This is a genomic window from Aliiglaciecola sp., assembly GCF_039982535.1.
GTDB lineage: Bacteria > Pseudomonadota > Gammaproteobacteria > Enterobacterales > Alteromonadaceae > Aliiglaciecola.
Genome location: NZ_JBDWYG010000015.1, coordinates 1 through 57,671 on the forward strand (window position 1 = coordinate 1; position 57,671 = coordinate 57,671).

The following is a 57,671-nucleotide window of genomic DNA, read 5'->3' on the forward strand; positions in this document are numbered from 1 at the left end:
ATTTGAATTTCCAGGGAGATCTGCACGTCTAACCGCTTCTTTACGAAAGGCCTCGGTGTAAGGTTGAGCTTTCTTTTTACGTTCCATAAATCACCTCTAATCTAACTATAAGAGATGTCTACTTCTTTTGGGTAACTTCTACTTCTAACGCCCGCATTAGAAGCGGGTCAATTAATTGGATGCTTTTTTGCGTCGTTTATCTTTGCATAAAATCTGACAAATTGAGCCTTCTGACTTTATGCGCTTGTTAGAGCTACTTGCACCTTACATGATAAGCCATAAGAAACATCCCATGATCCGCAACTGTATTTGCCTCTACCATTTCGATTCCTTCGGACACCTTGCATTCTTTTTTTAAAGAATCAGTAAAATTTTTTACTATTTTATTGCGCTTATCATCATCGTAAAATGGACTAACCGTGTTTAACTCAAAAACACATAAGTAACTTTTATTCTTATCATTAGGCCAAGATGGTTCTTTAAAACAAGAGTAACCTATCTTTTCACCCTCGATTTTTTTGACTTCCTCTGCATTGGTCACAGTAGAAATAAAAATTAGAAATATGAGCAAAACCTTCAATTTAACTCCAAAATCTTGGTAGCTATAACGCTTCACATATGAGGCGCAGGCTTCCTGGCTATACTTGCGAAGAATGAGCCAAGCCAGCGAGTATGCGTCCCAATGAGCGCAGCGAATGAACATAATTTGTTTGATAAATGCCCACCATGCTTTTAAATGCGCATTGCTATGCGTATACTGATTAAAAATTAAGTTGGAGCATAGCAATGGCAGACCTTTACGATTTAAACGCACCTAAAAAGGCAACAAATTTAAGCCTCAACAGTGATTTGTTAGAAAAGGCCAGAAGCTTAAAAGTTAACTTGTCTGCAACCCTAGAGCAAGCATTAAGCAATAAACTTAAATTTGTAGAAGCTGAAAAATGGAAACGAGAAAACAAGGCTGCGGTAGAGGCCTACAATGAATTTGTAGCCGAGAACGGTAGTTTAAGCGATGAGTACAGAGATTTTTAATGCCGCAATTTGATGTATACAAAAATCCAAGTAAGAAAACGAGAGAGGCTTATCCTTATCTAGTCGACATCCAAAATTCGGTAATTGAACAATTGGCCACTCACTTAGTTGTACCATTGACAAATGTGAACGCTAAACCCAGCATGTTAATGAAAAAATTAACGCCTGAAATAGAGTTTGATAGCAGCACTTACTTATTTATGACCCAGCAGCTTACCTCTATACCCGAAGATGTACTTAAAAACCCGGTTGGTACATTAGAAGCGTCAAGAGCGTTGTTGATAGATGCGATAGACTTCGCCATCACTGGCATATAACTTTTAAATAAGTGGTGCAGGTACGTGGGGCACAATGGCGAAGGCGCCCCGCGTGTTTGCGTCCCAGCCCGCGCAGCGGGCGAGCTTATTTTTTGTTATATGCACGTACTGCTTATTAATGCATTTTGCTTTTTAATTTCACTAGAGTTTTTATCTGCTTTTGCAATTGCTAATTCAATTTTAGCTTTTGTACATTTATCAGATAGCTCTTTGCTAGCAAGGTAACTTTGATCTTTTTGATACTGAGTCATACCCTCTGTACCACTATATTGATCCCTATCTTCGGGTTTTCTATCTTTTTGATACGGTGGTGGTTGAGTTGCACCACAAGCTGATAACAAAATTATTAGCGAAACTGGAACTAATTTATTGAACAATGCTTCTACTCCTTGTGTATATAACGCTTAATATAACTGGAAAATACGAGCGCTTTACAGCGAGTAGTTTTCCAGTTGATGTTTTTGTTATGTTTTGATTTTAAAAACAAAACGGCGAAATAGTAAAGCCTGTATTAAAGCGATAACACCTAAAATCCACTGCCCATTAAAGTAGAAGCTTGCACAGATAAAAACACTAGGAAATAAGGCATAAAATAAATAGCTTTTGTTGGTAAATTTACAGATTACCCAATGAATAGGAAAACCAATAAGCAACCAACCCAAAATTGAAATTAGGAGAAAAACGCCGATATAAAGTAGAAAAGAAACAAACAATCCCAAAGTATCTGAAAATTGCAGTTCGCCTGAATTAAAAATGACAACTAGAGGCAAAAAGATACTTGAGATAAATAAACTTCTAATTATAGCGCTATCCCAACTTCCTAAATTCAATGGCTACTCTCGCAAAACATAACTTTTCAATAACGGGCGCAGGCACGTAGGGAATAATGGCGAAGCCGCCCTGCGTGTATGCGTCCCAGCGAACGGAGTGAGTGACTTAATTTTTTGTTAGCTGACATTACTTGAATTTGTACCATTTTTTTCGTTGGTAGCAAGCCGCTCCTATAGCAATGCCAAAAGCTATGAGAAAATACTGGGTAGTGAACACAGCCCAAAAAATCAATGGAGCTGCGACAGAGATTGCAATTGACAACCTTTGATTTGATGAGTATTCAACTTCTACAAATTTACCTTTTTTAAAGGCAATATTTTGAACGACTAAGGCGGCAACTATCAAAACCAAAATTAATAGTAAAAAAGGGCTTAAAAATTCCATCTTTATATCCTTTGGCAGCTAACTTTTAAATAAGGGGCGCAGACATGTGGGGCATAATGGCGAAGCCGCCCCGCATGTATGCGTCCCAGCGAACGGAGTGAGTGACTTAATTTTTTTGTTATGTCCGTCTTTTTAAACCCCACACACGAACACGTACTACCCAATAAGTCGTTGATAGTAAAACAAGCAAAACAGGAGTTACAAGGAGAAAAGAATTCCTGATTGCTTCTGGGAATACCTGAGATTGACCAAGGAAAAAGGAAGCTGCTGCGATAAACATAGCAACGCCAATGCGCCAACTGTGACGCACTAGCCTTGCTTTGTTATTTAGTTTTTGTTTTTTGAGGAGGTATGTATCCGCAAGAGCAGCCAATAATGAAATGGTGCCAAAAACTATAATGACCTGAGTTGGATTACCATCAATCTTCGCAATACCTTGGCTTAATGCATGAAATCCCGTTAGAACGGCATATACACCAACCAAGAGGCCAAAAAATGCAAATGAAAGATTAGTCAGGTTTGGCTTAAAAGTCGTTATGCGGGCAGCAACGAAAGCTGTGCAAACTAAATAGAATGTTACTAGACCTGCAACCATGTTTAGCATTTCATCATTAATGAATGCCAACAAAGCACCAGATAGAGTCATAAGCACCATTGAGATAACAAAAACTTTGCCAGCTTTTCTGTGCGTGTTTGCCCCCTTTTTGGCCAAGAAACTTATGGTTCCAGCGAACAGAGCTATGCTGCCTGCAAAAATATGAAGAAAAACTAGCACAGTACTACAACCTCCGATGTTGATTTAATTTGCTAAGGACATAACATCCGAATTTGCTGCACAAGCTTGTGGCCTACACTTTGTGAGGCACGAACAATGGCCGCGAGTTTGGGTCAGCAACATACGTTTGTTAGCTGCCGAACATAAAAAAGGCGGCAACACTAACAATTGCTGTAAAAATAATAGCGTAAAGTATATACACAATTGCAAAAGACATTTGCCATTTAGATCCATCTACTGCTTGTAAGCCTTTGACATAAGATGTAAATGGGCCTGCCACAGATGCTAAATATCCTAAAGCCAACAACAGGGTTTTGCCTAAAGTAACAACAAAACTATCATTGGCCCCTAAAAGACTGATAAACAAAAACGAACCAAATATACATAGAATAAAATAGGCTGTTGTTCCAACAATATGTTGTGAAATGATATTTAACTTCATAGGCTGTGGTGTTACCCACTAAAAGTGGACATCCTAATTATGCATGACGCGCTTCAAACTCCATTGGACTGACATAGTCTAATGTCGAATGTTGTCGTATGCGATTATAAAATATTTCTATGTACTCAAAGATACTGGATTTCAGATGCTCTATCGAGTGATATTTTTCTCCATAAATTAACTCAACTTTAAGTCTACTAAAAAACGATTCCATTACCGCATTATCCCAACAATTGCTCCTTCGACTCATACTTGATGTTGCGCCTATCGAATCAATTAGTCCTTGATATTTTACGGCTCGATACTGCACACCTCTATCCGAGTGTATGATTAACCCAGGCTTTGGGTTGCGTACACCGATTGCCATATTCAATGCGTCAGTGACGAGCTTTTCTGACATTCCTTCATCTATCGACCAGCCGACTATTGCACGAGAGTATAAATCCATCACTGTGGCTAAGTAACTCCACTTCCCTTGTATTCGGATATAGGTTATGTCCGTAACCCACTTTTGATTGGGCTTATCTGCTTTAAATTTACGATTCAATACATTATCACTGACGCCAATGTTGGCATAACTAAAGCGTGAATAGCGAAAAGCTTTACCATTTCTTGCCCGTAAACTAAGCTCATTCATGACTCGGGCTACAGTGTTAATACAACAACCTATATTTTCTTTTTGTAAGCTACGTGTGAGCCTTGGCGCTCCATATCGCTTCTTATAATGTGCAAATAGCTCAGCTACTTTCAGCAGCAGCGCTTGATGTCTTCGTTGCTTATCACTGGGAATACGGTGAAGCGCTCGATAGTAACCCGAACGCGATACCTTCAATGCTTTACACATGATGGTGATCCGATAGCACCCAACAAACTGTTTGATAAAGGCGTACTTTACTCTTGGTTTTTCGCAAAGTACGCTGAAACCTTTTTTAGAAACTCGTTTTCTTCTTTTACGTCTGCCAATTCTCGTTTGAGTTTCTTTACTTCTTCTGAGTCGTCTTTCTTAAATTGAACACCACTTACACGGCTAAATTGTTTATCCGTTAAACGACTAAATTGCCGACGCCAATTATAGATTTGTTGCGCACTAATGCCTAACTCGGCAGCAACTGACTTATTTGAATTTCCAGGGAGATCTGCACGTCTAACCGCTTCTTTACGAAAGGCCTCGGTGTAAGGTTGAGCTTTCTTTTTACGTTCCATAAATCACCTCTAATCTAACTATAAGAGATGTCTACTTCTTTTGGGTAACTTCTGCTGCTAACGCCCTGTTAATGGGCAAAATTTAGTTGGCTAAAATGTGAAGCGGAGCGAAACCAGCCAAATGAATTTTGTCCACTTTAAACAGTTTGTTAGGTGTTGTTTACACCAACTGTTTGATTTTGAATTTTCTCTAACATTTGTATATTGAAATGGAAAATTTCAACATTGACCGAGTCTGCAATTTTAGAGGCAGTCTCCAATTGACTAATATTACCTTTTCTATACTCACTCAATTGTGTATTTAGAAGCATTAACTTACCGTGAATTTTAGAATCAAATAAGCTTCTGTACTCATTGCCAAAGTATCTTTCAATCAGAGCAAAGTTTCTGTTTAAGGAGAAATTCCACTCATATAATACTTCTCTATAATCTTTGAGTTTATCATCAATATTTTCACTATTAGCTTCTAGCGCCCAAAGTAATTGACGGCTAAGATAAAGCCTTCGATCCATTAATTTACTAATTTCTTCGAAAGTTGAGCTAGCAACATTTAACTCTCTTTCTCTAATATCAGATGTTTTTTTGAACTCCCAATCTCTATATTGAAGCGCTTGAGTAATTAGATTTCCTATAACGCCAGTTAGAATGAAGCCAATCACTATTAAAACTAGCTCGTTATACCTTCCAAATAGTTTATCTTTATTTTCCATTTTAACACTCCATGTGCAAATACCTGGGAAACACCTAACATCTTATTATGTAGACCTCACAGTAACACGCATCAAGTTTCACTATTGGCCTCCACAATTCTTTTACTTATATCAGTAGCTTACTTTAAATATTATGTGTTTTACCATCAGAAATTTGGCGTGTTACTGAGAATTCTCCGTAATCCCAACCTTAAGAATTTTGCAATCCTATATTTTTCAATATGTTAGATGTGGTTGGCTTTCATTTTCTGGATTTACTGAGACTTCACAGTAATTACACCCCCAAAACTGAACCAGAAACCATACAAGATAGAGGCTACAGAGAACTTTAGACAATTTTATAATGTGTGTTACTGAGAATTCTCGGTAATTACACACCTATAAGATTGGAGATACTTAATGGTATAAAAATGTGACTGCAGATACTTTAGGTAGGTCATTCTTCTACCAACGAATGGTCTTTTTGCATAAAAGAGCCATGGTGTTTGGCTCTATATTTCAATAATGAATTAACTCATTGTTACTCATGCATTGTCGGGATTAGGGGAATACGCTACTTAGCAACACTGTTTTTTAATTTCATCCATGGAACAAGTAATTACGCTGACGTTTTCATAACCGACTCTGGCCAGTTGCTCTGCACCGAGGGCTGCGCGCAGTGAGGACGCGCAATGCAAATAAATTGGACGCTTGGGATCTTTTTCAAGCTCTAACATTTTGACTTCTAAAAGCCCTCTAGGGACATTTATTGCGCCGCTAGCGGAACCCGCTTCAAACTCTGCAGGCTCTCTTACATCGATAATGATGCCGTTATTTTGTTGTTTTTCAGCATTCGCTTCTTCAGCACTTATAGTTCGAACATTTTGTCGCGCTTCTTGCAACAACGTTGGAATCGTTTTAAGCATTATTTCTCCTTTTAAGGCTTTTCACCTTTGGTTAAATTGGCGAACGAATAGCCTTATTTGATTAGTTAAAATATTGATATATGACTTTTACTGTATCAAATCCACGATGATTTTTGATTATTTTCGTGGCCTCAGGGTAACCTTTTACATCTTGCCGATAAAAATTTGCTGCTTTTTATCCCGTATGAGTTTATCAATCATTTTCTGACTTACGAGCCTAAAGCCTTTTTGATTAATTCGAAAGCCATGCCTTTTATCTTCTTACATATTAATACCTAATTGTGATTAAAGCACTTTCCAAGGTTCTGGTATTGATCCTAGTCAAAATGAGGAGGAGAAATGTGAATTTTTTATACAAGCCGATGTTAAAACTTTATTTAAGCAGCCGCTTTAATTGTGGCCACTTGAATCACCCAAAATAGATAAAATAGCCCTAACCTTCTGACAATCAATTAAGTGCTTTTTTAATGTGAGCTTTAATCATCTCAAACCGTGCGGGCATATGGCGGTTGCGCTTTTTGACAAGATATAAGGTTTCCGCCACAACACTATCAATGTCGAGTATTTTCAATTGCTTGGCTAATTCAAAGTTATTTACTGTGCTGCGGGGCAAAACAGTAAAGCCCAAACCCTGGGAAACCGGCAACAAAATTTGGTGTATCTGGTTCACGTAACCTTTGGTTTTTATCTTGCGTACATCTAAGTTGGTCAAAACCGTTTCTTCACAGTGGGCAAGATACAAACGTAAATAATGCTCAATATCTGGATGGCGAATTAACCCAAGTTGCATAATCTCAGCAGCGAGGTTGTCTAAGTTTAGTGATTTAGACGACGGAAAAACCAGCACCAACTCTTCGCGACCTATGATTTCACTTGAAAAAAGTAACGGGTCTGGTTTTTGGGTAACAATCCCTAAATCTGTTTGGCCATTGCTAATTTGCTCTAAAATCCGATTATTCGGTGCCGCTTCTAAGTGTATTACTAAATTTTCATATTTAGTTTGCAGCTCAATAAAGCCTGAATAAAGTAAGGTCGCTAAGGAACCAGAGCAAGATAGCGCGCATTTACCTGAAGTTTTATCGTTTGCACCTAAGGTTTCGAAAAACGCTGATTCTTGTTGTTGTGTGGTTAAAATATAGTTGTATAACAATTCCCCTTGAAGCGTTACATCGAAGGATTTTTTTTGCCTTCTAATTAAATCGTAGCCGCAAGCATCTTCTAATTTTTGAATGTGTTGACTCACGCCTGGTTGAGTCATATGTAAGATCTCGGCAGTACGCGTAAAGTGCCGATTTTCAATTAAGGTTTTAAACGTATTTAACCAAACAGGATTTAACATAATAAATTATTGTTATCAAAATAATAATATTTGATAATTTAACACAATCAAACTTCCTTTGTACTATAGATTCCATATTAAACCTGACGACCAAGTCATAAAATGGAGTCATCAAAATGATACCTAACAAACAATATCCTCGTTCATTCTCTCACATTGGAATTTCTGTACCAGATCTTGAAAAAGCTGTTGAATTTTATACCAAAACTTTAGGTTGGTATTTGATTATGGAACCAACTGAAATACTAGAAGACACAAGCCCTATCGGTGAAATGTGTACTGATGTATTTGGTAAAGGCTGGCAGAGCTTCAAAATTGCCCATTTATCGACGGGTGATCGCGTGGGAGTAGAGATTTTTCAATTTAATGGACAACAAAACCCAGATAACAATTTTGAATACTGGAAAACGGGTGTTTTTCACTTTTGTGTTCAAGATCCAGATGTAGAGGGATTGGCAGAACAAATTGTTGCAGCCGGCGGCAAAAAACGCATGCCAGAGCCTCGTTATTATTACCCTGGAGAAAAACCCTACCGCATGATCTACATGGAAGACCCTTTTGGTAATATCCTAGAAATATACAGCCACAGTTATGAGCTCATCTACTCTAGCGGCGCATATAACTAAGTATAAACGCCGGGGGGTTAATCTCTTAATAACGCCTTATAAACTAACAAAACGGCAACCATTTTGGTTGCCGTTTTGTTTAAAAATAACCACATTTGAGAGCTATTTTGTGATCAAGACTTTTCAGTTAACTGAATACTCACCCAAACGCCTTAATACGGTTTACAGGGCCTCATCATTCTCTTCGCCAGTGCGAATACGAATGGCTTGTGCTACTGAGGTTACAAAAATCTTACCATCACCAATTTTACCCGTTGCAGCAACTTCCATTATGGCTTCGATGCAGCGTTCTACTTCTGAATCAGTTACTACCAATTCTATTTTCACTTTAGGTAAAAAATCGACATTGTATTCTGCACCGCGGTAGGTCTCTTTATGACCTTTTTGTCTGCCATACCCCTTAACCTCTGTAACCGTCAGGCCAGTGACACCGACATCTGTTAACGCGGCTCTCACTTCATCAATTTTAAACGGTTTAATAATCGCTTCTATCTTTTTCATTCAGTTTCCCAATTCGTAAGCAAAGGTTCATATTTGAAAATGGTATATGATTTCTACCCATTTATATATCAAGTTTTTTTAATACACCGCATTCACCAATAGAATGTCCAGCAGAACAAGAAGCAGCGATATCGGTTAAAACAGTTTGCAAATGAGTTAACTCATCAAGACGTTTAGAGACTTCTTTAATATGCTGTTTAACCATCTGATTAACTGATTCACAGCTTTTATCTGGTTGTTCTCGTAAAACGATCAATTGTTTAATTTCATTTATGGAGATACCTAGCGAACGACATTGACGAATAAAGGTTAGCTGTTTTAAAGCACCATCGTCATACTCCCGATAATTGCTTGCGCTGCGCATAGGTTGTTTAAGCAAACCTTGTTTTTCATAAAAGCGGATAGTTTGTACAGAACAGTCCGATTTGTTAGCCAGCAAACCTATTTTCATTTCCACCATCGAAAACTTGACTCTATAGTAGATATAGACTTTACACTTGTATCCATCAGTCATCAATATGGAAGTCACTTGCAATGTACTACACTGAATATGCAAAACCCTTTGTTGAAAACAAAATTGCGTTAGCGCAACAGGCCATAAAGGATGGTGATCTACAAAAAGCATTCCAATATTTGGAAGACGCCCATGTAATTGCTCAAAAATCTACCTACTTACATTGTCTAGTTCATTACTTAATGCTAAAACATGGTTATATTCAATGGAATATGAAAGAAATGAGCGGTCAAATTTTTCGGCTAGTAGGAGCTTTAACTAAAACATGGATCGGGTGGATACCAACAGGAAATACCGGAGGTACCAATGTCAGCCCATTCAAACCCATGCCGATTTCTGCACACAATAAAAAAATAATTGATGTAATAGAGCAAAAAATTAAGCAACAAATAAAACAATAGGAAGTATTAACTCGTCATGGGTAAACACACTCATCACCACGGTCATTCGCACTCTCATGCTCATGCCCATCAGCACTCGGCGTCCAATAGAATTGGCTGGGCATTCTTTTTAAATGTCACTTTTACTATCATTGAGTTTATTGGAGGCTGGTTAACTAACAGCACCGCGATAATGGCAGATGCGGTGCACGATTTAGGTGATAGCTTAGCGATTGGAACCGCTTGGTGGTTAAATAAACTAGGCGAAAAAGATGCCAATCAAGCATTCAGTTATGGCTTCAAACGTTTTTCTTTATTAGGTGCCCTTATCAACAGTTTAATACTCATTGTCGGCTCAGTTTGGATTATGTTTGAAGCGATCCCTAGACTAAGTAGCCCTGAAATGCCACAAACACAAGGCATGTTTGCCTTGGCTATATTTGGTATTTTAGTCAACGGTTATGCCGCCTATAAATTGAGTGACGGCGACACGTTAAATGAACGGGTATTGAATTGGCATTTAATAGAGGATGTGCTGGGTTGGGTAGCTGTGTTGATTGTATCTGTTGTACTCATGTTTAAACCTTGGCCCATATTGGATCCCATATTATCCATCGCATTTACCCTATTTATTCTTTTCAATGTTGTGAAAAACTTAAAAATCACCTTAAGGCTTTTTTTACAAGGGACACCAGACAACGAAGCTCGGGAGCAAGTAAAAGACATTCTGCTATCTCCTGATAGCGTGGACGATGTTCACCATCTACACATTTGGTCATTGGATGGCGAGCAACATGTAATGACCGCTCATTTGGTGTTAAATGAACAAATTGCTATTCCATTGATGAAAGAAATAAAAGCAGACCTAAATACACAATTGGCCCCGCTCAATCTTGCTCATACCACCATTGAGTTTGAATTTTCAGACGAAACCTGTCGTGATAGTAAAACCTAGCATTGAGCCAATTATCAACAACCCTTGTCTAAATTCCAAGAGCCGAGTTACGTTCTAGGGGACAATTTCATTATCTCCAATACCAGAGGTAGAATAAATTCCTTTTGCTGGAATGCCTCCTTTGGTATTTGAATAAAATACTTCCTGGCGTTTCTCTATGGCATCGACGATATTTTCTACGGTTTTCCCATCTAGAATACCGGAAAGCATATCGATAATCTCATGGGGATTAACCTTAGGGGCATCAGTGGTAAAATACGTGGGTACTCGAGAACCAATCACATCTGTATTTTCAGTATTTCCGATTTCGCTGCGTACTTCATCTAAATAAGCCATTGAAGTACACGCCTGGAAAAACAAAACACGATATTTATCAGGATCAAACTGATCGCTTGCTACCATCTCTTTTAAATCATGTTCGGCATCCATTTTAACACCATGTTTTTTGGCTGCTTGATAGCGAGTGCCTCTTCCTGCAGCAGCCATAGCCGCATCAATTCCAATTCTGAAATTTTCTAAGGGAGATGCTTTTTCATCAAAATCTGGACCGCTACCGTATCGAGCATGACCGTTATAAAGGGTAATTTCCGATGACGAAAGTCCAGCACCAAACGCACTAGCCGCTCCTACCCCGGGTTCAATTAGGTGTACCCAAACACGAATATCTCTTGTTTCTATACTGCCGTCACTTTTAGGGAAGCTAATGGGCGTGCGAAGTGCCCAAAACTCATCGGAATTCATTCCTGACATAGCCAAAGCAAATCCTCTCTTTGTAAGCCACTCACGAAATACACGAGCAGAGGCCGTACCACTATCTTCTCCGGTATCTTTGCGCTTATTATCAGCATCGACAAAGGAGGTATTAAAACCTGCGTGACCAAAGGCAACTGTTACGTCTAAGCGGTTGTCGGCTAACAATCTGCTGTAATCAAACACATGCTCTTGACGCTGATCAACAGCTGGCGCTATCTGATCTAAAAGAACAATTGCATCTTTATCGCACTTATCCAAATCATCACTTAAATATCTCGAACGGAATTGGCTGATGGCTAATCGAGTTTCATCTCCATAGAAACCATCTACGCGATGTAAAGGTAGATCGAACCCCATATCATCTAGCGCTCTTTGTACCTTAGATACTGCACCATCGGTACCGTTTTGTTTGCTACTTAATGCCCCAATCTGGCCATTAGCAATTTTAGTGAGTTGCGGATCATTGGCAAAGCGTGGGTTGCTCAATACAACTAGCGGCGAGGTTTGTTCATTGGGTTTACGTTGCACAGAATGGCTGTATTCACTGTTTCCCCCTTTACTTTGTTGTATTACATGGGTCAATTCATGGGCCAATAAACCCATGCTACTTGTTTGATTTTTCTGGTACTCACCTTGATTAAAGACAATATGATTAGCGTGTGTGAAAGCCTTGGCACCTATGCCTTTTGCCGCTTGATTAGCTTCACCATTGGTATGTAAACGCACATCGTCAAAAGAACGATTAAATCGCGATGAAAAAAATTGATTCTCAGTTTTAGATAAGCCGGTCCCTTTGCCATTTAAGCTATTGATGTAAGCACCTAACGGCTTAGTTTGCTGGTTAGCATTCTGAGCTGTATTTGAAGTTGAACTTTCTGGCTTCGCCGAGGCTTGTGGAGAACGAAGACTGGATATGCTACCAACCTTACTACTATTGCCACTCATTACTTGATTGGCAATAGTATCTGCTTCTTGTTCATAGGCATCATTGGCCGGCCCAACGGTTAACTTTGGCTGCAAAGCTAAAGACGTTTCTTGTTCCAGCTCGCACTGTTCGCATTTGCGCTGTATCGAGCTGCTTGGTAAAGGAGAGTTCACCAACCTTCCCCATAAGGGATTAATTGGGGTTGCCCCTGCACGAACAGTAGAATCTTGCTTCGCCGGTGTATGTTTAGTCGAATTAGCAGCATGAAAAGCCTCAGCAGGCTTTTTTACCCCTCTTCTCGCTGGAGTTTCAGGCTGATTGACAACACTCGCTTGAGCTTTCAACATCGCTTTCACCTATTTGTAACTAGTTAAGCCCTAAGAACACCTTTTTGTTGATATTCTTTTCTACTGGGGTTGGAATTCGCGCATTAACTTTAGCCATACGTGTTGCTAATCCAGCGTCTTGCAGCACTTTTTTCAACGCCCGAGCTTGAACATCGGCGGTTTTAACCGATGTATCAGACTCATCCACGCTGATTAGTTCAATACTTTTAATTTGCGTAGAAGCATCCTGTAAACTTTTTATTTCCTTTTCAAACTCTGCATCACGGATCACCTCGTTATTTTCATCAAATCGCACTACTTCAGCCAAATTTCCCGGCACTTCATTAATAATCTTGCTCGGTGTGAGGAAAACGAAGGTGATCACTGGGCAATTGCTTGGAAATGAGTCCCTTTCACTGGCCTGTGTAAAGTGATTTGAATCATTACTGATGTTAAGCAATTCAGCGATAACTTCATTTTGCCGTTTCGCGTTTTCCTCATTCGGTTTATGTTGTATATCTCCATTTTCATCCACACTAGGTTTAATGCTGGAAAAATATGAAGCTTTGCTGGCATCACTAATGAGGTCCTGCAAAGCGATGTTTGAGCTTAAATATGACTGCCAGTTGTTACTAAATAATTGTTGAGAACTTGCCTCAAACTCCGAGGTATCCCAATAAAATTGCAACGAATTAAGATCATAGTATGTCACTTGGTTACCACCTAGCCCACTATCAAAATCAATAAGAATGACATCTAATGCAGCCCTTTGTGCTTCATTCACTTGTTGACCAGGAATGATTTCTATATCAAAGAACGAAGGTGTGACTAGATACACTTGATGACACTGTGTAGCACTGACTAAAACTGAGGCTTTTCGACATTCGCCAAACATCCCCTGAGGTATAAGTAAGGTGTCCATATTGTCATCAGGATTGTCGCTGGCGATGCCTAAAGTATTAACAATACTATTGGTTTGCTCACGGGTAATCTGTGCATTATTAGCATCCTCTTGAGGATGCATAGCTCCTGCATGGGTTATAACGTAATTTCCTGCTTCCTGCCAAACGGCTTTTAAATTAGTCTGTTGCTGTTGTGACGCGAATTCACCCGTACCTTTTTTAAACTGAGGGTTCACCCCCAAAGCTCTCGCATTATCAAAATCAAATACTGTATCTAAGGTGATATTTGAACCTGGTTGATACTTAGCAACAACACCGTTAATTCTATCTAAAACACTTTCGGGATTGGACGTAACAACGTGATAAACCTGGTGGCAATCAGTTTCTACTTGTTGCTGAGCTTGTTTTACAAAATACACAATAGCACCATCACGCTGCGAGCCTTGCAGAGTCGCAGGTAATGTTTGCTTCACAACTATCGGCATATTAGTCACAAAGTTGCTCACGTCATCAAGCACGGCGTTAGTACTGTTAACCCGAGAAATAGCAATCGCATTACCTTCGTTAACTGCATCACCTGTACTTGCAATAGCGGCAACTATGGTTTGCGATTGACTAGTCAACAGCGGTTTCCACGCTTCTTGCAGTGTTTTGTGAGCACTATTGATCACCGCAGAGCTAGCAGAAAAGTTGACTTCAACCACAGACGAGGCTTGGCTTACCGTTGTTTCAAAGGCGCTATCTATTGCCGCGAGTAACTTTTCGGTATTGGCATCTTCTGGGACTTCGACTAGGTAGATTTGATATTGTCTAGTTTCCTGCACTACCTCTGGAACCGAGTCACCCTCACAGACTTTAGTTCGTCTTCGATGAAATAAAACCCAAGGGTATTGCCCTTTAACAAACAATTCATTGGGTAACTTAACCGGCGGCGGAAATAAAAGATGACTAGCGCTTTCCACAAACCCTGGATTATCAAGAGCACCTGCTATTTGATTTAGTGCCACTAAAGACTGGTTATAAAAAGGGTTACCTGGGGTGAGCACCTTGTCATCCGGTACAAACCTTGCCGACAAAAAGTTAACTTGGTTAGGTTCTCCCTCAACAAGGGTACTGAGCAGCCCTTCTACTTCACATTCGCCAACCTCATTCCACGTTTGCGTATATGTCATTTCAACTAATTCCGAGTTTCCAAATAGTGACGGACTGGGAATATGAATCGCAATATTTGCGCCTTTATCGGTCACTTCTCGACTAAGAACAATGTCGTCGTTGAGACTAGCGCTTGATACCTGATTTTTAGGGACGCCGTTAAGGGTAGTGGTGTACTGCAAAATACTGTCGCCCACAAAACGTCCGGTTAACCGTCTGGTTTGGTCGCGCTGAGCCACATTTTCAATAATCACCTGCCCAGTAATATTCAACTCAACAATAGTATCAAGGGTAATATCCCGATCATTGCCGGAATACACTAAACTCATTTCCAAAATAAAACGGGCCGACACTTGTGATCTTGCACCTGGGTTTAGTTCGAAGACATTTTCGTCGGATTGCATCTGTCCCCATAAATTAATGTCTGTATTTATTTTTTGACCGTCGACTTGGGTAGACGCAGAGTTTTCAGTTGCTAAATAAAATCCCAATTTGCCGTCTTGATTTTCGGCTCTAGCTGCGCCGGTCATATCTTTACCAAAGTCTAGGCTTCCAGTAGAAAAATCAACCTCCCTCACACTTGCACTCAATGATGCAGAACGCATAACCATTTCGTCACGAATGCTATTTTTATCTAATGAGTCTTTAAAGGCGTCTGCGACTAAATGCAGCATCATGCCAAGGATAGTGTCAGATGAATCAATATGCCCTTGAAAAGCAGGTTGAACTTGTACGGGTTCAGAGCGGTTAATTTGCCCTTCAGGAACCAATATATCCACCTCTTGTAAATTCTCGGGGTTATCCAAACCGGATAACAAACAGATGCGTTGCATATGTTGTGCTTCTTCTAGTGCATGATGAACAAAGTCAGCGCGCACGGCACAAAAGCGCAAATCAACGCCTTTACCCATTAATTGACGCACTTGTTGATTAATCGATAAGGAAGAATCTGCTACCACGGGTAAATACCCTGCACTGGGTAATTCGACTATGCCGCAATCGATCAACAATTGTTGGCTCACTGAACTGCTTCCAACGGCTTGCAATCTATCGATGCTGGCCTGCAACCCTTGCACATCTATGGCAGCCATATTGAATTGAGATACGTCATCTCTCTCAGAGGCAATACTGGCTTTTGGAATGATACTGGCTTGTGACTCTCTACTGGCAAACTGCATTTCAGTCGCTATTTGCACGTCACTGGCAACTGGCATTTCACCGGCCACTTCCATTTCACCCGCTCCTGGCAGTCTCTCAATCTGAGTGAGCTTTGCAGACACATTGGTGTAATAGGTCAATAACTGCTGCATGTCGGCTGCTGCACTTTTGATCAAGGTTTTTTCTTCAGCGCAAGGATCATTGGTAACTGGCGGATTTTGTGGATCAAAACTGCCTAAACAATCTCGCAATTGACATTGAAACTGTAAAATTTGTGCCAAATAAATTTGCCAATTTCGCAGTCCCATCCGTGCAGCCCAATATTGCTGAGGGGGAGGAACAATACGTTCGCGACGCGCCCCCCACGCATCTAAGAACACCACTGTTTCGCCAATTTTAGATAACATACCAATGGCGATCCCCTCGCCTGTCAGTGCTTCTGCTCCTAAACACCAGGTTGCAGCGTTTAACCCCTGTTGGCTTATTAGCGATGAAATTGCATTTTTTTCTTGCTCAAAATAGGCACTCACCGTCCGTGAACGAAGATGTTTTTGGGTTAAGGTCACTTGGCTGGAATCTTTCAACGCCTCAGTTAAGGTCATTGGCACTGCACGTATACTTAATCCTTCAACGATGTGAGTTCGTTGTGTACTGCTGATGCACGCTTCTGAGCATAATTTACCGTAGACGTCTTCTTCACCACAGTAGGCTTCCAAATGATATACAACAAGCAAATACAACTCTTGATTAGCCAGTACATTGTTAGAGCCTGTGTCCGAGGTACGTAATTCACAGGTTTTAAATTGACTGTCTTTCAGCTCTGAGGCTTTTTCTATTTCCAAGGATGTTTTTGCCACGAATGTACTGTTTTGTTCGGCTAATAATTGGCTCAGCTTCACTTCGATATTTTGCCCTAAAACCAAGGCTCGACCTTGCCAGTCGTAACCAAGCCCAGCACTAATTGCTATTGTCTGACCAGAGGTTAGACTGCAATCAAAACCATTGACGATTCCACCACCAGAGGCTTGGTTAGATAATCGAATTTGATTCAACAATGCCCCTTGCTCAAGTTGCAGATCAGGCGCTCGTAAAAACTTACCATCAAAATAATTTAAGCGAGTGAGTGAACTGGCACTATCAATAACGGTATGTCCGCTGGTGTTACCTTGACTAGTGGAATTACTCGATATTTTAGTAGTCACATTGGAAGTTTTAAGACTGCTCATGATCCACTCCTTGTTTTAAACATGTAGATAAAATCATTGCCCTGAAAAGCTGAACCCGCTGGGCTGTCCATACCACCAGCCAAAGGAATACGGTTGCGACCTAAAATAGGTGTTTCCCCTGTGCCTTTTACAATTAACCTGACTAACACACCCGCAGGGGCATCTCGCAACTCAATCTGTAGACGATTCTCTGCGCTGTTGTAATTTACCTTTTTGATTACACAATTCACCCAGCCATCTCGACTATCAAAAGCGGTCACACTGATTCCTTTGGCGTCCACACTGGCTTTCATTAACGGTGTCCCTAGCACTTTCATATTGATAAGTTCAGTGCCTTGCATCGCCACACTTTGTGCATCAATACGTGGCCCCCCGGCATCATTTTCGGGTACATCAGGAAGGTTAGCTTCTAAGTCTTGCGGTGAATAACAGCCGCCACTCAATAACGATTGAATGGTGGAGGTAGGCAAAAGGTACGGCCGCACAAAGGGGTCCACTGTGCCATCAACAAGTTGCCAACTTTGTTGCTGTTTATGTAATCTAATACCGTGTAAGTTGGCTAACAGTACCTTGCAAGGCGGTTGTTGTGGAAAACTGCCAAATTGGCTGTTATCTAAGCTGCCTTGTGGCGTGATATCCATTCCATCTAACACCGCGAATTGGGTAAACCATTTATGGCATAGTGACGCTTTTTTGCTGTCATCTGCGGCCAGTATTTGCGCTTTCGCGTGCAATACGTCGGCGTCACTATCTAGTACTTTGCCGTCGTCATCTTCTCTGGCTTCAACCAAACCAAATAACAAATTTAAACGATGATATTGGCTCACCTGTGGCTCTTGATATTCGCCAGCCGTCAAATACACTTTAACGGTTTCAACCACGCGAGAATACGCCGTTGATGTACTACTGGCGTCACAACTTTCACTCAGTGCAGGTACTTGTCGAGCTAAACAACTATGAAACTCCAAAGTCACATGAGCGTCGAATATCACGTCACCAGTTTCTTCATCATGGGTGATAACTTGTTGCAGTACTACGTCATCTTGATTTGCTTCATACCAAGCGGCTAGATTTAAACAAGCCGCTTGCTCTAACAGTAACTCTCGGCCAACTGCATCCATGGCTAATCCAGGTGTGACTTTCACTTCACCGAGAAAAATCACCTGCTCAGTTTCTTCACTTTCCATTTGCGGCAAACTCACATCAAGGCCCCAAACCACGCCCTGCCCGTGTAACCAAGCGTTGTGATACCACATTTTTCCTCGATGGTAGGCATCTAACGTTTGAAAATCGTCGACCCCTAGGAGCATGCCAAAATGCACATACAGAGATCGAAATGGATCCACTGGCAGCATTTGGTTAGATAAGCCAGCAGTGCCTGACGTTTGATTCACTAATGCTTCTGCGCTCACAATATTTCTCCAATAATCCTTATGATGGGTTCACTTCTCTGAAGGCCTTACCGGTTTTTTCAAACTCTTTTCGAATAGCCATAATGAAGTGGTCTTGGTGTATATCTTGTTGCTGTTGCGCTGCATAAAAAGCAGCGGCAACGGCAGCATTTCTAATTTCTCCGCCGACCAACGGAAACAACGTGGCCAATTGAGTAAAATTCACATCTGTATGCAAAGGCGCGGTTTGCGGAACATGACAGCGCCATAAGTGTTCCCTATCGGTCACATTGGGTTCACGAAAATCAACAATAAAATCGAGTCGACGAATAAAGGCCACATCGATGTTGTTTCTAAAATTGGTGGCTAAAATTGTCATACCGTCATAGGCTTCTAAGCGAGTTAACAAATACGCGGTTTCAAGATTCGCGTAACGGTCATGGGAGTCATTGACCTCTGTTCGTCGACCAAATATGGCATCTGCTTCGTCGAACAATAAAACCGACTGAGATTGTTCGGCATAACTAAATACTTTTGCTAAGTTTTTTTCTGTTTCTCCCACCCATTTAGAGACGACAGCGGCTAAATCCACAATCAGCAAATCAACCTGAAGCTCATTGGCTAACACCTCTGCCGAAAGGGTTTTTCCGGTGCCCGGCACACCTGAGAAAAGTAACCTGACGCCTTTTGCACCGCGGCGGTTACGCAGAAACTGCCATTCATCTAACACCTTGTATTGCAGTTTTAAACGGCCAATAGCATCTTTAAGCTGTTGTAATTTACTCTCTGGTAAAACTAAATCTGACCAGCCCACACTGGGAGTAACCCGTTTAATTCCTTGGGGCAACACCGCACCGGAATACTGTTTGAATGCGTGACTCAGCTCCTTCAGGCTGTGCGTCTTTTGGCTATGTTTATGTAACACTTGCCAACTGTTGACCCGCTGCATTGCTTGATAGGGATCTAAGGGAAACCAAGCGGCAAGTTGTCCAGCATCAGAGTGAAACTCAGGCAGTAATGCACGCCACATCAGCAAAAGCTCACTGTGGTCAAGGCGTTGTACCGGAAGATCGACTTTGATGCGCCCAGATTCGATGATATTGATAGTGCTGCTAGTGCATATAATCACACAGGGACAAAAAACATTAAGTAAGTTGAGATCCAATGGAGGCGCATTTTGTTGAAAATCGCAGACCAATATAGGGATGGCAGCACTGAACAGGCAGTGACACGCTAATTGTTTAAATTCTTGCAGGCTAAAGGTTTCGTTAAGCCGCACTACCGCAGATTGACGCTTAGTTTCATTTAGCAGTGCTAATGCACGATTTAAACTCAGCAAATTATCGCTGTTTTGAATCAGGATATATGAGCTATGAGATTGGCCAATACACTGTGTTGCGTCTTCCACAAGGGGAGTTTTTAACCACATGGATAAACCGTGGAAACAACTTTGCACAGACACAGAGTATGATAATAAAACACGAGATCTCCCCGTATTCAAAGCGTGCCAAGTAACGGCATCGAGCATTATCGAACGGGTAAAAATCGGCGTTTTTTCTGACAATTCCAACAAACCAAGCCTGAATAAAACCGACTCATTTAAGCTAGCGCACAGGGATTGTCGTTGAGATGGTTGATGACAGGCTAATTTGGCTAACAAGGCTGGGGTTGGATAAGGTTGCTGCTGGGGATGCAGATGACAAAACAGATTTGCAAAACCTTCATGTTCCTGTGCCATTCCAGCTAACACTAACATTTGTATTTCAATGGCGGAAAGCTTCAAAGTAGAAACAAGGCGAGCTAAAGGGCTAGCTTGCGAGCTAAGTCTATCTTCTGCCACATCATTGATGTTAGTTCCGTTAATGCCTTGCTGGGCAGACAAATCATCATCGATGGACTGCAAATAATTGTGCAGAAAATCCAGACCAGACTGAATATAAGGATCATCTTTGCTAAAAGTAGCCTCTAGTAACTGAATTAACTGATGGGTGAGTTGTGCCACCTGTTTAAGCACAGGACCTCTGCACTCATTTAACCGCTGAGCACAAGGGTCTGAAGTATGCTCAACAAAAGTAGCCTGTTCTGGAATAGAACCTGCTTCAGCGCCGCTTAAATAATGCAAAGAATCATTCATAATAGAACTTCACTACGTAACCTAACCATGGTACATAATCAGGATCCAAATCTAATCCTGCCCCGCGAATTTGTGTATCAATGGCCTCCATTTCAAATACAATATTCACCCAGCCGCCCTGGTACTCAATTCGCCCTTTGCGCTGACATAGGTGTTCAAATACCTTAGTCTCGTTGCTGTTCTGCGGTTGCCCTAAACCCACAAATAACGCCCCTTTGATTTCCTCGGCAAACCTTTGGTAGGCAGAATGATCTGCGCCACTGATAAGGCTCCCATTTTTTTGAACTGGCTCAACCGCGAATAACTCCCCACTGAAAACTTTCATCGCTGGATCGAGTGTTCCTTGGGGTAATAGGTATTCCCCTAGTAGGTTTAGTTGCTCAATAACTGGATAGGGTTTATCTAATAAAACCGCTAAATTTTGTTGCCATTCGGGCTGTTTGAGAATATTTAACACATAGAGCAAACCCGCAAAATCGCTCAATAAAGCCTCATTTTCTGGGTTCAAAATGGAAAGGGTTTCCCTGTGATTTAATTTCACCTTAGGAGGGGCACTTTGCTGTGTCGCAGTTTGCGGATTATTTTGTTGTTTAGGTGCTGAAATTGCAGAATCTGAAAGTAACTCTAAGGCTGCGATTAGCTCTTCAAGCAAATCACAAACATAGTTGCTTAGGGCTTGATTATTAACAACGATTTGAGCATAACCATTATCTGAATGCGTGCACAATAACCGCAAAAAAACCAAACATTTAATATCATTTAACTGCCATTTCGCTATCTGTTTTACTTTTTCACCTAAGTGCTGATTTAGCTCTCCACCGTAGCTAAAGATACCCGGTTTAATCTGTAAATAGTGTTTAAGCCACTGAGGCAATACCGAAAATGCCGAGTGCAGAGATGCAGGTTGAGACCTTAGGTGGCGGCCCAGAGTCACCACTAACTCGGTGAAATGAGGTCCATAGTGACGGTTAATATGCTGCACTATGTCTACCCAGTTAGGGCTAAACTCAAACACCCCATCCATCAAGGTGCTGCTGTCTGCAAATTCAATAACCCGTTGTTCGATTAAAAGGTTAAGTCGCCCTTCCACCGCCAATCCAAAAAGCACCCCTTTGAGTAAAGACGGCTGCCTGATTAAATATGCAAGCCAAGCTGCTTTAGCCTCGCCTAAATTGACACTAGTATTAGCAACAATTCCCATCTGCTGCCACGCCCACACGTTGCCTAAACGCTGCATTGCCAAGTCAATGGCAACGGATTTAAGGGCATCAACCTCTGAGTGGTAATGTAACCATTGTTTAGGATCCGCGTTTGCAGATAACGTCTGCAAGGAGGTTTCCAGCTCGACTAACCAATCTTCAAAAATTTCCACATCGGTTTTGTTATGGTCAAACTCAATGGGCAAATACCAGTTTTGAATACACACAATATCTTTTTGTGCATACCCATAACGGGCCAAGGCTAAATCGATGTATTCACGGAATAACTGTTCAGTGAGATAATCCAACCTCGCTTTATAATTACGTTGCGATTCAGTTAACTGGTAACGGCGTAAAACCTGATTAATTTGAATATCCATCACCCTACCCTCGAGTCAAAACCCACTTGACTATTGCCAACGATAGTTCCAGATTTCGCTTGTCCCAATACATCTGTGGTAGCCAGAACGGATTTACCGATTTGCAATTGACCAAAGCCCGAGCTTTGGCCAACCACCGAAGACATGCCTAAATACAAACCTGTGCCAATACGCATACCCGAGTCCACTGAGCATAAATCAAACACCGTATGGGCAGGCCGATGGATCTCTAGAATATGCTCGACTACAGCACGGCTTTGTTCATCTAAAACTACTGGCACTATGACGCTGAATTTATGTGCATGGAGTGAAATAGCATCTAAATAAGACACCGCTGCTTGATTACTACTCCCTTGGATTTCTGTGTTATTCAAATTTTGCTCACCACTGACGGGGCTCTTTTCAGTGGTGATCCTAGTTGCCTCTGTTTCACCTAATTTCCCGCCAATACGAAAGCCCGCGCCGAGAATTGAGTTGGCCGCTAAAGCATCATCTTCGCCCACAAAGGCACCGCCTAACCCACGGACCTGAAAATGCTCAATAATAGTGATATTTCGCTGTAAATAAATTTCGATAAAACGTTTTAACCCAGCCACAGTGCCACGATATTTAAACAACCACATGGCCTCTTTAACAATCTGCCGTTGGGCGACTTCTGGCCATCGATTATCAAGCTCCATTCCCAATAAACTGCTTAGCCACGGAAGCGCAGCATTAGGCGTAGACAAGGGATCGAGCAAACGATGACGTTCATTTGAACGTTGTTCAAGCTCGTCAAAATTACTGTTTAACAGGGTTAAATATCGATCTAAAAACTCACTGGCTGCACCTTGCTCAGAGAACACTCGGGGTAAACGCCGCAAGAGATCTTTAGCTGGGTATTCCACTCGAATACTTTTCAATTTAGGTGACGCATGGGACTTTCCAAAGAGGTCAATGACCAACCAAAGATAACGACCAGCTGGGGCGTTGACTGGCGCTTCATAGGTACGCCAAGGTTCATCGGTGAAAGACCAAGGTAGTTCGCGGTTTTGACTACGTCGATGTAACTTTTGACTCACCAACACCTCATCAACGGCTAAAAGTGAAGGTAATGGCGGCGTGAGATCAGGCCGATTTAACTCATATTCACCAATATTTTGTGGTGCAGACGCCGCTAATTGCGGCCCATTTAGCTGTTCATCGCTGACGATATAACCTAATTTCACAAAAGTACCAACGGGTAAGCAGGCATCAATAAACACCCTACCCCAGTGGCGCTGCATTTCATTATTATCAAGTCTGAAGCAGACTAAACGACCTTGATTGGCATACTGAATTTTGGCGACAGTTGCATACATTAAGCCTTTTTCTGACCAATAAACGACTTTGCCAAAGGGATCTAGCGCGATGCCCCGGCCGTCGTAATAAGGCCCTTGCAGGTGAGGTAATCGGGCAACACTATTGGGCGTTACTCTAAAGCGCTGAAAATCAGCATCAGGTGCGCCCGCCACAACAATGGTATTATCATCGGTGGCCAAAATATCACTGGCATAAGGGACATCAATTAATACATTTTCACCATCAATTGCCCAAATGGCCGCCGTTTCTGTGCCCCCTCCCACTAACACAAACACCCGTCCATCTGCGCCTATTGTGACACTAGAGATCACGACACTGGGGATATCCTCGGGAAACTGAACATCAATCTCCACCGCATCAGCGGTGGCACTTAATTGAAACAGACGGTTTGCAGGTGCAACGGCGGTAGTTGCACTAGCAGGATGGTGAGCAGAGACAACCGCATAAACCTGTTGACCATCATCGGCCAAGACACTGGGCGTGCCATCTAAATAAAGACTGCGTAACAACGTATTGTCGATTAGATCAAAAATTAAGATCCGCTGATTGCCGCTATCGGCGATAAACAAGCGACCTTTGCGATCCACCACAAGTCCCACAGGCGCACTTAAATCAGATTGCTGCTGTTGCCCTACAAATTCACCATAGTTTTGTTGCGATGAGCGAAATAGAGATTTAGCCCGACTAGCTTGACGTTTGTCCGACCACAATAATTTATCAATGCGATTGTCTTCGGGAATAGCGTGATACAGGCGACACCAAGGATCAAAGGTTAACCCTGCGGGTTGGGCAGAAAAAGCATGGGAGTCGAGCATTGCTTGATGTTCCCATGCCAGTTGCACGCTTTGTTGCTGGATATCCACACTGGTATTGTCGTGGGCAACACGCATCCATTGATCAACACCTGCAATCATCGCAAATTGAGACATCAGCACACATCCTTAATCACTGGGACTGGCACTGCGATGCCATCGGTTTCAGCCGGGCTAATCATCTCGCCGGGGCTGAGTGTCACTGCCCCGTTTTCAACGGTGATGCCAATTAACTCGGGCACTTCATTTTTTTGCAAATTCACCGTGTTGGTAATTTCATTACCAGCGTCGTCCCACCCCACCAATTGCAAACCTTCTAAATATTCAACGCCTTCCACTTGATGAGCCGCCGCTTCTAATTCCGCACCATGCACTCGGCGTCCTAGTGGCCAACCTTGTCCACTAGGACCATAAGGTGGCAGAGGTGCAAGAAACTGTCGTAGTGCCAGCTCTACCCAATGGCGAACTGCGTCAATCCCAAAGCCGTTTTTGACTTTCACGCCCACCGCAATGGCCACTGGTACGTACTTAGGTGGCAAAACATATAATTCGGTGGTAATTAGGCGCCTAGCATCTAAATATTGGCACACGCTACGAAGCTGATTTTTGTTAGGCACTGGCGCATTGGGATTGTGCTTATCTTCTTTTGGCCATACCACCACACTGACTACACCAGCAGATTCTTGTAACGGTAATTCCGGATGATAACGAGGTAACACCTCAGAACGCGCTAGATCTGCGCCAGGAGACTGCAATGCTAACTCTTGAAAATCAGAACGTGTCACCGCGCGATTACGTCTGCGTAATTCGCTGGGGATCCGTTCTAAAGCCGCTTCTAAGGTTTCAGCATCAGTGCCACCATAGGCATTGAGTGGATTGCTAACTTTGACCAGTGGATTCTCAGCCACTTTGTTAATCGCCTCGGCTGCGACATTGCCGACTCTGCCGCCGCCATATCGGTATTGAATCACCCTTACCCGCTGGCCTATCTGTACCACCGCACCATTAATGCCTGTGCCAAAACGAACTTGTCCAGCTTGTTTATCAAGCATAAAGTGGCGGTCACTTTCAAAGCTTGAATAAAAGCCCTCCACTTCTTGCCAGTCTGTCCATCCTTGAGGCTCTTCTACTTGCAACTGAACTGAGTTTGCCAATACCTGTTGATGATTCAAGTTATACACTTGGTTGGGTTGGCCATTGCCGGTGCCAATAAACTCTGATTTTGCCTGCACCGCTTGTTCCGCCATGGTGGCATTGGCACCTACATAGGTAATTTTGCCAATAACGGTGTCATCGTTGCGGAAGGCTCGCAGCCAGCAAATAACCCTAGACTGGGTATCATCATCTAAAATCGGTGGGTAATCTCCAACCCCTTGCATGTTGATATCGGCCAATTCATAGTCCGACATATTCTGTTCGTCGTTGGGCAGTTGTAGTCGAACAACGCCTTCTTTTTCTAACCCGTTGGTGGTGTCACCTTGTATCTGTAATGGGTAATAAATAGGTTTATTATCATTACTGATCCGCCCCGTCGATATTTGCCAACTGACAGGGCTACCACTTGCATGAGCAGCATCTCCTGGACACCGAAAACGCTGGGCAAATTCAGCGCTATGATGATCTAAATCGTCATCTAAACGAATCTCTGGCACAAAGCCAATATTAAGTAAAAGCGGACCTTTGGGATGATTCAATAAACGCTGTTTTACTAATTCGGTTTCTGACGCTTTTTCTGCAAGCACAGCGACCCACAAAATGCCATCAACGGCACTATTCATGTCTCTGGCAACGCCGGGTTCATCCTGCCAAATAGTTTCAACATGGTAAGCTTGGGTCTTACTGGCTTCGACACTGGCCGCTGCCTGCTGATAAAAAATGCCTTCCTCACTATCTTCATCAGGAACTTGATCAATTACCTTGAGCACGCCAAGGGCACTAACTGGCAACACATGGACTTCTTGCAAGGTGGTAAATTTGACGTCGCCTGCACTAGCCTGGCTGGCGAGTTTAGCGGCCACACCTTGCAGTTCTTTTGTGCTAAAAGACAAAAGTGCCGTGGATGGATAAGCGCTTTTTAATGGAATTTGCAGCAGTCGCAAAAATTCCATTTTGGTGGAATCGGGTATTTGATTAAACCGATAAAGTAAGTTTTCAGTTAAATAAGAAAACAATTCGATCAGCGCAATACCAGGATCACTAGGGTTATGATCCGTCCACTCTGGGGCGTAAACCGGAATACGCGCAATCAATTCATCACGTATTTGCTGATAGGAGCGATCATCTAAAATAGGTTTATTGAGGCTCATCCTTAGCTACTCCAGATAAAAGGGAAATACAAGATTTTCACGACTTCCGTCCTGAACATGAGAATATCGAATGCTGATCATTGCCACCGCGGGATCTTCACCACCATTCACTTTGACTTCTTCGAGTTTTATTCTTGGCTCCCAACGACTCAAGGCGCGCTCAATGTCCCGCTGTATTCCTGCCCACGTTGCAGAATTATTTGGTTGCATTAAGTAACGTCGTAAACCGCACCCAAAATTAGGTCGCATAATTCGTTCTTTAGGTTCTGTTTGTAATATCATCCAGATTGACTGCCGAACTTTTTCTGCCCCTTCCACATAGGCGATGGTTTTATCTGCTTGACTCGGTTGAAGCGGAAATGCCCATCCTTTGCCAAGAAAAGCTTTTAATGGTGAAGACTGACTCATGAAGCCTCCTTGCTGAATTCAACTTTTTGGAAATACACTAAACCACTGTCTGGAGTAGGCAGTACTCCAGCTAATTCAGGATGTGTTACCTCTTCATATTCCGTTTGCATCGCAATAAAAATACCAGCCAACTCATTTAAGGTAAGGCTGCTTAAACCTGGACTATCCCCGCCACTTTTCATTTTTGATCGCATGTCATCAGAGGCATTAATGCCGTTGGCGATCATTAACGCCAAATCAGTCTTAATTTTCGACGCTTCGGTGTAGATTTTTTGGTTATCTTTGTCTTTATTCACCGTAATCATGAAACCGGGCTGTGAAGCCTTGGCCTCAATATCAGGTCCCAAAATAGCCAGTTGCACGGCTAAATCAGCGCTAAAATCCGCCATTAGTTGTACGTGAGCATCAATTGAAGCGTTAAAATCGACACCAAAAGAGCCATCAAACTCCAATTCGCCCACTAAGCCAGCATCAAATTGAAAAGACGGTGGTATACAGAATTTTAGTTTTAGCAAAAACCATAAGTTAAAAATGAATAATAAAATCGGTAAAAACAATCGAAATAGAAACATGGCAACAATGAAAAAAAGAAAAATCGAAAAGAAACAGATTTGCTGACCCGCCCGAGTCAGTGGCTCACCGCCTTGGGGCATATCCATATTATCAGTAGCAAAGTTTAAAGAAGATTCTGGCGGTGCAATAATGCGCGCATTTGCGCCTCGTCCAGCAGGGGCATTGTTCACCTGCTCTCGAATTGCGGGTAAGTCAGGGAGTTTGATATTGACAGGCCGATGACTGGTCCCATCTAGGTCAAAATGGGCGGCAATTTGATAACCTTCTGTGGCTTGACTCCAAATTAGATCACCACAACAATCGTTTTGGTTGGTCTTGGCTGGAAACTGGTTATGGTGACGACGCACAAAACATCGAATTTCATACAGATCAGAGTCATCAAATCTAGGGTTATTATTACCATCTACATCCCCTAAACTGGTGGGGATAACCCCAAACCAAAGGGTTCGCCCATGTGCAGAATGTTCAGGTTTAGTGGGATCAGCGATGAGTGGATACAAAGGGATCACCTGCTCGGTTAAATGTTCAGGGGTTTCTTCTATCGCCTGCCAATTTCCAACGCCTTTAAGTTCGCTAGGCGTCCACCCTTGGAGTTCAACCTTAATATCACCGGTTGCGGTCATCTGATTTAGCTGGGCAGATATATCTTGCAGTTTTTGAGTCAGGTTTTGGGTTGTACCAGACTGTAAACCTGAGAATAGTCGCGCACTCTTAGCTTGTATAAAGCCACTTACACTCTGCGCAACCGTGCTCTCATTTAATTCTTCGGTTTTCCCTTGTATATTAATTTTATTGAGATCATTTTGGAGTTGGCTGCGTTGACTCAATAAGGTATTCACTTTGCCTTTTAGCTCTGGCGAAATAACGGGCACACGTCTACGCACCACAAACCCTGCTTCACACACTTTGTCACGGCTGACTTGGGGAAATCCAGCCACATCACAATGTAATTCGCACATCACTACATAGAAACGACTATGAGTATCTAAATATAACTTCAATGGCGACTGTGATTGAGCGTGTTCAATGGGGGTGATAACTTTATTGGGATCTGTAGCCAAAGGTTGAACAAAGTCTTCACTGTTAAAACGCAGCGAATGCTGAGGTTCATCCACAAGGTTATTGGCAAAATTTGCATCGGCATATTTTTGGATAATTGGCGCAGAAAAACGGTTTATCGCCGTGTTGCTAGGGGCATACCCCCCTAACGATGAAGGGCGATACCAAGGCGCAACCAATTTCCAAGGATGTTCTGCTGTATCTAGCATAGCTGCACTACCATAGGTTGCCCACCCCAGGAGTATACGAAGGTGACACCACAGCGGCACTAGCAATCATAGTGGTACAGTTGATAATACCGTCAAAATTTGCCACAGGTGCATGAACGTTAAACGCTGCTGCATTCAATTCAACAGTGGAATTGGCGGTGATCTCAATGGCGCCGGATGGGGAAAATTCAATTTTGTGACCACTTGAGTGAGTGATAGTAATAGCACTCGATGCTTCATCTAAAAGCAATTCATGGCCTCCCGAAGTTTTTAAGGTAATTTTGGCGGCACCTTCACTATCATCGAAGGTCAGTTCACTTCCTGAACGGGTTTTTAAGGAGCGGATGTTATTGGCTTCCTCAGCTTGTTGCGGCGGCACAGCCCTACCATTCCAACAGGAGCCAATAATATAAGGTCGCCGCAAATTTCCCGCTTCAAAGGCCACCACCACTTGAGAATCCACTTCAGGTAAAATCTGTAAACCTTGATCATCATCTGCATAGGGAGTTGTCAAAGTGCTCCAAGCTTCAACAGTTGAGCCACTCAACCAAGGAAAGCTCACTAATACTCTGCCCAAATTTTGCGGATCAACAATATTGACGACAATCGCGGGATAAACCCCAAAATAGCGTTGTCTGCCGCCATCCGGCGCGTATTGGTTAGTCATTTATTACTCCTTAAATGCATGCTCTTGGTTCAATTAAATAATCTGTCAGTTTAGCTAGGTTATTCATTAATAAATGCTCGCTGGGCTTCAAAATGAGTTTGATGGCCATCTGCCAAAGTGTATAGATGCTCAAGCTTAGTTACGTAATAACCATCTCCGGAAAACGGCGCACCAAGCTGTTCTAACCTGACGGAGCTGCCAACTACTAAATCCGGAACCCCTACCGATATGGCATTCACCGTGACAAATTGCCGCGCTCTACGTTGCATCTCAGCAGTGGCCCATGAAGCTGCTTCTTCTGCCTCCAATGGCACTTCCATAACCCGCTTACTGATGCGTTCACCAAAGGCTTTTTGTAAAATGCTGACACCGGAGCGCCCACCTGCAATTTCACTGGTAATGGCAGCATCATCGGCCCATTCATCAATAGGTTGCGCCTGAGTAGCGTCATATCCGGCAACATGCACTTTGGTTTTTTGATGAGCCAGATCAGCGCTGACACGCACATGCATCAAATCTGTACCGCGAATTAAGGTCAAACTGGTGCCACTGCGCTTATCACGGGTTTTATAGTGTAGGCTTTCATTTTCTACCCAAACCTCGGCTTGCAGTAAACGAGCTCGCTCCCGTAAAAACGCAAGATCGCTCATATTGCATTGCTGAATTTGGTTATAGGTAGGCCCACTGGCATCTACCTCACTTTGTAAGCCATGTTCATTGGCAATTTCTTCGGCGATTTGCTGATCACTCATATCTTCATAGGTTTTCGAGCGGCGGATCATCCGTAAATCCATCAATCGATCTTCGGCACAAAAGCTAAACTCTGGCTCCTGCCCTTCTTCAAATTGAATTTCCAATGCACTGATATAGCCATCAAAAATAATTCGTTGCCTAGCCCCCGCACCAATGGCCACTTTGACTTGTTTGCCAAAATCCAAATAACGTCCATCTAAATACAAAAGACTCTCGGTTCTTTGTCCTTGCATAGGCCCAATGGCGGTAAACCTTGCAGTTAGGGTTTTCATACCATCGAGCCCCTCTTGCACACTCAAGTACAGCACATCTCGAATCAGCTCATTGATGTCTTCACCGTCAACGTTAAACGCCGGTTTGGCATTAAAAAATAATTCGTCAGTCATCTAGACCTTCCGCCTTAGTCCGCTGGGATTGTGTGTATTGGCGTTTAATTGCGGTCTCTATTTTTTGCTGTTCTAACCAGCGCTTATCGCTTTCCTGCTCGCCTTGCTCACGCTCAGGTTGAACCACCACTTCAGTTACAATTCGGTCAATATAGGCTGTCATTTAGTCACTCCTGTGCATTGGCATCCTGTAGAAAAGCTTGAATTACCAAAGCCCGATGATTGCGAATCAATAGCTTGTCTCTGGGCATCTCTTTGCGGTAAGGCTACCCACGGGGGAATTGCAGCGTTGGAAGTAAAAGGAACACCGTGGGGATGGTTAGCAATAGCAAGATCACGATCTGCATACACCTTCATGACATTTTGCGTTTGCGAGACTCCAAACAAAGGCTCCAATGGAATGCCTTGACCATAGGTCATTGCCCGTTGATCAGGAAAAGCTGAGGTTTGCGTAAATTCATTGGGCATTTGCGTGTCGCTTGGGTTTTGTGCTCGGACCAAAGGAGCCCGGCTAATCCCTTTACTTTTTCCAGTTTGATCTACTGCGTTTCCACCGAGCACCTTAACAGTGCTTAACAAATCATTATTAATACCAAATGCCGACACGCTCAATTGGGTTTGTTGCTGACTATTTTGTAGTTTCACCCCATTAATTGTCGCCCCAATACCGCCAAGGCTGGAGATGGCTTTGCCAGCTGAGTCAGTATCATTTTTGCTCTGAGAAGACGTTGTTGAAAGTGGGTTATTCAATTGCGATACAGTTGACAAATTTAGCCCTGAAGAGGCTTTCTGGTTCACATCCGACTCGGCATTAACCCCACTACTTACACCTATGCCAGGACTAATATTAGTGGCGGTATTAAAGGCTACTTGGCTACCCGCAGCGAGATTTCCGCCAGTATTAGCGCCCACCTCTAAACTTCGCCAAGCGGCAGGATCCACGCCCATTCTTGCTGCAAATTCAGCGCCCATTTCCCCTTCTAAGGCAAAACCAACTTTTGCCCCAGCAGATATACCAACACCCGCGCTAATACCGGCACTCACACCAAAACCTGCACTCACACCTGCGCTGATGCCTATGCCTGCAGACAGACCTATTCCCGCACTGATACCTGCAGAAAATCCAGAATTTGTGCCAGCGCCAGGCAAACTCGCTTTTGCACCGGGATTTTGTGCGTTGCCCGTGCCTCGATCTGCCGGTGTAAATATAATTGTTGGGTCTTGTTCTTTAATACTTAAATTAACTTTTGCCCTTAGGGGATAACCGTTAGCAGCAAAGTGCTCCAGACTGACATCAATACTATTGGCGATACCCACGACGGTGAGATCCCCCCAGCTAAATTTCAATTTAGGCGGCGGATCAGGATTATTTTCCGGTGTTGAAATAAATTGTTCTAGTTGCTTAGTTTTCTGGCGGACTGACACTGGCGAATCTTTACTGCCTTCATCGGCAGTATCAAAAACTAGTTCCATGGTTAGAACACGGGAACTGTTTCCGGTTTGTTGCCGGACTTGTTTGGCTGCTGACCGACCGCCTTCAATTTGATTGGTGATGCGTATTTTTAATGAGGATGGATTAAATTGCACAGGAAAAGCATTACCATCTCCGGTTTCCGCCTCATCAGCCAATACCTTTTGTAATGTCGCTTTAACTAAATTACTCACTCAAACTTTCCCTATTTTTTATCTGCATGATTAATCAAATAACATTCGTAACCCTTCATGGGCTAAGTGCAGTTCTTCTAACGCCACATCGCCACTTTTTGCGTTCAGAGATGGCCCACTGACTTTGGTAGGCAATGCCCGATCAAAGGCCCAAGTTGCAATGATAGGCGCATCTTTTGATGGGCTTTTACGATGTCCATATACCTTAATAATGCCGTCATAGCGGGTAACGGGAAGACTGCCACTGACCACCGATTGAATCCATTCCCACACATCCATAGCAAGCTTGTTATCAGCGTTATAAAACATGCCTCTTTTGAGTACTAAGTTTTGATACTTTGCGCGGCCTACCTGCTGAATAACCCCATCATTTCGTCCACCTTCTTGAATTTGCTGTACGTCCATTTGGATCTCTAAACCGCTGCATTCAGCAAAACCTCCGTCTCCCAACACATCCTTACCACTGGTATTGGGACTTGATGTGAGGTTGCTACCAGATTCAATATTCACTGCCTTGATTAAGCTAATTTCAAAATTGAAATTTGATAGTAAAAATCGGGATTCCATTATTTGCTCACCATTTTCAATGACCCATCGGCTTCACGACTAAACTGCAAAATGAGGTATTCCAAAGGTTCTGCTGGTGCCACGCCAATGTGTGCCACTAACCTGCCCGAATCGATAACTTGAGGACTATTTAAGGTTTCGTCACAGCGCACAAAATACGCCTGTTCTGGCGAGTTGCCTTTGAATGCGCCAGCAATAAATAGTTGTTTTAAAAAGCTCTGAAGTTTGAACTTCACGTCCAGCCATAACGCTGGCGTATTGGGTTCAAACACCACCCACTGCACCTGTTGCAACAAGACCCGGCGCAACATCACCATCAATCTCACCACACTTAACTGTCGCCATTGCCGTTGCTGGCTGACGGTTCTTGCACCACTGAGCCATATGCCATCTCGCTGCTGCACAAAAACGTTTATGCCCAATGGGTGCAACTGATCATGAAATTTGTCAGAAACCTTAATCTGTAACGAAAACACTGATTTAGCGAGACGATTGGCAGGGCCATGGGTTAAGCCGTGTTGCAATTCACTGGCAGCGATAACACCAGCGGCCACGGCTGAAGGGTTAATAATTTTAGGTGAGTTACCAATTTGACCATCGGGATTGTATTGATTAACTTTCAACCAAGGATGATAAGCGGCACAATATTCACTATTAAATTTAGACCGCCACTGGGTAATTTGTTGTGGGGTTAGTGTAGGAGGCACATCAAGTAACACCACAAACTCTTTCAATTGCTTGGCAAAAGACACTAAGCCTTGCTGCAAACTAATAATAAGGTCTCGATCTTCGGGCAATTGCGGATCGAGTCGTAACTTTAGCAATGAAGGTAAAGCAGTTTCAATCTCCAAAGTCGCCGTTTCCTGTTCAATGCAGGGCGCAAAATCAGCACCAGACAACGGTTCTGGTGGTTCATTATGCTGCACTTTTTCAAAGGGTTCGGGGGCATATAAATCCGGGACGACCATTAAAGAACAATCCGACAGGTTCGACACACAATGCACTCCACTACCAAAATGCTCATCTCCCAACACCCAACGGCTATCAAAAAAATCGGTATGAGTGATATCTTGATAACGGTCTTCACCACCACTAAATATGCTGGGATTAATCGCTAACTGGGTGGCACTGTTGAGGGTGTGTGTATTTTGGTTAAAGGGAGATAAGTCCTGGGGATAGAGTTCACTCAACAACCAATTAAGTTGTGGGTCTACTAAGTTCGACTCAGTTAACAACACCCTACCTAAAAAACGCGGGTGGCTTGGACTAAGGGCTAGGTTAGCAAACTCTTCTGATATGCCGGTAGCATTGTCGATAATGCTCAACTGGCCTTCAACCAATTCTATTTTTTTAGGTACAGCGGGTAAAGGCGCAGTACTAAAATCCAAAGTCCAATATTCAGATGCACTAAAACTATCCCCTTGCCGTTTAAATTGATTAATAAACCGGTATTCAGAAAATTGCTCGCTAGGCTTTGTAATATCGTCATTGACTAAGCGCAATAAACAGCCACTTTCAAGGCCTTGAGTACTGGCAAAACTAATTGTGTTGGCATCACTGTTGTCTGTTAAAAACTCAACCGGCGTTAACGAAATTCCTGCTCCAGCACTGAGTTGGTTTCCCCAAATGCCTTCATTTTTGGCATTTAAACCTATGCCAGCTCCCTGGGCACTGAGGTTTTCAATCATACACCTGGCCACTGCATCGAGATTAACCACAGCATCGTCATATTCATGGACAATTCGGCAGATGTAGGCTTCCTGACCACCTTGTTCAAAAAAGTTAGCTACGGCGTAGACCAATCTTCCTGGCGATTCGAAACCACCATAAAGCCGTCTAAACTGCTCCCAACTACTCACTTTTATCGCCACTGTTCTATCTCTTACAAACCAATTGTCGGCGATACTCTGCAAGTCTAATTGTTCACCAGTGGCTATATGATGACGCCGTGATGGTCCCTTAGGTGCTACTCCCACAAAAGCGCACACATCCATTTTGACCTGACCCAACGAACTTTGGGTTCGATCCACTATGGATATGATATTTGGTGCACCAAGTAACACGCCTAAGCCCATTGGCAATCTCCGTAAAACCTAAGGATTTAGCTGTATTTACAGCCTTCACAGACTAAACTAAGTTCTTCCATTGCCACTTCCCCACCGCCTTTTGCGGCCAAGGTTGGCCCTGTCCATTTTTTCGGTTGCGCGTTGCGCAATTCCCAACTGGCTACGGCATCTCTTGCTTCATCCAATAACGTAATCACAACTAAACGTGGTTCATGGGCACCCGCACTTACGTTAGTCAGCCACTCCCATAATGCAGTTGAACCAATTAATCCTCGTTTTAAGGTGATATCATCCACTTTGAAGGTATTGGCAATTTTGCGCACAGTATTCACTTTCTCGTTACCGTTACGGTACTCGGCGTAACTCACTTCAACCCCCAGCCCACTGACGTCTGAAAAGCCACCGACTAACTCGGATTCTTGTCCATCATTCAGTGATACTAAAAAATTAAAGGCGCTGTAGGGATCTTCTCTAAATGTCGCCATAACAAATGTCCTCTTGTAAATTTATTAGCTTGCATCAGCGGTATATTGACCAATCCGGAAAATCACGAACTCCGCGGGTTTAACCGGTGCGATACCAATTAAGCAAACCAGGCGACCATTATCTAAATCGTTCTGGGTCATAGTGGTTCGGTCACAGCGCACAAAAAATGCGTCTTCTGGTTTTGCACCAAGGAGCGCACCATCGCGCCATAAAACCAACAGAAAATCTTCCACCATGCGCCGAATATTGTCCCAAAGAATTCGATTATTAGGTTCAAACACCGCCCATTGGCTACTTTGGTCAATGGAATTTTCGATGAAAATAAATAAGCGACGCACATTCACGTACTTCCACTCGGGATCAGAGCTCATAGTGCGTGCGCCCCACACTCTAAATCCCCGTCCTTCGAAATAGCGAAGCGCGTTGATGCCTTCAGGATTAATCACTTCGTTGCGGGGTTTATTAATATTTAACTCAAAGCGGGTTAAACCACGGATCACTTCGTTGGCAGGTGCTTTGTGGACTCCGCGTTCAATATCATTACGGGCGTAAATACCGGTAATAAATCCGCTGGGTGGCAGGGCAATTTGTCGCGGCGGTGTGCCCTGTGAAAAGCGTTCGTTAGGATCAAAGATATTGATCCAGGGGTAATACAAAGCAGCATATTTACTATCAAATTGGGCACGAAAATCGCGTATATCATTTAATGAACTATTGATGGGACCATCAACCACGGCAATGCGATAACGTTCTCGTTCAGCATGGGATACTAAACTTTGGGCGGCCACCCGACTGAGTAAGGTTGAACCCATATCCCCTGAGTCAGGTAATGCCACTATGGCAATATCTTCAACTTCGGCTAAGGCCTCTAAACCAGTGGCCTTGAGACTGGCATCGTCGGGGTCAGCAGCGCTACCGGCTAAATTATCAGGAGTCACCATCACGCCGTCGTTGCCTCCGTCGAAGCGATATCCGTAAATATCCTCAGCGTCATCAGTACCCCGCAAATCAGCAGCTAACTGGGCCGCAGCAAGCTGATTTCCGGCAGTGGGTTGCCAGTTAAACCAAAATGGACAATCGGGATCTTCAGGGGTGTCGATATCAAAAATACGACCTAAATAGCGCTTTTGTGCGGGATCAGTAGCCAAGTCAGCATATTCACTAATTTGACTGCCAAGGGTAACTTGTATCCGTAATTGGATCAGTTGCACCACATCGGTGTCATTGAGGGCCGTAGAGCTGCCATCATCAGCGGATATAAAGGTCTGCACCCCATCAGAATCAATACTCACGACCCTGAGGTTATCGATATTCAGAGGTTGATTGCCAACCGGTGCTGGTAAATCGGCATCTGCGGTTACCTCAACCACAGCACCGTTTTGCACACCTCGCACTTGCACTGAATTTAAATCGGTATTTTCATAAGCAATATTTTTGCTTCGAGTCACCAAAACCTTTGCAAACATATTTCCCATTTCTCCGGGCCAGCGTGCTTGCAAAATCACATCGGGATTATCCGTAATGGGAACAGCTACCCGACCGATTCCCCAGGCATCTGCAGCGGTATCAAAGTCTGCTGAGTCAGCACCTGTATTGGCGGCAAAAACCCGGGATACATATAAACGCTTACCGCCGTTTTCAAAAAATGCTCTGGCACTATGGGCAAGATATGGCAATCGTGGCGAAGGCGCGCCACCGTCATCAATTTGAATCGTTTCTAACGCACCATAAACTCGTTCAAATTCGGTAAAGCTGGTGATCAGTCTTGGTTCACAACTTGTTGGTCCTTGTATTCCCTGCTCGCGATAACAAACCGGCCCCCATTTCGCCATTCCGGCAAATCCTGTGGTGCTGGTTGGTACACCTTCGATTGATTTTGATCGAAAGCTAACTTCCTCTACAAAGACGCCTGGGGCTAGATATTCTGGCATGGCTCTTGTGCTCCTTTACTATCGGTTATCCCGATGATTAATTCGTTTTTACAGCGTATTGACTCCCTAAAATGAACATCATTTGTCCTTTAAGGGGGATTAAAAACAATGTCGTTGACTTCATGACTCGACAACATCTGACTTAATTGAAATGGTATTGAAACTGAGCTTTGGGATGCCACATAGTCAGCGGGAATCACCTCTCCGGAACTAACGGGATCACTTGCTTGGGGCTCGCTAACAACTTCTATGGGGAGGTCCCAATAGGGATCGTGCATGCTGTTAGGTGTTTGTGGCATTGCCGTAGCACGGCCATATACCATGAGCTCGAACGCAACACTTTGATGTAAACTTTCATCAGGCACGGCATTGGGCGGGATCAGCATTAAAAATTCACCGCGGTCGTCTCCTCTAGCTCTGGCTAAAATTGTGTTTACGTCAGTGGGCGAACGTAATTCAATGATACTCCAACGTAGTGGCTCATCATTAAAGATGACTTTGCCTCGCAAACCGGTACACCTAGCATTTATCGGATAGGCAGCACCGGGGAAAATTACCGGTCGGCGCTGTCTTGACTGCAAATAGTCTGATGGTTGGGCCGCTTCTATGTCCAAAATTTGTTGGAGAGTCAACACCGAAATGGATAACCTGCGGGGCACATAACGACGGTAAGCATCAAAGATTCGTATTTGAATGGGAGTGCTTAAATCCCCTTGATAAGACAATGAAAAACGCCCAGATGGGTGTCTTAATAGCTTGGTATCTGAAGGGTGCTCCACTTCAATGTTAACCGCGAAGGGCAAGTCAGCTTGGGTCAGCCAATCGGTGGGTAAAATGCCAAGTAATAGCCGTTTATTCACGACAATACCGGAGTCAAATAACGAAACTGTCATGGCCGCACCACTTCACTAGTGAGAACTTGATCAGCAAGACCAACTTCCCGAAGAGGATCTTGGCGGCGCCCTTGCATCACTACCATTTTCGCCATATAAGGCACACACAATTTATAGTCTATGGGCAGGGAATCAAAAATTCGCATTAAGTCTTCGGTGGATAATTCCTCTAAACTCAATTGAATACTGTCGTTAGTCGCCCAATTGGTGACAGGATCCAGCATAGGACCAGTTAACAATGGATGGTCTTCCAAACATTGCATGGTTCTGCCGAGAATGCGGTATTCCTGATCCGCAGTTATTCCCCATGGGATCATCAAAAAATGGAATTCTAGGGGTAAATGGGCTCTACCTTTAGCAAGCGCTTTCCCCGCATAAGCCGCTCTGCTGGTACTATTAAAATCTACTCGGTATAAAAACAAGGCAAGGCAAGGCGGCGTAATAAGCGGATTATCTTCTAGATTTAAATCTTCGGTTCGAGCAAGCACAACGGTAGTATCAGTGGAACTCGATCCACCGGGTATGGGTTGCTGTTGATCAAAGCAGTGTGTTAAAAACCGAACCAAACTACTTCCGACCGCGGCTACAGATGCAAAGTCAGCCATTTTAGTACACTCGTAATCATTGACTCATCCATTTATCAATTTAGTTACTTTCAACCTGAGTGACTTATTTGACAATCATCTTGTAAACACCAAAACAACCATGATTGACACTACCCACTCAATTTTTGCCGATGGGGTTACGACCCAATTCAATGGGATTTGGCGAAATATCTGACTTTTCCGCTCCTTGAAACCATTGACACTTTGATACAAATAAATTGGTTATCCACTCTGTTTATCTAAGCATTTCAAATACCGAATTAAGAGTGGCTCACAGCGAGATAAAAACAGGAAGGTATACTAAGACGTCCTATATCTAAAACGGTGGAACACCGCTTTTCACTGAAACATTCCATCGCAACAATTGATCAAATTTTAGACAAATAAACACATATTGCAATGCTTGAAACGACATATTCGCTTATATTTTACACAATTTAAGTGTATCAAATTATCGACATATCTCGGCAAGCCTTGTCACTATTGAGCTGTATTTAGGAAGGGTCATTTTGAATTGGGAACAATTAAATTGAAAAAACTTTGGGATTAAATTTAAAAATTATTTAAATCATTAGAATCTGAAATATACGTCGTTTAATGGTAACGCCCAGCGTCACCATTAAACGACAAAACTGCCTTAACTTGAAGTATCAAGGATTAACGAAAACGTAAATTGTGTTTTGATAGTTCAGCGACCGAACTACACCCCATAAGTCGCATATCACGTTCAATTTCAGCTTTCATTAACCCTAGTGCTCGCTCTACACCTCCTTGTCCTGCTGCAGCAAGGGCATATAAATACAAACGTCCGACACCAACGGCTTTAGCGCCTAAAGACAGGGCTTTAAGTACATGAGTTCCCCTTTGCACGCCACTATCGAACATAACATCAATCTTATCGCCAACTGCATCAACAATCTCTGCTAAATGATCAAAGGAACTGCGCGAACCATCTAGCTGACGTCCACCATGATTTGAGATAACAATACCGGTACAGCCTATATCCACAGCCTTACGAGCATCTTCAACACTCATAATTCCTTTTAAACAAAACTGTCCATCCCAAAACTTGACCATTTCAGCGACATCATCCCAATTCATCGCAGGGTCGAGCATATTAGTAAAATAATCACCTATGGAACTAGCACCACCTCCCATATCCACATGTTCGTCTAACTGTGGTAACGCAAATTTTTCGTGGGTGACGTAATTTATCCCCCACATTGGTTTAGTGGCGAACTGCCATAATCCTGACAGGTTGAGCCTAAATGGAATTGAAAAACCGGTACGCAGATCTCTTTCACGATTGCCACCGGTAATCGAATCAACCGTTAGCATCATTACTTCGATTTTAGATGCCTTGGCCCGTTCCATCATGGCTCTATTAAGGCCTCGATCTTTATGAAAATAAAATTGGTAAACCTGAGGTGTATCATATTGTTTAGCAATTTCTTCCATACTCACAGTTCCCAAGGAAGAAACACCAAACATAGTGCCAAACTTTGCAGCCGAGGCTGCAACCGCTCGTTCACCTTGGTGATGAAAGAGTCGCTGCAATGCTGTAGGAGAACAATAAATAGGTAGTTCTAATCTTTGACCCATCACCTCAACACTTAAATCAATGTCTTTTACCCCCGTTAACACCTTAGGCACTAAATCACATTGATTGAACGCTTCTGAATTGCGTCTTAGGGTCACTTCATCATCAGCGCCTCCGTCAATATAATTGAATATTGGCCCGGGTAATCGCTTTTTGGCGAGAGTTCGAAAATCATGAAAGTTATGGCAATGTTTTAGTCGCATACTGGGATCCCGATGGGTTTTATTGGATTAGTTATATCAGAGAATAATTTGTAGGGTTCAACAAAAAACCTAACAATCAATAATAAACGATTGTTACGGTACTTACACCAGCCCATAAGAGACGTTTTCTCGCCTTCATATTATGAAAATTCATTTGAAAACTTTCAGTAAACGTAACTTCCTTCAGCATCGCTGTTTTGCCTTCAAGTTTTGCCATAAGTCCAACTGCATCAAAATAATCTAACCAGTATTAAGTGGAGTAAAGTCATTAAAGTTTGCATATCAAATCGCCATTTTATACTAAAAAGCACCCTATCATTTTTAATTAAATGATTTAAAACAGTGAAACTTTGCACCAATAAAACTCATTTAACTTGAGGGTGAAAATATAAACAATTGATAATAAACAATTTATTTTATGGCTTATATTTTGCTTTGATTAAAATGTAACTCAACGAAGAGTCTACGGTCACAATATTCGAACAAAGGCGTTCAACTTCCTATGCACTGTATAGGAATTTGAACGTTTTTTTTTGCCCGTAGAAAACGCAAGCCAGATGCATTGGCATGAGAGACAACAAACAAATTTGAACACTAATTTTACGAGGGTACTTATGGCTTATTTACTTCCAGCAGAATTCGTCACCAAAATGGTCGATGCAGGCGAATCAAAAATATTTATGTCAACTCGCGATACACTTATTCGCGGCTATATGGCTGGCGCAATACTCGCTCTAGCAGCGGTATTTGCAATAACTATAGCGGTTCAAACAGGCATGTTTCTACTAGGTGCGATTTTATTCCCAGTGGGTTTTTGTATGCTGTATTTAATGGGCTTTGATTTGCTCACTGGCGTGTTTGTTCTTTGTCCACTAGCTTGGCTCGATAAACGTCCAGGTGTAACCATAAAAGGGATATTACGTAACTGGGGACTGGTATTTTTAGGTAACTTTGGTGGCGCGTTAACAGTCGCCTTTATGATGGCCTTTATTTTTACCTACGGTTTTAATGTTGACCCTGGGGCTATCGGTAAAAAAGTAGCGTCCATTGGTGAAGCTCGAACGCTAGGGTATGCCGAGTATGGTACAGCTGGCTGGTTCACTATCTTTATCCGCGGCATGTTATGTAACTGGATGGTATCTTTGGGTGTAGTTGGAGCAATGATTTCAACGCATGTGAGTGGTAAAGTGATTGCCATGTGGATGCCTATATTTTTGTTCTTTTTTATGGGTTTTGAACATTCAGTAGTTAACATGTTTTTGTTTCCGTTTAGCCTTATCTTAGGTGGTGAATTTTCAGTTGTTGATTACTTTATCTGGAACGAAATCCCCACAGCATTAGGTAACCTTGTTGGTGGCTTGGCTTTCACTGGGTTAACGCTTTACACAACTCATGTTCGCACTGGCTCTAAACGAAAAGTAGCTAAAGTTTCTCCTGAAACTATTGCTTCTGGCACTGTCGCGCCAAATGCAGCTAACTAAACTAGTTAACGGCCAGTACTCAAGTGCTGGCCGCAAAACTATCAATCAAGATTTTTATGGTCTTGCTTCACCTACTCAGGTGCAAGCCCAATTAAATGGCTACGCTGCGGCTGTGGCAGATGGTATTAGTAGTAGTGAGGTAAGCCATATTGCTAGCCAAGCTGCGGTTAACAGTTTTATTCACGATTATTATTCAACCTCTGATGCATGGTCAGTAGAAACATCTGCAAAACGAGTTATCACCTCCATCAATGCCTGGTTATTTGCTCACAGTAAACAAAGTGAACACAAATACGATCCAGATAAAGGGTATGTTTGTACCTTTGCTGCTGTTATTGTTAAGGGCAATATCGCCCATCTATTTCATGTGGGTGACTCACGAATTTACCTCTGCCGTCATAACAGTATTCAACAATTGACCAACGACCATCAACAAATCGCTGCTGAGGGAGTAAGTTATCTCAGTCGCGCTTTGGGCATGCAGGATTCAGTTGAAATTGATCATCAACAGTTTACGTTATGTGAAGGAGACACTCTGCTGCTTAGTACCGATGGTTTCCATAACTTTATTGACCCTTCTGTTTTATTAACGCATTTAAACCATCAAACTCAGGTAAACGACGCGCTAGCAGAGAATTTAGTTCAGCAAGCTATAGAAAATGGCAGTGATGATAATATCACGGTGCAAATAATACAGGTTCAATCACTCAGTTCAGAATGTACCAGTCCAGTGAGTAACCTAGTAGATAGTTTGCCCTTGCCTCCCCCATTGCAACCGGGTTTTCACATTGATGGTTTTAAGGTGATTCGTCAGTTACATTATTCTGCCCGCAGTCATGTATACCTCGTTAATGATGTAGAAACAGAAAAGCCTGTTGTTTTGAAAACACCATCCGTAGATTTACAGGATGACAATGGCTACTTAGAGCGATTCTGTTTAGAAGAGTGGATATCTCGTCGAATTAATAATGTTCACGTTCTAAAAGCCCCAAAAACTGAACGTCCAAAAAACTATCTGTACACCTTATCTGAATATGTCGACGGTCAATCACTGCAGCAATGGTTAACTGATAATCCAAATCCAGGCTTAGAAACTGTTAGAGACATCATTGAACAAGTGGCTCGTGGTTTACAAGCTTTCCACCGACTGGAGATGCTGCATCAAGATATACGTCCCGAGAACATTATGATTGACCTCAATGGGACGGTTAAAATTATCGATTTTGGTTCTACAATGGTAGCTGGTATAGAAGAGCTAGGTTGTGAACAACTAACATTGGCACTTCCTGGAACAGCGTTGTATATGGCCCCTGAGTATTTTTTAGGGGAAATGGGAACGCAGCGTTCCGATTTGTTTTCGTTAGCCGTATTAACCTATTACATGTTAAGTGGCCGTTACCCTTACGAAACTCACGTTGCTAAAACCCGTACTTTTGCCCAACAGCGAAAGCTAAATTATCAATCGGTTTTAGATGCCCATCGACACATTCCAACATGGGTAGATGCGTGTTTACGCACAGCATTGCAAGTAGATCCGTACAAACGCTACGACGCCCTATCTGAATTTATCCACGATTTACGTCACCCAAATCCACAATTTTTACAACAAAGCAAAGCGCCACTAATAGAACGCAGTCCTTTGCTTTTTTGGAAGTGGCTCAGTGCACTGCTGGTGTTACTTAACTTTTATTTACTTTATCTTTTAAATCATTGAGGACCTAACTATGAAAAGTCGCGAAGAAGTTACTACTGCTATATTAGTAAGCAAAGTTAAAAATGGTATTTCTTGGCAACAAGTCGCAGATCTGATTGGTAAATCTAAAGAGTGGACCACTGCAGGTTGTTTAGGGCAAATGACTTTCACTGCAGAACAAGCGCAAAAAATTGGCGAGTTATTTGACCTAGATGAGAATGCCATTGCTTGGTTGCAAGTAGTGCCATACAAAGGCTCGTTGCCAGAAAGTGTTCCTACAGATCCTTTGATCTACCGTTTTTATGAGCTAGTTAATGTATACGGCACCACGATTAAATCACTAATCCATGAGGAATTCGGTGACGGTATTATGAGTGCCATTGATTTTTCCATGGATATTCAACGGGAAAACAATCCTGCAGGAGATAGAGTCAATATTGTCCTATCAGGAAAGTTCTTACCTTATAAATCCTATTAGCGCTTAGCTTGAAGGATTAAGCTAACTTGCGAGGTTTGATGCTAATTGTTTGGCATCAAACACTTTATTCGGGTTTGCTGGTGTCCCATTCCCCATTTTAATAACCAAGGTCGCATTGATTTTGTCCGCCACTTGCTCTGATACCACGGTTCCGCCCTGGTAAGTAGAAGCTGTGGAAATGGTACAACCTAGAACCCCACAGCTTGATGTTGTGGTTGGATTGGTTGAAACATCGGGGATGACTCTATTCACTTCTTTGGTTTCAACATCCGTATCACTTTGAATAATTTCGAACCAACTAAACCCTTTAGATAATGTGAGGTTAGCCGCGTGAAGTAATGCGTAGTCTTTTGCTGTAACGCTGTCGGTTTTAGCATTACCGCTAAAAATAATTTGATACTGGTCGTCACTCAGTTTTTTGTTGCTGTAGCCTAGTTCACCATAACCTTCTGCTGCGACAAATGTTGTCGGTTGAATGCTTGCACACCCCACCCAAATCAAACTGGACAACATAATTAACAGTGGCGTTTTTAAAATTAATTTTAGTGGGCTTGTATTAATATTCATAAGCAATCCTTAACGGTGTTTATACAACTTCACCTTGTGTTAATTTAGACACAAGATATGAAACTTGTTTATGTTAAGTATGCTGTTTCCAATTTACGTGCCACCTTTACATTCACCTATGCGCCTTCTAAACCCCATGTTTATCAACGATTAAGAAACAGGGCGAATCGGTAAATGAGTGATTTTTACATTTCCACCGGTAAATTATGCTCGATGTATAAATAATACTCTAAGCTAGTAACAAACTGGGTAAAACTAAGCAAAATAGGGTTAAAGCTACGCTTAATCCGATTAGCATTAATACATTCGAAACGGACAACAATCGAATGCTGGGCTGATGAGAATCAGTTGGTTTAGTCAAAAACGTCATTAAATACCCCACCGCAATAGTGGTAACAAATCCGATTAAATTCCACCAAAACCAAAATATCGGACTTTCAAATAGCCATAGTCCCATGTTTACTAATACCCCTGCCGCTAAACCTGTATTAGCAGCATAAGAGGCAATTTTTTTACTGTAGATCCCCAATAGAAAAATAGCTAAAACCGGACCATAAAAAACCGAACCAATTTTATTGATCGCTTCAATAATAGTGGGCGCGATGTCGCCGGCAATGAATGACAAAAACAATGTTACTAAGCCCCACCCCATACCAGCTAAACGGGCATATTTGATGTAGGTTTCATTATTCGGTTGATGTTTAAATAAACGACATAGATCTTCGACAGAAACAGCGGCTAAACTGTTTACCGCTGAACTCAGGGAAGACATGGCAGCGGCCATAATGGCCACCACTAACAGACCAATAATTCCACTTGGTAAATAGTTAATGATAAAAATAGGCATCATCCAGTCTGGATTATCAGCAGGAATTTGAGCTTGTAAAGAAGGTGTATTCATTACCATTGCGCCAATAACTAAACCTGCTGCACAGTACACAAGGGTGATGGGAAAACGACAAATTGCTACGGTTAACATCATCTTTCTCAGGTCACCCAGATTATGAGCAGACAAAGAGCGTTGCGCTTCCGATTGATCACAGCCGTAATACGACGCATAAAGCACGATTCCACCAAATAGCATGGGCAATAAACCAAAGTCGTTACCCGACAGACCAAATTGATCGGGCTTTACCGCCACTAAACGCGCTGGTTCAATCAGGGTCAGTGCCTGCTCTACTCCACCGATGTGGTCCAAAGCAATCCAAAGACAGGTTAAGGCTCCCCCAAAAATCAGAATCATTTGCAGTGCATCACCATATACCACCGCTTTCATTCCGCCCATGGCCGAATAAACTAAAGTAATCACCCCGATTAACACAATACTGTGCCACTGCTCCATTCCCATGGTACCTTGCAAAATAAGGGAAATGGCGTAAATCATAATCGCCGTTGCTACTGAACGACTCAATTGAAAGACAAAACTGATAAGTAATCGAGTGGAACGTGAAAAGCGTCGCTCTAAGTATTCATAAACGCTCACCACACCAGATTTATGTAACGAGGGTAACAATCGCCAGAGCATTAATGCCACCGCAGCAGGCAGCGCCAACTCATAGGATAGCCATATCAAACCGCCGCCTTCACGCAAACCAACAAAAGCAGGCGCTGAAATAAAGCTAACAGCTGAAAGTTGTGTTGCCATCACAGATAAGGACAATGCAGGCCAAGGGATACTTCGTCCGCCTAGAAAGTAATCATCTCGATTTCGCTGTTGCCGGAAGAGTAATCCCATACATAGCAAACCCAATAAATAAAATCCAACAATCGAGTAATCGAGCCAAGACAAAATAGTTCTCCCTAAAGGTTTTTTAGAATAATTATAGATGGGGCATTTTTTACTACCATATCAAGGATTTGCGAAATATTGAAATACACTTTGTGAGCCATTGCTAGATTGACGAATAGTTAAGGTGTAGTCTAAGTGCATCAGCAAAATTTTGTGTAAAGGCCAAATGTCCACAGGGTGATTTTGGCGTTAGAGTCATCAATAACAACAACTTATGCACTTTACTGATGATATACACATTTGTAAGGATAACTAATGCCCCCATTGCAACTCCTATCGATGAAATTGACCAGCAAGCCTGCACTTATCCATAAAGGTTTAACGCTGACCTTATTAGCTTTGTTCATGTTTATCAGTGGATGTGAAGACAATAAAACAGGTCTAGCCCTAGGTACGTTGGAACGAAATAGAATTGCGCACACCGCCACAGTTAACGAAGTCGTCACCGAATTGCCCATTCCCCAAGGGACGCTAGTAAAAAAAGGCGATGTATTGGTGAAACTGGATGATCGTCAACAAAAAGCAATCATGGCCAAAGCAAAAGCGTCCGTCGCCGAAGCACAGGCAAATTTAGATAAGCTAAGAAACGGAGCCCGCCCCGAAGAAGTCGCTTCAGCCAGTGCTAAATTGGAAGGAGCCCAAGCCGCATTAACGGAAAGTGAAACCGCGTACCAAAGAGCGAAAAACCTGATTTCCCAAAAGTTGGTCAGTCAAGCCAATCTAGATCAAGCGCTGGCCACAAGGGATGCAAAAGCAGCCGCGGTTCACGAAGCAGAAGAAGCTTTGTTATTGCTCACCAATGGTACCCGTCCAGAAGACTTAGAAATGGGCAAAGCTAATTTAGCGATGATGGAAGCTGCGCTTGCCAGTGAAATTAAGAAACTAGAGGATTTGACCATAGTCGCCACGCGGGATGGCCGACTCGATAATCTGCCTTGGAATTTAGGTGAAAGAGTGACTATGGGCAGTCCCGTCGCCATAGTTTTGGCAGGTATTGCCCCCTATGCGCGGATTTATGTTCCAGAGCCTTATCGCGTAAAAATAAAAGTAGGTGACAGTTTACCGCTGCATGTCGATGGCCTAACAGAAACCATTGAAGGGACAGTGCGTTGGATTTCTATTGAGCCTGCATTCACCCCATATTACGCCTTAAATCAAGAAGAACGCGCCCGTTTAATGTATTTAGCTGAAGTGCAGTTACCTAGTCAATACGCAGATTTGGCCAATGGTGTTGCCGTACAAGTTGAGCTTCCGTGACCATGGCAACCTCCCCTGAATGGGTGATACAAGCCAAACAATTAAGTCGTCACTTTGGAGACTTAAAAGCCATTGAACAGCTTGATCTTAACGTGGAAAAAAGCACTATATACGGTTTTTTAGGTCCAAATGGGTGTGGTAAAACGACGGCAATAAGAACCTTAACGGGTTTGTTGAAACCTACTTCTGGCGAAGTCACAGTATTGGGCTTAAAGCTCCCAGATGACGCTGAAAAGCTACGCTTGAAAATGGGCTACATGACACAAAAGTTTTCGCTGTATAACAATCTAACGGTAAAGGAAAATCTGCAATTCATTGCCAAAATATACGGTATTTCGGGTTTAGCGCAAAAACAGCGGATCAGTGAATTATTGTCGGTTTACGGTTTAGATCAAAAACAGCGGCAACTGGCGGAAAGTTTAAGTGGTGGTCAACGACAGCGTCTAGCCCTTGCGGCAGCAACGCTACACAAGCCTCAATTGTTATTTCTAGATGAACCCACCTCCGCCGTTGACCCTGAAAATCGACGTGAGTTTTGGGAGCAGTTGTTCGATTTATGCGAGCAAGGAACGAGTATCTTGGTCTCCACTCATTATATGGACGAAGCGGAACGTTGCCATAAACTGGCTATTTTAGAAAATGGCTTAAAACGAGCAGACGGCAGCCCTGAAGAATTAATGAAAAACATGGCGGCAAAAGTGGTCGAAATAGAAGCCCAAGGGATCAGGCAATTGAAACAGCAAATTATTACCCTTCCCAATATAATTACTGCTGCGCAATTAGGCGCTAGATTACGAGTATTAGTCAAAGATTCCCAGCCGGATCCATTAGCCTACCTGCAACACCACACACAACTTGCAAATGACAAACTCAACCTAGTAAGACCCAGTTTAGAGGATGTGTTTATTACCTGTACCGGAGGCGGACGACAATGATCACCGCTTTGTATCGCATCCAAGCAATCTTTTTTAAAGAACTGACCCAATTAAAACGCGACAGAATGACCTTTGGCATGGTGATTATGATCCCATTGGTGCAATTAGTTTTATTTGGTTACGCCATCAATACTAATGTTAGACATATTCCTGTGGCACTGGTTGATCATAGTCAAACAGCCCTAAGCAGAGCCCTAGTACAAACGGTTACCGCCACCCAAGTAGTTAAATTCACTGAGCAATACAATGATATTGATAGTGCTCAAAAAGCCATGGAACGCACAGATGTACGGGCGATTTTATTTATTCCCCACGATCTAAGTCAGCGCTTGGCCCGCAGTTCGAGTGTCGGTTTGGGCTTACCTGCTGCCAGTGATGAACAAACCAGTCGTCCTGTTGCACAGTGGGTAGTTGATGGTTCAGACACCATGATTGCAAGCTCCATTAAAAGTTTACGTTCAATGCCCTTGGTTGAGTTGCTGCGCCAACCTGCCAATCGCTCAACACCAACCTTTGAAGTGACACTATTTTATAATCCCGAACAACGGACTGCAGTAAATATAGTGCCAGGTTTGCTGGGCATCATTCTCACCATGACCATGATTATGTTTACCTCTGCTGCTATTGTCAGAGAGAGTGAACATGGCAACATGGAAATGCTAATTACCACGCCAATTAAACCCATAGAATTAATGGTAGGCAAGATTATACCCTATATTTTCATTGGGTTACTGCAAGTGATTATTATTTTAGGCTTGGGTTATTATGTGTTTAATGTACCAGTGAATGGCGGACTGCTGCCCTTATTTGGTGTGACTTTGTTGTTTATTGCGGCAAGTTTAGTCTTGGGGCTAGTGATCTCAACCATTGCCACCAATCAATTACAGTCAATGCAAATGACCATCTTTATTTTGTTACCCTCTATACTGCTTTCAGGCTTTATGTTTCCTTATGAAGGTATGCCGTTAACCGCCCAATACATTGCCGAGGCCTTACCCGCTACACATTTTATGCGCTTGATCCGCGGCGTTATTCTCAAAGATGTGGAATTTACCGATATGACCTTTGATGTCTATTGGTTATTGCTTTTCACCGTTTTAGGATTGGTAGTCGCTTCCTTGCGATTTAAGAAAAACTTAGACTAATCTTATTTATAATTCGACTACACAATTAAAATTGAATCGTCTGATTAAGTGTTGGAATGGTTGCCTGCCACCCTACTTTTTTAAAGGCTGCTTGCAAGGCTATTTTGGCTTTTTCTTCACCGTGAACCAAGAACAGTTGTGGTTTTTTAGTGGTGAAGCCTGCAGCCCATTGAATTAACTGAGCCTGGCTAGCGTGAGCGGAAAACCCTCCCATGGTATGGATTTGCGCTTTAACTGCGATAGTTTCCCCTGCAATTTTATAGGTTTTTGCGCCGTCCACTAATGCTCTTCCAGGCGTGCCAATTGCTTGAAAACCAACAAAAATCACATGAGACTGTTTACGCCATAAATTGTGTTTTAAATGATGACGTATTCTGCCGCCATTACACATCCCACTACCGGCAATAAAAATAGCTCCTCTGTCGATTTGATTCAGCGCCATAGACTCCTCAGTACTACTTGAATATCGCAATACTGGTAGAAATTTATGTAGACTTTGTTGATTGTTTTGTCCGCCCATTGCTGCACGGTCATCTTCATTAAACACATTTTGGTAGCGATGATAAATTTCCGTAACCGCAATCGCCATGGGGCTATCTAGAAAAACAGCTTGTTGTTTTAATTTACCTTTTTGATATAACTCACCGAGTCGAAAAATTATCTCTTGGGTTCTACCAACCGCAAAGGAGGGAATTAAAATATTGCCACCGTTTTCAGAAGCCTCGGTTATAACATCTTCAAACTCCTGCAATGTCGCTTCCATAGAGCGATGCTCGCGATCACCATAAGTGGATTCAAGCAGCAATACATCAGCCTCTTTAACCAACTCAGGATCGTTTAACAATGCCGCTTGTGAATTGCCAAGATCACCAGAAAACACCAACTTTTTAGCCCCGCCCTGCTCATCTATCAACACTTCTACAATGGCAGATCCAAGGATATGACCAGCATCAAGAAAATGAATAGACACATCTTCTGTAATTTCACGTTTTTGGTGATATTTGATACCAATACAGTCGTCTAATGTTGTTTCCACATCTTGCAGGTTATACAGGGGTTCAAGCTCTTCTTTACCGGCGCGGCGACGACGTTTGTTTTCCCATTCAACATCTCGCTGTTGCAAAGATGCGGCGTCCTTAAGCAACACCTCTATTAACTCTTTTGTAGCCGAGGTCATATAGATTGGACACGTTAAGCCCTGAGAAATTAATAAGGGTAAACGACCAGAGTGATCCAAATGGGCGTGGGAAAGCACAACACCATCTAGTCGGCTGACATCAAAGGGTAACGGCTTTAAGTTTGCCTCTTCCTCCACTCTTCGGCCTTGAAACAAACCACAATCTAGCAAAATCTTGCTATTCTCGGTTTGCAGTAAATACATAGAGCCCGTTACGCCTTCAATAGCACCGTAAAACGTCAATTTAGCCATGGTTCTCTCCAAATGGAATCTGATATTGGCCTAGGCAACTCAGAATTTGCAGGTACTCGGCGTTAGCTAGTCTAAAATAGTATCCGTGAACCCGTGTAAAAGCCGTTAAAACTAGCTACTAGTGTCAACTGAGCTTTAAATATTGCATAGGATTGACTAAGCGCTACTGCCTAACAATAAGCACATCAACCGTCAGCCGATTGAGAATTTTTTCAGCCGTATTGCCGATTAACATTCCTTTGATTCCCTTGCGACCAACGTTACCAATGACGACCAAGTTCGCTTTCATTTTGCTGGCGACGGAAGGGATCAAAGCATAGGCAGAGCCGGCCTCAATTTTCACTGTATAGTCAGTAAACACACCTGTATCTTCTACAATTTTTTCAAGTTTATCTTTGGATAACTTACCTTTTTTAACCATCACCTCACCGGGCTCAGTTATATCAAACTCTTGTTTTATACGCGGAATAGGGATCACCCCTAAAACAGAAACATCCGCAGACAACTGCTTGGCGATATGTGCAGAGGTATTCAGGACTTTGTCGTTTAATTCTTTTTGGGCATCGGTTCTAGTGAAAATATCAACAGTGCCTAACAACTTAAACTGACCGCGCCAGCGATTATCACCACATAACAAAACACTGGATTTAATCGGGCCTTTTAGTGCCGCTTTGATCAGTGAAAAGTCCAACTCTTCCCGTCCCAATTGAGGACGGTGAATGAATGTGGTATCAAATTCGTCATGGCTGAGAGTTTTAAACAGTAACTCTTCGCGCTCAGCTGCGGATGTAACCGTCTCCATTAGAATTGTTATTTTGCATGCATCTGCCACTTCATTGTTAATTAAGGTAGTCAGTCCCTCAACGTTAGAATCAAGTAAATCATTAGCTATATACAGCACCGTAATACTGGAAGGCGCAAACTTTAATGCTTTTTTCAGCATCGGCTTAACACTTTCTTTCCTCTCGGCAACAACTAAAATATGTTTCATAATCCTTCCTTAATTTATATTAGACTCATCTTAGATTGGGAATTCAATTGCACCTTAAGCATAGTTTAAATCTGCTTAAATTGACTGATCCACATCAATATCTAGCGAGATAAAGTATCGAATTATTTACGAGGGATTCGCTACATCAAGGGGAACGAGTAAGTGAAGTAAAAGGCACTAGGTTCTTTCCAGCGGCGTTAATTTTTTATAACTGTGATGCTAGCGTGGTATTACGAAAGAATATGTGAGGAATATTTCTATGAACGTTTAGAACGGGGACTCGAGCCTGCAAATGCAATCAAAAGCGCAATGGAAAAAGGTACCACTCTTTCTAAAAAATCACCTGGCGTGCTAGGAAGCATGTAAAAGGTGACTGCGAGCACAAAACCAGTGATCATCGCCAAAAAGGTGGCTTTAGGATGAATATTTCGATTGCACAGACGCACGATGATGATTGGGCCAAAGGATGCTCCTAAGGCAACCCAAGCAAAGATCGCTCTACTGAAAATGGCTTCGGGCATATACAAGGTCACTAACACTGAAAAAACAACGACGAATAAAATACTCAGTCTTGAAATACTCAATGATGATAAACGGGAATGTTTTTCTAAACCTAAATCATGTGCCACAACAGAGGCACTAACCAACAATTGACTGTCAGCCGTAGACATAATGGCAGACAACACGGCAGCAGTAATAACACCGGCAACAATAGGATGAAAGAGTTCGGTGGTTAATACAAAAAATAAGTTTTCTGGATTATCTAACTGGATTTGCAACGCCAGCCCAGCAAGCCCCACCACCACGACACCTAAATCAACGATTAAGAACCAAGCAGCAGCGATACGACGACCGCTTTTAATCGCTTTTTCATCTCGCAATGCCATAAAACGCAATAGCATGTGTGGCTGTCCCATTGACGAAACAGATACACTGAGATTGCCGATAATGACACCTGCAGCCAGCAAAGCAACATTGCCCCCAGTTAAACTAAGTTGTTCTGGGGTGGCAACCTCAATTAAGGTTGTAACAAAATCAATGGGGCCGCCTACTGCGACAACTGCGGCTATGGGCAACGCTAACGTTGCGATGGCCATAATAGAGCCCTGCAGCGCGTCGGTCATGCTAACCGCCCAAAACCCACCTAGCACAGTGTAAATAAAGATAATTAGCGCACCAATTAATACACTTTCCGTCATAGGCATATCAAAAGTAGCAGAAAACATGTTTCCCGCGCCTTGAAATTGAGCTGCCACATAAAGGGTAAACGAAATCAATATGATCAAGGATGCCGTTACCACTATTAACTTCTTAATCCCGCCGCTACTGCCAAAACTTAAGAAATCGGTAACGGTTAAATCTTTTTGCTCAAGACTGGTTCGATACAACCTTGGGGCAAACCAATACCAAGATATAAACATCCCTAAAATGCTACCTAAGGCTAACCAAATACCGGAGAGACCAAGCACCATCACTAAGCCACTAAACCCCAATAGTTTCCATGCCGATGAGGAACTAGCAGAATAACTAACAGCGGCAACAAAGGGGCCTAAACCACGGCCCCCTAGGAAAAAGTCATCAGTGTTTTTAACGCGACGTTGTGCCCAAAAGCCAATTCCTAGCAACACCAATTTATATACGACTAATACAACTAAAATATAACTGGCGTTGCTCACAATTTAGGGCTCCATTATGCTTCGAATAATGGTATTAGGAATGTAACTGTTATCCCACTCTTTACCAGGCGCCCAGCTAAAGCCTCCGGTACGCAAAATAACTAAATCCATAGACGGAATGATATACATCACTTGATTGCCACTGCCATCAAACATAAATAAATCATCGGCCAAATAGGGTTCACTATGCAGCACCCCAAAGCCTTTAGCTGGACCAACTTCTGCCCACGCTCGTTTAGGCAAATAAGGTTTACCCAACCAGATATGCAGGCCCATAGCAGGGTTAGCAGGTGAAGGTTCTAGATATTCTTCCATCCAATTATCCGGAAACAAAGATTGACCATCTATTTGCCCACCGTTTTTAAGCAAAATACCCATGCGCAACCAAGATTCTGAAGGCAATAACAAACAACAACCACTGTGCGCCACCCCTTGCGGACGGTTAAGCATGACCTCTCCACCTTGGGCATGTATAGGCTTAATTAGCGACTCAGACAAGTACTGACCATAAGGTTTCCCTGTAGCGCGCTTGATGACTATTGCAAGTAAATCGGACACTGCTTGGCTATAATCGTACTTAGTTCCAGGCTTATCGATTAACGTATAATCATTGATAATAACGTCATCCGAATAACCTGAAATATAGGAGCGAGTAAAATTACTAAATGGGCTCATGTCTAAGGTGTAGTATTGTTCAAATCCTGCGGCCATATGTAACATGTGACGGATAGTAATTGTGTCTTTTTCTGTACCCTGCCATTCGTTTATATAAGTTGCTGCAGGCTCATCTAAACCACTAATAAAACCCTCTTTAATGGCTCGTGATATCACTAAAGACGCGACCATTTTGGCCATACTTTTGCCCACTATGAGAGAATTCTCATCCATACCATCATAGTGTTCACGAAAGCGTAATTTACCTTTATGCCAAATTAACAACGAAGTACTGCGGCGTTCAGCCGCATATTGACTGACATTCGCAAGGGCGTCAGAGGGAATACTCCCCTCCCCCTGATTATCCACTTCGAATAATGGTGAAGGGTTTCCTTCGACCACAAATTCAGAGCCATCCCAGCCAGACTGAGGTAAAACCCCTTTGCCTGTGGCAATCAGATAGTAGCGTTTCCAAAATAAGGGATCTTGTAGATACAACACGCCCCCCACCAACATTACCAGTGCTAAAAAGCCAATGAAAACCTTACCTATCATTTTGCCCATTTACTTCAATCCTTTTATCTACTTGGATGATATATATTCTAGAAAATCAATAACCTGATCACGTTTCACTGGATCTGACAAGTCAGTTTGTTGGTTCATCAAGTTGCCAGGAATAAACTCTTTACCATGAGAAAGGTACTCAGATAAGTTAGGACGAGTCCAGAATATGCCGCTTTGTCCAGCGTCAACCATGGCTTTTGAATAACGTCCATAACCTTCAGCTGTTCCCGCTTGACGGTTAAATACCCCAACCAAATTTGGTCCTAGTAAATGTTCATCACTTTCAACCGCGTTATGACATTGAGTACACCAAGAAGCAGAATCTTTAGCCGCTGCCAAACTTTCGGCATTAGGGAAAATATCTGTTTTTGCTCTTGCTGGAATGAGCACATCTTTTGATTCCACTAAAACAGTTTCAGCCGCTTTAGACACATGCCAAGGTGGAAGCACTTTAAATGCAAAATAAGGTAGATACATGAAAAACACGATAAATATGGCAAATACCGGAATATAAACCAAACGTTTATGTTTAGCCCAAGTAAACAAAGCTAAAGCAATAAAGTAATAGATCGGTACCAAAACATAGGTACCTAAAGCAGCAATAGGATGAACAGAAGGTGGTTTAGGTAAATTTACCAACAAGTGCACAAGGATAAGGACAGCAACTGCTACACCTGGCTTAAGATATTTACGCAGGTGGGTGAACAGGTACACAAATACAATGCCATTAAATAGCGCCGATGCCAAGCTACTAAATGACGAATGCATGTAACCAGAAGTGCTCCAAGACCAATTTACAAATTGTGGAAGCGGAAACACGCCAACAACTTTAGTCACTTCATCCTTTGACCATGCTTGCGATAATCCATACAACATGGCAAAAAACATACAAATGAAGAACAGTGAAATGGCGGTTGTCGATAGCGACGAAAAGGCGTTTTTCAAACGCGTGATAATCGACGCACCTGGGCGTAACAACCACACCAAAAACAATATAACGATCAAGACAAACAAGCTTGCACCAATATTTAGGTGAGCATGATGAATTACTTCACGTTCAGCACTACCTCGGATAAGTCGAGGTGAAACACCTGACCACCAATGATGCCAAGCAAATAATACATAAAACAGTACTGAGCAACACAAGCTTAGTTGCTCCAAAAACCCACCCTGTTTATTTTTGCTATTCATAACTCCCCCTACGGATAAAATTATTTTTATTATTCATATCGTTACTATCACTATTAATTTATGTTTTAAAACGCGCAGTTTATTTACGTTTCAAAGTATTTGATGAATCCCCCGCTTTTCACCTAACGAGGGCATTTAAATTTCTGTACGTTTCAAAATCTTTTGTATTACTGGGCTTGTGTAATAGCCTGGATCACAGCATTTGGTAACTTGGCATCATCGAAATCAAAGCGTACGTCACCCACTCTAACAATCACTAACTGTTTAGAAGGTATAACGTAAACCCGCTGACCACCGAAACCATCAAAGAAAACCACATCATCGGCAAGGTAAGGTGCAGAATGAATCACTCCAAATTTAGCACCAGGGCGGTAAGTTCGCATGGGTTTGAATGGGTTTCCTAACCAGGTTAAATAACCATAATTAGGGTTACTTTTTGATGGTTGAGTAGCCTGTCTAACCCACTCACTCGATACAACTTGCTGGTCTGCAACCATACCGTTATTCATTATCATTAACCCAACTGCTAACAAATCTTCTGGTTTTGCAATTAAGTAGCTGAACCCATGAGCAGTGCCGCCTTCATGATCTAACCAGACATAGGCTGGGTTAGCAGCCAATTTTGACCATAAATGTTTTTGCAGATAAGCAGCCAGCTTTTCACCTGTTGCTGCTTCTAACACATCCACTAATAACTGTGGATTAGAGTTGTTATATTCAAATACAGTCCCCGGCGCTTTAACTTGTTCTAATGAGCGGGCGACGTTAGAAATATCATCACTGTAATTCAGTTTGGTGCTGTGAGCTAAAAAGCTATTATTGAGATCGATT

General features: G+C 42.6%; 52 protein-coding genes (1 of these 52 running past the window's edge). 11 read left to right on the forward strand and 41 right to left on the reverse strand.

Annotated features, from left to right (window positions below; all coding sequences use genetic code 11):
* Positions 1 to 253: 253 nt before the first annotated feature.
* Positions 254 to 616: a hypothetical protein gene (locus ABJV04_RS02460; protein WP_348489557.1), complete on the reverse strand. Its 363-nt coding sequence runs from the start codon at positions 614 to 616 to the stop codon at positions 254 to 256.
* Between the two features lie 170 nt (positions 617 to 786).
* Between ABJV04_RS02460 and ABJV04_RS02465 the strand changes: the two genes are divergently transcribed.
* Both ABJV04_RS02465 and ABJV04_RS02470 read left to right on the forward strand, forming a co-directional pair.
* Complete coding sequence (locus ABJV04_RS02465) at positions 787 to 1,032, forward strand: type II toxin-antitoxin system CcdA family antitoxin (RefSeq protein WP_348489558.1); 246 nt, start codon at positions 787 to 789, stop codon at positions 1,030 to 1,032.
* Complete coding sequence (locus ABJV04_RS02470; RefSeq protein ID WP_348489560.1) at positions 1,032 to 1,349, forward strand: CcdB family protein; 318 nt, start codon at positions 1,032 to 1,034, stop codon at positions 1,347 to 1,349. The genes ABJV04_RS02465 and ABJV04_RS02470 overlap by 1 nt, the downstream gene beginning before the upstream one ends.
* Positions 1,350 to 1,444: 95 nt before the next feature.
* Here ABJV04_RS02470 and ABJV04_RS02475 read toward each other — a convergent pair whose 3' ends face one another.
* The 10 genes from ABJV04_RS02475 to ABJV04_RS02520 form a co-directional block, all read right to left on the reverse strand.
* Positions 1,445 to 1,726 (reverse strand): hypothetical protein, encoded by a 282-nt coding sequence (locus ABJV04_RS02475; RefSeq protein ID WP_348489562.1) that lies wholly within the window; start codon positions 1,724 to 1,726, stop codon positions 1,445 to 1,447.
* Positions 1,727 to 1,813: 87 nt separating this feature from the next.
* A complete protein-coding gene (locus tag ABJV04_RS02480; RefSeq protein WP_348364488.1) occupies positions 1,814 to 2,179 on the reverse strand; it encodes a hypothetical protein in 366 nt (121 codons plus the stop codon).
* A gap of 127 nt (positions 2,180 to 2,306) precedes the next feature.
* Positions 2,307 to 2,564 (reverse strand): hypothetical protein, encoded by a 258-nt coding sequence (locus ABJV04_RS02485; RefSeq protein ID WP_348489564.1) that lies wholly within the window; start codon positions 2,562 to 2,564, stop codon positions 2,307 to 2,309.
* Between the two features lie 118 nt (positions 2,565 to 2,682).
* Positions 2,683 to 3,339, reverse strand: coding sequence for a DUF2306 domain-containing protein (locus ABJV04_RS02490; protein WP_348489566.1), 657 nt, complete (start codon positions 3,337 to 3,339; stop codon positions 2,683 to 2,685).
* 130 nt (positions 3,340 to 3,469) lie between these two features.
* Positions 3,470 to 3,781 (reverse strand): hypothetical protein, encoded by a 312-nt coding sequence (locus ABJV04_RS02495; protein WP_348489568.1) that lies wholly within the window; start codon positions 3,779 to 3,781, stop codon positions 3,470 to 3,472.
* A gap of 37 nt (positions 3,782 to 3,818) precedes the next feature.
* Positions 3,819 to 4,745 carry an IS3 family transposase gene (locus tag ABJV04_RS02500; RefSeq protein ID WP_348489691.1) on the reverse strand — a complete coding sequence of 309 codons (927 nt, stop codon included), beginning with the start codon at positions 4,743 to 4,745 and terminating at the stop codon, positions 3,819 to 3,821.
* Positions 4,673 to 4,984, reverse strand: a complete 312-nt coding sequence (locus ABJV04_RS02505) for a transposase (protein ID WP_348489569.1) — start codon at positions 4,982 to 4,984, stop codon at positions 4,673 to 4,675. The genes ABJV04_RS02500 and ABJV04_RS02505 overlap by 73 nt, the downstream gene beginning before the upstream one ends.
* 149 nt (positions 4,985 to 5,133) lie before the next feature.
* Positions 5,134 to 5,694, reverse strand: coding sequence for a hypothetical protein (locus tag ABJV04_RS02510; protein ID WP_348489571.1), 561 nt, complete (start codon positions 5,692 to 5,694; stop codon positions 5,134 to 5,136).
* 557 nt (positions 5,695 to 6,251) lie between these two features.
* Positions 6,252 to 6,599 carry a rhodanese-like domain-containing protein gene (locus ABJV04_RS02515; protein WP_348489572.1) on the reverse strand — a complete coding sequence of 116 codons (348 nt, stop codon included), beginning with the start codon at positions 6,597 to 6,599 and terminating at the stop codon, positions 6,252 to 6,254.
* Between the two features lie 448 nt (positions 6,600 to 7,047).
* Positions 7,048 to 7,938 (reverse strand): LysR family transcriptional regulator, encoded by an 891-nt coding sequence (locus tag ABJV04_RS02520; RefSeq protein WP_348489574.1) that lies wholly within the window; start codon positions 7,936 to 7,938, stop codon positions 7,048 to 7,050.
* A gap of 116 nt (positions 7,939 to 8,054) precedes the next feature.
* Between ABJV04_RS02520 and ABJV04_RS02525 the strand changes: the two genes are divergently transcribed.
* Complete coding sequence (locus tag ABJV04_RS02525) at positions 8,055 to 8,564, forward strand: lactoylglutathione lyase family protein (protein WP_348489575.1); 510 nt, start codon at positions 8,055 to 8,057, stop codon at positions 8,562 to 8,564.
* 162 nt (positions 8,565 to 8,726) lie between these two features.
* Here the strand turns inward: ABJV04_RS02525 and ABJV04_RS02530 are convergent, their stop codons facing one another.
* Both ABJV04_RS02530 and cadR read right to left on the reverse strand, forming a co-directional pair.
* Positions 8,727 to 9,065 carry a P-II family nitrogen regulator gene (locus tag ABJV04_RS02530; protein ID WP_348489577.1) on the reverse strand — a complete coding sequence of 113 codons (339 nt, stop codon included), beginning with the start codon at positions 9,063 to 9,065 and terminating at the stop codon, positions 8,727 to 8,729.
* Between the two features lie 61 nt (positions 9,066 to 9,126).
* Positions 9,127 to 9,516: a Cd(II)/Pb(II)-responsive transcriptional regulator gene (cadR, locus tag ABJV04_RS02535; RefSeq protein ID WP_348489579.1), complete on the reverse strand. Its 390-nt coding sequence runs from the start codon at positions 9,514 to 9,516 to the stop codon at positions 9,127 to 9,129.
* 83 nt (positions 9,517 to 9,599) lie between these two features.
* On the opposite strand from cadR, the gene ABJV04_RS02540 reads away from it, so the two are divergent.
* A complete protein-coding gene (locus ABJV04_RS02540; RefSeq protein WP_348489580.1) occupies positions 9,600 to 9,980 on the forward strand; it encodes a DUF3703 domain-containing protein in 381 nt (126 codons plus the stop codon).
* Between the two features lie 16 nt (positions 9,981 to 9,996).
* On the forward strand, positions 9,997 to 10,914 hold the full coding sequence (locus ABJV04_RS02545) for a cation diffusion facilitator family transporter (protein WP_348489582.1): 918 nt from the start codon (positions 9,997 to 9,999) through the stop codon (positions 10,912 to 10,914).
* 54 nt (positions 10,915 to 10,968) lie between these two features.
* Here the strand turns inward: ABJV04_RS02545 and ABJV04_RS02550 are convergent, their stop codons facing one another.
* The 20 genes from ABJV04_RS02550 to ABJV04_RS02645 form a co-directional block, all read right to left on the reverse strand.
* Positions 10,969 to 12,939, reverse strand: a complete 1,971-nt coding sequence (locus ABJV04_RS02550) for a DUF4157 domain-containing protein (RefSeq protein WP_348489583.1) — start codon at positions 12,937 to 12,939, stop codon at positions 10,969 to 10,971.
* 19 nt (positions 12,940 to 12,958) lie between these two features.
* On the reverse strand, positions 12,959 to 17,356 hold the full coding sequence (locus ABJV04_RS02555; RefSeq protein ID WP_348489585.1) for a hypothetical protein: 4,398 nt from the start codon (positions 17,354 to 17,356) through the stop codon (positions 12,959 to 12,961).
* The gene (locus ABJV04_RS02560; protein ID WP_348489586.1) at positions 17,353 to 18,768 is read right to left on the reverse strand and encodes a hypothetical protein; all 1,416 of its coding nucleotides are present in this window, start codon (positions 18,766 to 18,768) and stop codon (positions 17,353 to 17,355) included. Before ABJV04_RS02560 ends, ABJV04_RS02555 begins: the two co-directional genes overlap by 4 nt.
* Positions 18,769 to 18,787: 19 nt before the next feature.
* On the reverse strand, positions 18,788 to 20,881 hold the full coding sequence (locus tag ABJV04_RS02565; protein ID WP_348489587.1) for an ATP-binding protein: 2,094 nt from the start codon (positions 20,879 to 20,881) through the stop codon (positions 18,788 to 18,790).
* Positions 20,874 to 22,460 (reverse strand): hypothetical protein, encoded by a 1,587-nt coding sequence (locus tag ABJV04_RS02570; RefSeq protein WP_348489588.1) that lies wholly within the window; start codon positions 22,458 to 22,460, stop codon positions 20,874 to 20,876. Before ABJV04_RS02570 ends, ABJV04_RS02565 begins: the two co-directional genes overlap by 8 nt.
* Positions 22,460 to 24,730, reverse strand: a complete 2,271-nt coding sequence (locus ABJV04_RS02575) for a phage tail protein (RefSeq protein ID WP_348489589.1) — start codon at positions 24,728 to 24,730, stop codon at positions 22,460 to 22,462. The genes ABJV04_RS02570 and ABJV04_RS02575 overlap by 1 nt, the downstream gene beginning before the upstream one ends.
* Positions 24,730 to 26,919, reverse strand: coding sequence for a putative baseplate assembly protein (locus tag ABJV04_RS02580; protein WP_348489591.1), 2,190 nt, complete (start codon positions 26,917 to 26,919; stop codon positions 24,730 to 24,732). The genes ABJV04_RS02575 and ABJV04_RS02580 overlap by 1 nt, the downstream gene beginning before the upstream one ends.
* 6 nt (positions 26,920 to 26,925) lie before the next feature.
* Positions 26,926 to 27,327 (reverse strand): GPW/gp25 family protein, encoded by a 402-nt coding sequence (locus tag ABJV04_RS02585; protein ID WP_348489593.1) that lies wholly within the window; start codon positions 27,325 to 27,327, stop codon positions 26,926 to 26,928.
* A complete protein-coding gene (locus ABJV04_RS02590; protein WP_348489595.1) occupies positions 27,324 to 29,168 on the reverse strand; it encodes a hypothetical protein in 1,845 nt (614 codons plus the stop codon). The genes ABJV04_RS02585 and ABJV04_RS02590 overlap by 4 nt, the downstream gene beginning before the upstream one ends.
* A gap of 7 nt (positions 29,169 to 29,175) precedes the next feature.
* Positions 29,176 to 29,835, reverse strand: coding sequence for a phage baseplate assembly protein V (locus tag ABJV04_RS02595; RefSeq protein ID WP_348489596.1), 660 nt, complete (start codon positions 29,833 to 29,835; stop codon positions 29,176 to 29,178).
* A gap of 59 nt (positions 29,836 to 29,894) precedes the next feature.
* Complete coding sequence (locus ABJV04_RS02600; protein ID WP_348489598.1) at positions 29,895 to 30,974, reverse strand: contractile injection system protein, VgrG/Pvc8 family; 1,080 nt, start codon at positions 30,972 to 30,974, stop codon at positions 29,895 to 29,897.
* Complete coding sequence (locus ABJV04_RS02605; protein WP_348489600.1) at positions 30,967 to 31,137, reverse strand: hypothetical protein; 171 nt, start codon at positions 31,135 to 31,137, stop codon at positions 30,967 to 30,969. Before ABJV04_RS02605 ends, ABJV04_RS02600 begins: the two co-directional genes overlap by 8 nt.
* Positions 31,134 to 32,639 (reverse strand): hypothetical protein, encoded by a 1,506-nt coding sequence (locus ABJV04_RS02610; protein WP_348489601.1) that lies wholly within the window; start codon positions 32,637 to 32,639, stop codon positions 31,134 to 31,136. Before ABJV04_RS02610 ends, ABJV04_RS02605 begins: the two co-directional genes overlap by 4 nt.
* A 30-nt stretch (positions 32,640 to 32,669) precedes the next feature.
* The gene (locus tag ABJV04_RS02615) at positions 32,670 to 33,206 is read right to left on the reverse strand and encodes a phage tail protein (RefSeq protein ID WP_348489602.1); all 537 of its coding nucleotides are present in this window, start codon (positions 33,204 to 33,206) and stop codon (positions 32,670 to 32,672) included.
* Positions 33,206 to 35,281 (reverse strand): phage tail sheath C-terminal domain-containing protein, encoded by a 2,076-nt coding sequence (locus ABJV04_RS02620; RefSeq protein ID WP_348489603.1) that lies wholly within the window; start codon positions 35,279 to 35,281, stop codon positions 33,206 to 33,208. Before ABJV04_RS02620 ends, ABJV04_RS02615 begins: the two co-directional genes overlap by 1 nt.
* Before the next feature lie 26 nt (positions 35,282 to 35,307).
* Entirely contained in the window at positions 35,308 to 35,757 is a 450-nt protein-coding gene (locus ABJV04_RS02625; protein ID WP_348489605.1) for a phage tail protein, read from the reverse strand.
* Positions 35,758 to 35,781: 24 nt separating this feature from the next.
* Positions 35,782 to 37,689, reverse strand: coding sequence for a phage tail sheath subtilisin-like domain-containing protein (locus ABJV04_RS02630; RefSeq protein ID WP_348489606.1), 1,908 nt, complete (start codon positions 37,687 to 37,689; stop codon positions 35,782 to 35,784).
* A gap of 89 nt (positions 37,690 to 37,778) precedes the next feature.
* A complete protein-coding gene (locus ABJV04_RS02635; RefSeq protein WP_348489608.1) occupies positions 37,779 to 38,582 on the reverse strand; it encodes a hypothetical protein in 804 nt (267 codons plus the stop codon).
* Complete coding sequence (locus tag ABJV04_RS02640; protein WP_348489610.1) at positions 38,579 to 39,187, reverse strand: DUF4255 domain-containing protein; 609 nt, start codon at positions 39,185 to 39,187, stop codon at positions 38,579 to 38,581. The genes ABJV04_RS02635 and ABJV04_RS02640 overlap by 4 nt, the downstream gene beginning before the upstream one ends.
* Positions 39,188 to 39,844: 657 nt before the next feature.
* Positions 39,845 to 40,990 (reverse strand): alpha-hydroxy acid oxidase, encoded by a 1,146-nt coding sequence (locus ABJV04_RS02645; protein WP_348489611.1) that lies wholly within the window; start codon positions 40,988 to 40,990, stop codon positions 39,845 to 39,847.
* Positions 40,991 to 41,604: 614 nt separating this feature from the next.
* Between ABJV04_RS02645 and ABJV04_RS02650 the strand changes: the two genes are divergently transcribed.
* Genes ABJV04_RS02650 through cynS form a run of 3 tightly spaced genes read left to right on the forward strand, consistent with a single transcriptional unit; the run spans position 41,605 to position 44,642 of the window.
* On the forward strand, positions 41,605 to 42,471 hold the full coding sequence (locus tag ABJV04_RS02650; protein ID WP_348489613.1) for a formate/nitrite transporter family protein: 867 nt from the start codon (positions 41,605 to 41,607) through the stop codon (positions 42,469 to 42,471).
* A complete protein-coding gene (locus ABJV04_RS02655) occupies positions 42,458 to 44,185 on the forward strand; it encodes a protein kinase (protein WP_348489614.1) in 1,728 nt (575 codons plus the stop codon). Before ABJV04_RS02650 ends, ABJV04_RS02655 begins: the two co-directional genes overlap by 14 nt.
* Positions 44,186 to 44,195: 10 nt before the next feature.
* The gene (cynS, locus tag ABJV04_RS02660; protein WP_348489616.1) at positions 44,196 to 44,642 is read left to right on the forward strand and encodes a cyanase; all 447 of its coding nucleotides are present in this window, start codon (positions 44,196 to 44,198) and stop codon (positions 44,640 to 44,642) included.
* Between the two features lie 21 nt (positions 44,643 to 44,663).
* Here the strand turns inward: cynS and ABJV04_RS02665 are convergent, their stop codons facing one another.
* Positions 44,664 to 45,209: a hypothetical protein gene (locus ABJV04_RS02665; protein WP_348489618.1), complete on the reverse strand. Its 546-nt coding sequence runs from the start codon at positions 45,207 to 45,209 to the stop codon at positions 44,664 to 44,666.
* 229 nt (positions 45,210 to 45,438) lie between these two features.
* The gene (locus ABJV04_RS02670) at positions 45,439 to 46,998 is read right to left on the reverse strand and encodes a sodium/solute symporter (protein WP_348489620.1); all 1,560 of its coding nucleotides are present in this window, start codon (positions 46,996 to 46,998) and stop codon (positions 45,439 to 45,441) included.
* A 345-nt stretch (positions 46,999 to 47,343) separates the two neighbouring features.
* Between ABJV04_RS02670 and ABJV04_RS02675 the strand changes: the two genes are divergently transcribed.
* The 3 genes from ABJV04_RS02675 to ABJV04_RS02685 are packed head-to-tail and all read left to right on the forward strand — an operon-like array spanning position 47,344 to position 50,335.
* Positions 47,344 to 48,255 carry an HlyD family efflux transporter periplasmic adaptor subunit gene (locus tag ABJV04_RS02675; RefSeq protein WP_348489693.1) on the forward strand — a complete coding sequence of 304 codons (912 nt, stop codon included), beginning with the start codon at positions 47,344 to 47,346 and terminating at the stop codon, positions 48,253 to 48,255.
* 2 nt (positions 48,256 to 48,257) lie between these two features.
* Positions 48,258 to 49,190 carry an ABC transporter ATP-binding protein gene (locus ABJV04_RS02680; RefSeq protein WP_348489621.1) on the forward strand — a complete coding sequence of 311 codons (933 nt, stop codon included), beginning with the start codon at positions 48,258 to 48,260 and terminating at the stop codon, positions 49,188 to 49,190.
* Complete coding sequence (locus tag ABJV04_RS02685) at positions 49,187 to 50,335, forward strand: ABC transporter permease (RefSeq protein ID WP_348489623.1); 1,149 nt, start codon at positions 49,187 to 49,189, stop codon at positions 50,333 to 50,335. Before ABJV04_RS02680 ends, ABJV04_RS02685 begins: the two co-directional genes overlap by 4 nt.
* A gap of 25 nt (positions 50,336 to 50,360) precedes the next feature.
* Here the strand turns inward: ABJV04_RS02685 and ABJV04_RS02690 are convergent, their stop codons facing one another.
* The 6 genes from ABJV04_RS02690 to ABJV04_RS02715 all read right to left on the reverse strand — a co-directional run.
* The gene (locus ABJV04_RS02690; RefSeq protein ID WP_348489624.1) at positions 50,361 to 51,764 is read right to left on the reverse strand and encodes an MBL fold metallo-hydrolase; all 1,404 of its coding nucleotides are present in this window, start codon (positions 51,762 to 51,764) and stop codon (positions 50,361 to 50,363) included.
* 163 nt (positions 51,765 to 51,927) lie between these two features.
* Complete coding sequence (locus tag ABJV04_RS02695; protein WP_348489626.1) at positions 51,928 to 52,755, reverse strand: universal stress protein; 828 nt, start codon at positions 52,753 to 52,755, stop codon at positions 51,928 to 51,930.
* Between the two features lie 257 nt (positions 52,756 to 53,012).
* Entirely contained in the window at positions 53,013 to 54,431 is a 1,419-nt protein-coding gene (locus ABJV04_RS02700) for a sodium/proline symporter (RefSeq protein ID WP_348489628.1), read from the reverse strand.
* A gap of 3 nt (positions 54,432 to 54,434) precedes the next feature.
* On the reverse strand, positions 54,435 to 55,649 hold the full coding sequence (locus tag ABJV04_RS02705; RefSeq protein ID WP_348489629.1) for a serine hydrolase: 1,215 nt from the start codon (positions 55,647 to 55,649) through the stop codon (positions 54,435 to 54,437).
* 18 nt (positions 55,650 to 55,667) lie between these two features.
* Entirely contained in the window at positions 55,668 to 56,840 is a 1,173-nt protein-coding gene (locus ABJV04_RS02710) for a hypothetical protein (RefSeq protein ID WP_348489631.1), read from the reverse strand.
* A gap of 167 nt (positions 56,841 to 57,007) precedes the next feature.
* Positions 57,008 to 57,671, reverse strand: the 3' portion of a protein-coding gene (locus tag ABJV04_RS02715) for a serine hydrolase (protein WP_348489632.1). Its footprint extends 527 nt past the window's final position; the window shows 664 of its 1,191 coding nt (coding positions 528-1,191); its start codon lies off the right edge, out of view; it ends in the stop codon at positions 57,008 to 57,010.

Coding starts and splice junctions, on each gene's coding strand:
- ABJV04_RS02465 (WP_348489558.1), top strand. CDS start 787: ATGGCAGACCTTTACGATTTAAACGCACCTAAAAAGGCAACAAATTTA.
- ABJV04_RS02470 (WP_348489560.1), top strand. CDS start 1,032: ATGCCGCAATTTGATGTATACAAAAATCCAAGTAAGAAAACGAGAGAG.
- ABJV04_RS02485 (WP_348489564.1), bottom strand. CDS start 2,564: ATGGAATTTTTAAGCCCTTTTTTACTATTAATTTTGGTTTTGATAGTT.
- ABJV04_RS02495 (WP_348489568.1), bottom strand. CDS start 3,781: ATGAAGTTAAATATCATTTCACAACATATTGTTGGAACAACAGCCTAT.
- ABJV04_RS02505 (WP_348489569.1), bottom strand. CDS start 4,984: ATGGAACGTAAAAAGAAAGCTCAACCTTACACCGAGGCCTTTCGTAAA.
- ABJV04_RS02510 (WP_348489571.1), bottom strand. CDS start 5,694: ATGGAAAATAAAGATAAACTATTTGGAAGGTATAACGAGCTAGTTTTA.
- ABJV04_RS02515 (WP_348489572.1), bottom strand. CDS start 6,599: ATGCTTAAAACGATTCCAACGTTGTTGCAAGAAGCGCGACAAAATGTT.
- ABJV04_RS02520 (WP_348489574.1), bottom strand. CDS start 7,938: ATGTTAAATCCTGTTTGGTTAAATACGTTTAAAACCTTAATTGAAAAT.
- ABJV04_RS02525 (WP_348489575.1), top strand. CDS start 8,055: ATGATACCTAACAAACAATATCCTCGTTCATTCTCTCACATTGGAATT.
- ABJV04_RS02530 (WP_348489577.1), bottom strand. CDS start 9,065: ATGAAAAAGATAGAAGCGATTATTAAACCGTTTAAAATTGATGAAGTG.
- cadR (WP_348489579.1), bottom strand. CDS start 9,516: ATGAAAATAGGTTTGCTGGCTAACAAATCGGACTGTTCTGTACAAACT.
- ABJV04_RS02540 (WP_348489580.1), top strand. CDS start 9,600: ATGTACTACACTGAATATGCAAAACCCTTTGTTGAAAACAAAATTGCG.
- ABJV04_RS02545 (WP_348489582.1), top strand. CDS start 9,997: ATGGGTAAACACACTCATCACCACGGTCATTCGCACTCTCATGCTCAT.
- ABJV04_RS02550 (WP_348489583.1), bottom strand. CDS start 12,939: ATGTTGAAAGCTCAAGCGAGTGTTGTCAATCAGCCTGAAACTCCAGCG.
- ABJV04_RS02555 (WP_348489585.1), bottom strand. CDS start 17,356: ATGAGCAGTCTTAAAACTTCCAATGTGACTACTAAAATATCGAGTAAT.
- ABJV04_RS02565 (WP_348489587.1), bottom strand. CDS start 20,881: ATGAATGATTCTTTGCATTATTTAAGCGGCGCTGAAGCAGGTTCTATT.
- ABJV04_RS02570 (WP_348489588.1), bottom strand. CDS start 22,460: ATGGATATTCAAATTAATCAGGTTTTACGCCGTTACCAGTTAACTGAA.
- ABJV04_RS02575 (WP_348489589.1), bottom strand. CDS start 24,730: ATGTCTCAATTTGCGATGATTGCAGGTGTTGATCAATGGATGCGTGTT.
- ABJV04_RS02580 (WP_348489591.1), bottom strand. CDS start 26,919: ATGAGCCTCAATAAACCTATTTTAGATGATCGCTCCTATCAGCAAATA.
- ABJV04_RS02585 (WP_348489593.1), bottom strand. CDS start 27,327: ATGAGTCAGTCTTCACCATTAAAAGCTTTTCTTGGCAAAGGATGGGCA.
- ABJV04_RS02590 (WP_348489595.1), bottom strand. CDS start 29,168: ATGCTAGATACAGCAGAACATCCTTGGAAATTGGTTGCGCCTTGGTAT.
- ABJV04_RS02595 (WP_348489596.1), bottom strand. CDS start 29,835: ATGACTAACCAATACGCGCCGGATGGCGGCAGACAACGCTATTTTGGG.
- ABJV04_RS02600 (WP_348489598.1), bottom strand. CDS start 30,974: ATGACTGACGAATTATTTTTTAATGCCAAACCGGCGTTTAACGTTGAC.
- ABJV04_RS02605 (WP_348489600.1), bottom strand. CDS start 31,137: ATGACAGCCTATATTGACCGAATTGTAACTGAAGTGGTGGTTCAACCT.
- ABJV04_RS02615 (WP_348489602.1), bottom strand. CDS start 33,206: ATGGAATCCCGATTTTTACTATCAAATTTCAATTTTGAAATTAGCTTA.
- ABJV04_RS02620 (WP_348489603.1), bottom strand. CDS start 35,281: ATGGGCTTAGGCGTGTTACTTGGTGCACCAAATATCATATCCATAGTG.
- ABJV04_RS02625 (WP_348489605.1), bottom strand. CDS start 35,757: ATGGCGACATTTAGAGAAGATCCCTACAGCGCCTTTAATTTTTTAGTA.
- ABJV04_RS02630 (WP_348489606.1), bottom strand. CDS start 37,689: ATGCCAGAATATCTAGCCCCAGGCGTCTTTGTAGAGGAAGTTAGCTTT.
- ABJV04_RS02635 (WP_348489608.1), bottom strand. CDS start 38,582: ATGACAGTTTCGTTATTTGACTCCGGTATTGTCGTGAATAAACGGCTA.
- ABJV04_RS02640 (WP_348489610.1), bottom strand. CDS start 39,187: ATGGCTGACTTTGCATCTGTAGCCGCGGTCGGAAGTAGTTTGGTTCGG.
- ABJV04_RS02645 (WP_348489611.1), bottom strand. CDS start 40,990: ATGCGACTAAAACATTGCCATAACTTTCATGATTTTCGAACTCTCGCC.
- ABJV04_RS02650 (WP_348489613.1), top strand. CDS start 41,605: ATGGCTTATTTACTTCCAGCAGAATTCGTCACCAAAATGGTCGATGCA.
- ABJV04_RS02655 (WP_348489614.1), top strand. CDS start 42,458: ATGCAGCTAACTAAACTAGTTAACGGCCAGTACTCAAGTGCTGGCCGC.
- cynS (WP_348489616.1), top strand. CDS start 44,196: ATGAAAAGTCGCGAAGAAGTTACTACTGCTATATTAGTAAGCAAAGTT.
- ABJV04_RS02665 (WP_348489618.1), bottom strand. CDS start 45,209: ATGAATATTAATACAAGCCCACTAAAATTAATTTTAAAAACGCCACTG.
- ABJV04_RS02675 (WP_348489693.1), top strand. CDS start 47,344: ATGTTTATCAGTGGATGTGAAGACAATAAAACAGGTCTAGCCCTAGGT.
- ABJV04_RS02680 (WP_348489621.1), top strand. CDS start 48,258: ATGGCAACCTCCCCTGAATGGGTGATACAAGCCAAACAATTAAGTCGT.
- ABJV04_RS02685 (WP_348489623.1), top strand. CDS start 49,187: ATGATCACCGCTTTGTATCGCATCCAAGCAATCTTTTTTAAAGAACTG.
- ABJV04_RS02690 (WP_348489624.1), bottom strand. CDS start 51,764: ATGGCTAAATTGACGTTTTACGGTGCTATTGAAGGCGTAACGGGCTCT.
- ABJV04_RS02695 (WP_348489626.1), bottom strand. CDS start 52,755: ATGAAACATATTTTAGTTGTTGCCGAGAGGAAAGAAAGTGTTAAGCCG.
- ABJV04_RS02705 (WP_348489629.1), bottom strand. CDS start 55,649: ATGGGCAAAATGATAGGTAAGGTTTTCATTGGCTTTTTAGCACTGGTA.
- ABJV04_RS02710 (WP_348489631.1), bottom strand. CDS start 56,840: ATGAATAGCAAAAATAAACAGGGTGGGTTTTTGGAGCAACTAAGCTTG.